This window comes from Microbacterium gubbeenense DSM 15944, assembly GCF_000422745.1.
Taxonomy (GTDB): domain Bacteria; phylum Actinomycetota; class Actinomycetes; order Actinomycetales; family Microbacteriaceae; genus Microbacterium; species Microbacterium gubbeenense.
Window position 1 is genome coordinate 228336 of record NZ_AUGQ01000002.1, and the last position, 56394, is coordinate 284729.

The window sequence follows — 56394 nt, forward strand, 5'->3', positions numbered from 1 at the left end:
TGCGCGTCTTCACCCATGCGTTCCCTCAGCCGTCATGAGCACCGCGCCTCCCTTCGCCCGTGACCGCATCATCCACGGATGGATCGGCCTCAAGGCCCTGTCCGATGCCGGAGACGCCGCGTGGACGCTGGCCGTCGCGTGGACGGCGGTGACGACCGCTTCCCCCGCCGTTGCGGGCCTCGTCGTCACGGCGAGCACCGTCCCCCGCGCCATCACGCTGCTCGTCGGCGGCGTGCTCGCCGACCGCGTGGATCCGCGTCGTCTGATGCTCGGCACGACCATCGCCCGCATCGGGATCCTCATCAGCGCGATCATCGCGATCGCGCTGATCGGCGAGAGCATCGCGCTGCTGTTCGCCGTCGCGATCGCGTTCGGCATGTGCGATGCGCTCTTCGAGCCGTCGAGCGCCTCGCTCACGCGCCAGCTGGTGAGGCCCGACGACTTCGCGGCGCTCGCCGGTCTCAGCCAGACGTCGTCCCGCCTCGGCGCACTGGCCGGTTCGGCGCTGGGCGGGATCCTCGTCGCGGCGGGCGGCCTCGCCGCGGCGGCCGTCGACAACGCCGCCACCTACACCGCGGTGCTGCTGTACCTCGCGTTCCTGCTGCGGGCGCGCTTCCCGAGAAAGCCCGCAGACCGGATTCCGATGATGCGCGCGATCGGCGACGGCTTCGCGTATCTGCGGCGCGACGATCTCGCCCGCGGCCTCGTGCTGTCGCTGCTCGGCCTCAACCTCTGCGTCTCGCCCGCGATGAGCATCGGGCTCGCAATGCTCGTCGACCACCTCGGCGCCACGTCTGCGACCCTCGGCGCGCTCGAGGCCGTCTTCGGCGTCGGGGCGATGCTGGGCGCCCTGGTCTTCGTGCGCATCAGGCCGCCGCGACCGGCGCTCACCGGCTTCCTGCTGCTGGTTGTGCAGGGCCTCGCGGTCGCGTCCTTCGCCGTCGAGGCTGCGCCCGCAGCATTCATGTCCTGCGCGGTCATCGGGGTGACCGCAGGCGCGGCGTCCACCCTGCTCAGCGCGCTGTTCATGCGCACGATCGCGTCGGATCGGATCGGACGTGTCTCCTCGATCCAGCGACTCGGCGATGACGGGCTGATGCCCGTCGCCACGGGAGCGTTCGGCGCGCTCGCGGCCGGGTCGCTGCCCGCCGCTTTCCTCACGTTCGGCGGCGTCATGGCCGCGTACATGGCGGTGACCGCGGTGCGGCGCGCCAGGGGCGCGGGAGGGCGTGACGACGAGGTCGTCGTCACGCGATGACCGTCGGCGCGCACGAACGACGCGCGACGGCGTCGGCCCGCCAGGGGGATCCACCTGGCGGGCCGACGTGCGGATCAGCCGCAGTCCGCGGCGTCGTACGGAGCGCTCGCCGTCCCCGTTCTCACCGATCCATCGACGGCTGCCGTTCCTTCAGCCGTGATCTCGCCCGCCGGCACGTCGGACGACCGCGTGCTGAACGCGTGCGACGTCGTCGCTCCCGGCTCCAGCCCCTCGAACGTCTTCGTGCCGAACGGCGAAGCGACCGTCACATCGGCCGCGACGTCGGCCTCGTTCGTCGCCTGCGCGACGAGCACCGTCTTGCCCGCGACGCAGCGCGGGGACGCCTCGACGGACAGCGTCAGCGTCGGATCGGCGTCGTCTGCGGCGTGGAACTCGAACGTGTCGATCTCGAAGAGGTCCCCCTCCGGGCCCGTGAACGAGAAGTACACGTCGTGCGTGCCGACGGCACCGTCGAGCTGTGCGGTCACGTCCTGCCAGTCACCCGCAGCTCCGTCGACGTCGATCGTTCCGACGACGGGTCCGTCCGGCGCGTCGAGGCGCACGTCGATCGACCCGCCCGCCTGCGCCGGCTTCACTCTCGCCGTCACAGATGCCGCGCCGTCGTCGCCGAAGGCCACGGAGGACAGTCCTGTCCAGTCGCCGTCGTCGATGTCCGTCACGACGAGGTTGGGAGCCGACTCGCCGAACTCCGCGGATCCGCCCTCGACCGCCGTCGTGGCGACGCCCTTGGTCCATCCGAGCGTCTCTGCCTCGAACAAGCGGTACGGGTCGAAGTCGCGCACCTGCTCCACGCCCTCGTAGTCGCCGACGACCTGCTGCACAGTGCCGTCTTCGTTGAAGCTGAGCTCCTGCAGATGCGGGCTGCGGTAGCCCTGCGTCGCGTCTCCGTTGACAGCCTTGTTCAGCGTCGGCGCGTGGTACGAGAAGTAGTACTTGCCCTCGTACTCGAAACCCGATTGGTGGTTGTTGCCCCCGGTGCCCGCGCCGAAGAACTGCGACTGGTTGGGGAACATCACACCCGCGTAGGTCTCCTTCGGCCACGACATCGGGTCCTCCGACATCAGGTAGCCGATCTCGCCGCCGCCCGGATAGCCGGGGAACGTCTCCTGCGCACCGCCGAAGTCGTCACCTCCGAAGTGCGACGAGTAGGACAGGTAGTAGTAGTCGCCGCGCTTGAACACCTGGGCCGCCTCGAACGAGACGGGCGTGTCGACGACGACGGCTGATCCCTCGGTGGAGACCATGTCGTCGCCGAGCTTGATCGCCCGGATGTTCTTCGGGTTGTTGAACCGCTCCTCGGCGGGCATGTCGGTCGACGCCGGACCGCCGCCGAAGTAGAGGTACGCCTGGCCGTCGTCGTCGACGAACGGCGCCGGGTCGAACCTCCACGCGACGCCCTCCGTTCCGGGGGTGCGGTCGTCGATCAGCGTATCCGTGCGCTCGCTCGTCCACGGGCCCACGGGCGAATCCCCCGTGAGTACGTTGGAGGAGCCGCCGCCGTTGGCGTAGTAGAGCAAGTACTTCTCCTTCCCGTCGATGACCTTCTTGGCCATGCCCGGTGCCCACGAGTTGTTCGTGAACGGAGCGACCCCGTCCTCCCCGGCGACGGGGATCTCGCCGTGATCGGTCCAGTTCACCATGTCGATCGAGGAGATGACCGTGATCTCGGTGATCTGGCCGTAGTCGATCTGCGGAGACACCCCGGTGTCCGGGTCGGGCGCGTAGCCCTGGGTGTCGTTGGTCATGTACATGTACACGCGCCCGTTGTCGACGAAGCCGAAGCCATCGGCGCCGAACTTGTGTCCCAGCAGCGGGTTGTGCTCGCCCGGCTTCTTGCCCGCGATCTCGATCGTCTTCGACGGCGATGCGGCGGCCGCAGACGCGTCGGCCGTACTCGGAAGTTCTGCTGAGTCGTCGGCGTGCGATGCCGCGGTCGCGGTGAGCGATGCGGCGGCGAGCGCCGTCGTCGTCAGCCCGACGACCGCCCATCTGGGCGTCCGCCTGCTCTTGTCGTGCTGTCGGTGAACCACGAATCCTCCTTGATCGATGTGCTGTGGCATGTGTGCCCCGCTCGGCGGCCGCCGAGCGGGGCGTCCGAGCAGGCGGGCCCGAATCACGCGGCCCGCCTGCGCAGGTCAGGAGCAGCTGCGCGCGCCGTACTCAGCGTCCGCCTGCCAGGAGACCGGGGCGCCGTCGACCGTTGCCGAGAGCGACGCCGTCACGCTGCCGTCGGCGACCGCCGCGCCGCGGGTGCTGAACGCGACGGACGTGCCCTCCCCGGGTGCGATCTCGCGCGACGCTTCGCGTCCGGACTCCGTGGTGAGATCGAGCGACACGGGAACGTCGGACTCATTGACCGCGCGCACCGCGATGACGACCTGGCCCGCGGCACAGCGCGTGTCGGCCTGCAGCGATACCTCGGGCACCGATTCGGATTCCGCGAGCGTTCCGAGGCGCGCGAGCTGGTAGCTGAGCGCGCGCTCCGGCGCGTCGATCTGGTTCTGCGTGCCGAAGCCGGCGGATACCGCTGCCTGCGCCTTCGCGAGCGCACCCTGCATGTCGGACCAGGCCTCGGCCGGGTGGTCGGCTTCGTCGAGCGACTCCGCATAGGCGATCGCGGCCTCGAGCTCGCTCGCGTCGAGCGGCTCTCCGTCGGAGCTGAGCGTATCGCTGAGCAGGAAGTGATCGACATCGACGTGACCGCCCGCGGTCTGCGTCGCATAGTCGAACAGACCGACGCGGTGGCCCATGAAGTGCGTCAGACCTCCGTCGAGGTGCAGCGGCCCGACGGCGTCGCCGAGCTGCTGCCACGCACGGCCGTCGAGGCTGTAGGAGAACGTCGTGTACAGATCACCGGGCGAGGATGCGAAGTCGAGGTCGGCCTTGAGGTGCACCTCTGTCGCGTCACCGAGGTCAGCCGACTGCCCCGGGAGGAAGGACTCGACCTCAGCCTGGTCGATGGACGCGGAGAACGGCTGGCCGCGGTGCACGACGCCGACGCGGTACTCCCCGGCCGTGCGCGTGACGCCGACATACGAGAAGTCCCGGTTGTAGGCGGCGAGTCCGGCGACGTCGCCGTCGTTCATCCCAGACACATCGAGCTTCGTCTCGACCGACTGGCGCGGGCCGAACGTGCGCTGCGAGAGCGTGTTGCGCGCCTCTTCGAGGCGTGTCAGCTCATCGCCCGATTGGTGCACATACTCGTCGGTGATGACGCTGCCCGTGGTGAGGCGCAGCCATCCGTCGCGGTCGGTCAGCGACCAGTACCGGTTGTCCGGTGCATGGTTCCACTGCCAGGCCGGATCGAGGTCAGAGCCGTTGTCCGCCAGCTCATCCGGATCGGCCCCGGCCTCCGCCGCGTCCCACTCCTCATCCTGGTACGCGCGGTGCTCCGCGTCGTTGTCGAAGTCGTCCGAGGCGACGATGCTCTTCTGCCGTTCGAAGCGCTCCTGCGCAGGCGACAGCTCGATGGGTTTGGCGAAGCTTCCGTCGACGGGAACCTCGCCGGCATCGCCGAAGGTCGGCCAGCCGTCTTCCCAGACCGCCGGGACCAGCGCCGGGATGCGCCCCAGCGGGAACGTGTCGCGGAAGAAGAATCCGTACCAGTCGTCGCCGCCGGCATCGTCGGCGACGGGCACGAGGCTCCCCTGTGCGAAGCCGTTCGAGTTCAGCACTCCGCGCGACTCGTACGGAGCGGGATCCTCGGCGAGACGGCCCAGCAGCTCGTCGGACCGGAACAGCGCCACCTGGCGCCCGCTGCTCGGCCAGGTGATCATGGCGACGTAGTACTGGCCGTCGATGTAGAACACCTGCGCACCTTCGAACAGGCCGTCGCTGCCCACATGCGACTCGTCCTCATAGTCGCTGCGGCGGATGACGTCGGGGAAGTCCTCCTCGATCGTGGTCAGATCGTCATCGAGGCGGGCCGCGCTGACACCGCCGTAGAACACATAGGGCGTGCCGCCGTTCGCCTCGTCGAAGAAGAGCGAAGGATCGTGCAGGCTGCGCCCGAGCGACGTACGGGTCCATGCGCCGTTCTCGATGTCGTCAGTGCGATACACGAACGCGCCGCCCAGGTTCAGGGAGTTGACCAGCACGTAGTAGGTGCCGTCGTGGTAGCGCAGCGACGATGCCCACTGCCCGCGCCCGTACGAGCTCTCCCCGTTTCGCAGCGAGAACTCATCCCCCGCGCTCAGGCGGTTGTACACGTAGTTCACGATCTCCCAGTTGACGAGGTCGTACGACTTCATGATCGGTGCGCCCGGGCTGAGCTGCATGGTGGTGCTGATCATGTAGTAGACGTCGCGCCCTTCGTCGTTCTCGGACGCGGGCACGCGTTCCACACTGACATCGGGCACATCGGCGTTCAGGAGCGGCACCGAGTAGGTGCCGTCGCCGTTGTCAGTCGTCGTGTACGACGATTCGGGCTCCCACGCCTCGGCGGCCTGCGCCGTCGGCGCGGTCGTGCTGACGCCCAAGCCGACGAGCAGTGCTGCCGCGGCGACGAACGCGGTCATCCTTCGCAGCCCCACCCTCGGGAACAGTTGAACGGACACAGATCCTCCTTGATCGATATCGGTCGGCGACACTCTGCGCCGATGCGGACGGAGCCCGATCAACGCCGCGCGATGCGTCAGGTTGATCGATCAACTTCCACGTGTTCCTGGATGTTACCGGGAACAATCAGCGAACCGCAAGGTCTGCGCCGCGGACGCGCGGCCCGCCGGCGCACGACGGTGCGAAGATGAGGGGATGGTGGGGAGCAGCGGTCCGCGGGTGAGGATGCAGGACGTGGCGACCCACGCCGGGGTGTCGCATCAGACGGTCTCGAACGTGCTGAACGGGCGCGCCTCCCGAGTGAGCGACGCGACGCGGGAACGCGTCGTCGCGTCCATCAGCGCGCTCGACTACCGGATGAATCAGTCGGCGCGCTCGCTGCGGCGCGGCCGCACCGGAACCGTCGGGCTCGCCCTGCCGTCGTTCGACTCGGAGTACTACGGGGCCTTCGCGGAGGCGCTGATGGTGCGCTTCGCGGATCGCGGCATCCGGCTCGTCGCCGAGCACACCGGGGGCATCGTGAGCGCGGAGATCAGCGCCCTCGCGTCATCCCATCTCGATGCCTACGACGGCTTCGTGCTCGCCCTGGCAGCGGGCGATGCCGAGCATCTCGACCGGATCGAGGCCGCAAAGCCGATCGTGCTCGTGGGTGAGCGCGCCCTGGCGAACAGATTCGACCATCTCCTGATGGACAACGTCGGCGGAGCGCGCCGGGCGACGGAGCATCTGCTGCAGCGCGGAGCCCGCAGAATCGTCGTTCTCGGCGGCGCGGCGGCCGAAGAGGAGTCCATGCCCGGGCTGCGCACCCGCGGTCACCTCGAGGCGCTCTCTGCGGCGGGGATCGACCCGGATCCGGCGCTGATCCTTCCGTCCGGCTTCACGCAGGCGGCGGGGTGCGACGGGCTCCGGAGCCTCCTCGCGCGCGATCATCGCTTCGATGCGGTGTTCGCCGTCACCGATGCGGCCGCGCTCGGTGCGCTGCGGGCTCTGGCAGACGCCGGGCTGCGCGTTCCCGACGACGTGCAGGTCGTCGGCTTCGACAACATCGCTGCCGCCGCACATTCGACCCCGCGACTGACCACGGTCGATCCGAACAACGCGGCCCGGGCAGATTCTGTCGTCGAGCTCATGATGGCTCGGCTCGACGGCGATTCCGCGCCCCTCGGACGCCAGGTCATCATGCACCCGGCCGCACTCGTCGAGCACGAATCCACTCTGAGCCGGCAGCAGATCGAGCCCGGACGACGCCGGGGCGGACCTGGCGCCTGACCCGGGCGCTACTCGTCGTCTTCGTCGTCCTCATCGGGATCGATGCCGGCGAAGATCTCGAGCTCGCGCTCCCAGGCGTCCTTCGCGAGGCGGTACCAGAGGTAGAACGAGAAGCCCGCGAACACGGCCCACTCGACCGCGTAGAAGAGGTTGAGCCAGTTGACCGTCTCGTCCTCGACGGGCGCATCGGCGACGATCATCTCGAGCCCCGCGTCCGTGATCCCGGCGGTCTCGTCCTCGAGCGCGACGAACGGCCGGTACACGGACCCGTCGGTCTCGCCCCACTGACCGAGCAGCGCGGCGGGCGACATGCGCGTCATCTCGTACGGATCGTCGCCGGGCGCGAGGATCGGGCCCTCATCCGACACGAGGCGTCCCCGCAGCTCGACGGGTTCGTCCGTCGCCGCGTCGGCGAGCTCAGCCGCGGCGCGCTCGGCGGATTCGACGTCGGGCGCCCACCCGATGGCGGCCGCGAGCGAGACGCCCTCGGCCTCGAGCCGGCCGGTCACCCACACGCCCTCGGTGCCGTCGTTCAGCCGCTGCGTGACGAGCAGGAAGTCTTCGGGATCCCAGGTTCCGGTCACGTCGACGCGCTGGCCGACGAGCTGTCCGTCGAGGTAGTCGCCCGGCTCAACGATCTCGGTGATCGGGCGCACTTCCTCGGTCGCCCCCTCGGGGATGAGGTCCGGGGCGAGCGCGCGTGCGAGCTGCCACTGCAGCAGCCACGCGAACACGCCGGCCACGATCAGGCACAGCGCGAGCATGCCGATCCAACGACCGCGCAGCATCACCTCGCGCAGCGTCGGCGGAAACTCCTCGAGCTCGTCGAGCGGCGCGCGCGAGCTCATTCGTACGGTGAGACGACGACGTCGACGCGCTGGAACTCCTTGATGTCGGAGTATCCCGTCGTCGCCATCGACTTGCGCAGTGCGCCCAGCAGGTTCGTCGTGCCATCGGCCGTCGTGGCCGGGCCGAACAGCACCTCTTCGAGGGTCGCCGCCTGATCCACCGCCACGCGTCGTCCGCGCGGCAGAGTCGCGTGGTGCGCCTCCTGGCCCCAGTGGAACCCGCCGCCCGGGGCGTCGGTCGCGCGAGCGAGCGAGACGCCGAGCATGACGGCGTCCGCGCCCATCGCGATCGCCTTGACGATGTCGCCCGAGGTGCCCATGCCGCCGTCGGCGATCACGTGCACGTAGCGCCCGCCCGACTCATCCATGTAGTCGCGGCGCGCGGCTGAGACGTCGGCGACCGCGGTCGCCATGGGCGTGTGGATCCCGAGCGCGGAGCGCGTCGTCGACGCGGCTCCCCCGCCGAAGCCCACGAGCACGCCCGCCGCGCCGGTGCGCATGAGGTGCAGGGCCGCCTTGTGCGTGCCCACACCTCCGACGATGACCGGAACGTCGAGGTCGTAGATGAACTGCTTGAGGTTCAGCGACTCGCCGTCGCTGGAGACGTGCTCGGCCGACACCGTCGTGCCGCGGATCACGAACAGGTCGACGCCCGCGTTCACCACCGTCTCGTAGTGCTCGGCGGTGCGCTGCGGCGACAGCGCGCCCGCTGCCACGACGCCCGCATCGCGGATCTCCGCAATGCGCTGCGTAATCAGCTCGGGCTTGATCGGCTCGGCGTACAGCGCCTGCATGCGCTGCGTCGCCGACTCCGCGGGAAGCGAGGCGATCTCGGCGAGAATCGGCGCCGGATCCTCATACCGCGTCCACAGGCCCTCGAGGTCGAGAACCCCGAGCACGCCCATGCGCCCGAGAGCGATCGCCGTCTCCGGGCTCACCACCGAGTCCATCGGCGCGCCGAGAATCGGCGTCTCGAACGTGAATGCGTCGATCGTCCACGACGTCGAAACGTCGGCCGGGTTGCGCGTGCGCCTCGTCGGCACGATCGCGACATCATCGAACGTATAGGCTCGCCTGCCGCGCTTACCGCGACCGAGCTCGATCTCCATGCTCACCGGATCACCCTACGTCAGCGCGTGTAATTCGGAGCTTCGACGACGAACTGCACGTCGTGCGGGTGCGATTCTTTGAGCCCCGCCGGGGTGATGCGCACGAACTTGCCCTTGCTCTTGAGCTCGTCGATCGTGCGCGCGCCGGTGTAGTACATCGACTGACGCAGACCACCCGTGAGCTGATAGGCGACGGCCTCGACCGGCCCGCGGTACGGCACCTGGCCCTCGATGCCCTCGGGGATCAGCTTGTCGTCGTTCGGCACGTCGGCCTGGGCGTAGCGATCCTTCGAGTACGACGTCTTCTTGCCGCGGGTCTGCATCGCGCCGAGCGAGCCCATGCCGCGGTACTGCTTGAACTGCTTGCCGTTGGAAAACACCAGCTCGCCGGGCGATTCCCTCGTCCCCGCCAACAGGGATCCGAGCATGACGGTATCGGCACCCGCCACGAGTGCCTTCGCGATGTCGCCCGAGTACTGCAGGCCACCGTCGGCGATGAGCGGAACTCCTGCCGCACGGCACGCGAGCGACGACTCGTAAATGGCGGTGATCTGGGGAACACCGACACCAGCGACGATTCGCGTCGTGCAGATCGAACCGGGTCCGACACCGACCTTGATCGCGTCGGCGCCCGCGTCGATGAGCGCCTGCGCGCCCTCTCGCGTGGCGACCTGTCCGCCGATGACGTCGACGTGCGCGAACGTTTCGTCCGCCTTCAGTCGCTCGATCATGTCGATGACGCCCTGGGCCTGCCCGTTCGCCGTGTCGACGACGATCACGTCGACGCCCGCGTCGCGCAGCGCCTCGGCTCGGCTCCATGCCTCGCCGAAGAAACCGATCGCAGCGCCCACGCGCAGCCGGCCCTGGTCGTCCTTCGTCGACAGCGGGTACTGCTCGCGCTTGTCGAAGTCCTTGATGGTGATGAGGCCGACGAGAGCGCCCTCGTCGTCGACGAGCGGCAGCTTCTCGACGCGGTGCTCGCGGAACAGCTCGACGACTTCCTCGCTCGGGATGCCGGGGTAGCCGGTGACGAGGTTCTCCGTCGTCATCGCGTCCTTGACGAGCGCGGTCTTCTTGTCCTCGGCCGAGACGAAGCGCATGTCGCGGTTCGTGACGATGCCGACGAGCTTGCCGTCGCCGTCCACGACGGGCAGGCCGGAGATCCGGAACTCGGCGCACTTGGCGTCGACGTCGGCGAGCGTCTCGTCGGGCGTCGTCGTGATCGGGTCGGTGACCATGCCCGAATCGCTGCGCTTGACGCGGTTCACCGCGGCCGCCTGGTCGTCGATCGACATGTTGCGATGCAGAATGCCGATGCCGCCCTGGCGGGCGAGAGCGATCGCCATGCGGCTCTCGGTGACGGTGTCCATCGCGGCCGACAGCAGCGGAATCTTCACGCGGATCCGCTTCGTGAGCTGCGACGAGGTATCCGCCTCGCTCGGGATGACGTCGGTGTGCCCGGGAAGGAGCAGCACGTCATCGTAGGTGAGTCCGATGAAGCCGAAGGGGTCGTGATCCGTCATTCTCGAGGTCTCCTACCTGACGTTGAGCGCTGCGCTCCTATTGTATGGCTCACAACCGTCGCGAATGCTGGGCTATTCCCGGTCAGCGAGGACGGCCACGCGCTTGTCCCCCGAGCGCGTGATGAACAGCGTCGCGGATCCGCTGCCGCGCAGCTTCAGCTTCTTGCGGAACTCGGCCGGATCGATGTCGACGCCGCGCTTCTTGATCTCGAGCGTGCCGATGCCGCGCGCATGCATTTCGCGCGCGAGCGTCTTCGGATCCGCGGGGAACGTCTCGCGCACGCGGAAGCGCACGGCGAACGGGCTCGTGAGGTCCTCGTCGCCCGTGAGGTACGCGATCCCGTCCGACATCGGCCCCGCCTGGAGCGCTCGCGCGACCTCCCCGATCAGGCGCGCGCGGATCACGGCCCCCTCCGGTTCGTAGAGGTAGCGGCCGAGAGCGCGCACGGGCTCGTCGACGGCGTCGTGCGGGGCGGTGATCTCGTGGGCGCTGTCGCCGCGGACCACGAGGGCGGCGCGGCCGACGCCGTCGCGCGCGAGCGGCCCCGACCAGAGCACGAGCTCGACGGTGGATCCGTCGACGCTGATCCACTGCGCCTCGAACTCCTCCGGGATCTCGTCGCGATCGAAGGCCGGCCCGAGCTTGATTCCCGTCGGCATCGTGCGCGCAAGTGCGAACGCCCAGGTCAGCGACGGCGAATAATCGGCGGCCGAGACGCGACGGGTCTCGGTGTGCCCCTTGGTTCGGCGGGCGGGGTCGAGCCAGGCGCCCTGCACGCCCGTGATGTCGGCCTCTTCGGCGAGCCCCTGGCGCACCTCGACCTGATCGCGGAACGCCGCGAGGTTGTAGGTGGCGAGCGCCGCGGTGACGTCGTCGGCTTCGATCGCGAGCACGCGGATGCCGAGCGCGGCGAGAGCGAGGCTGTCGCCGCCGATGCCGCTGCCGAGATCGGCCACGCTCGTGAGGCCCGCCCGCGCGAATCGTCCCCCGTGATGGGCCGACACCGACATCCGGGTGGCCTGCTCGAGGCCGGCGCGCGTGAAGAGCATGCGGCTCGCGAACTCGCCGAACTTCTGGGCCGCGCGCTGGCGCAGCCGCACCTGGCCGACGACGGCCGAGACGAGCTCGGGACCGTGCCCGGCGGCGCGCAGTCGCGAGACGGTGCGCGCGACGTCCGACGCCGTCTCGACGGGGTCGAGCTCGTCGATCAGCCGCATGGCCTCGGGGGTCAGGAGCGCGTCGAGTTCGGCCAGTTCCATGACTCCAGCGTAGGCGGGCTGGCACTCACGTTGCATGAGTGCCAGAATCGGCTCTACACTGATCATTAGCACTCTCGGGGTGAGAGTGCGAACCACAGTCTTCCGTCAGAAAGAGGTAAACCGTGTCGGTTTCCATCAAGCCGCTCGAGGACCGCATCGTCATCAAGCAGGTCGAGGCAGAGCAGACCACGGCAAGCGGTCTCGTCATTCCCGACACCGCCAAGGAGAAGCCCCAGGAGGGCGAGGTCGTGGCCGTGGGCCCCGGCCGCATCGATGACAACGGCAACCGCGTTCCGGTCGACGTCGCCGTCGGCGATGTCGTGCTCTACAGCAAGTACGGCGGAACCGAGGTCAAGTTCGGCGCCGACGAGTATCTCGTGCTCTCGGCCCGCGACGTGCTGGCGGTCGTCGAGCGCTGACGTTCGTTTTTTCGAAGAGACCCCGGTCGCCCAGGCGGCCGGGGTCTCTTCGTCTGCACAGCACGAGTTCCTAGAGTAGGGGGATGAGCATGTCACCAGCAGATCTCACAGAGACCATCGCGGAGAGCCCCTGGGCGGCGTGGAGCGCGCTCGTGATATCCGCCGCCGTCGTTCTCGCTGCGGCGTTCATCATCGTTTGGGTGTTCAAGCTCGTCACCCAGCGCCTCGGCGCGCGCGGCCCGCGCGGCGCGGTCTTCGCCGAGATGAATAAGCGCTTCCCGCAGGTGATCTTCTGGCTCGTCGCGGTCATCGGCTGGAAGGCGGCGACCGTCGCGTTCTTCCCGTACGACGTCGCCCCGCTCGGCGAGGCGATCAGCTACGTCCTGACACTCGCGATCATCGCGGTCATCGGGTGGCTCGTCTGCGTCATCGTCGTGCTGCTCATCGACGGCGCTCAGCTCCGGCAGAGCGCGACGAGCGGCGATCAGTTCACGGCACGCCGGCGCACGACCCAGCTGCGCATGATCCGTCGCCTCATCGTGGCGATCATCGTCGTGCTCACCGCCGCCGCGATGCTGCTGACGATCGACGGTGCGCGCACCTTCGGGGCGTCGCTGTTCGCGTCGGCCGGTATCGCCTCGATCGTCGCCGGCCTCGCGGCCCAGTCGACGCTCGGAAACCTGATCGCCGGCATCCAGCTCGCGTTCTCCAACGCGCTCAAGGTCGGCGACACGGTCGAGGTCGATGGAAAGTACGGCACGGTCGAGGAGATCACCCTCACGTACGTCGTCGTGCAGATCTGGGACGACCGCCGCCACGTCCTCCCCTCGACGTACTTCACGACGACGCCGTACACGAACTGGACCCGCAACCAGACCGAGGTCACGGGCACCGTGTTCGTCGAGGCCGACTACACCGTCGATGTGCCCGCCGTGCGCGCCGAGCTCGAGCGCATGCTCGATGGTATGCCCGAGTGGGACCGCCGCAGCTGGGGCCTCGTCGTCACCGACGCGACAGGCGGCGTGGCGCAGCTGCGCGCGTCCATCACCGCCGCCGACGCCGACCAGCTCTGGACCGCGCAGTGCAAGGTGCGCGAGGGGCTCATCTCCTTCATCGCCAACTCGCGCCCGCAGGAGCTGACGCGCTCGCGCGTGGCGATCGACCCGCCGGCCGCTGAGTAGCCCCCTAGACTTCGACATGTGTCCACTCCCTCCGCCTCATTGAGGCCGCTCACCGATCGCCCGGGCGAGGGAGTCGTATACGGCGTCGGCGCGTATCTGCTGTGGGGCGGCCTGCCGCTCTACTTTGTGATACTCGCGCCGACGGGACCGTGGGAGCTGCTCTCGGCGCGCGTCATCTTCTCGCTGGTGTTCTGCGCGATCCTTCTGACCGTGGTGCGGGGCTGGCGGCGGCTGGCGAGTCTCGTCAGATCCCCGCGCGTGCTCGGCTGGACGGCCGTCGCGGGCGTGCTGATCTACGCGAACTGGCAGCTGTTCCTGATCGCCGCCATGAGCGACCGCGTGCTCGAGGCCAGCCTCGGATACTTCATCAACCCGATCGCGACCGTGCTGCTCGGTGTGTTCCTGCTCGGCGATCGACTGCGGTGGCTGCAGTGGAGCGCGGTCGGCGTCGCGGCCCTCGCCGTCATCGTGATCGTGGTGTTCTACGGATCTGTGCCCTGGCTGTCGCTCGCAATGGCGGCATCCTTCGCGCTCTACGGGCTCGTGAAGAAGAAGTTCCTGAGCGCCGACGTCGATGCCCTCAGCGGGCTGACGCTCGAGACCGTGTGGCTCACGCCGATCGCAATCGGTCAGCTCGTGATCGTCGGGATGACGACCGGCATCACGTTCGGGCAGGTCGGTCCGCTGCACACGACGCTGGTGGTGCTCTCGGGCGTGATCACCGCGCTACCGCTGCTGCTGTTCGCCTCCGCCTCGCGACGCGTGTCGCTGTCGACGGTTGGCATGCTGCAGTTCATCACCCCGATCCTGCAGTTCGCGACCGGCGCGTTCCTCCTGCACGAACATATGCCGCCCGAGCGATGGATCGGCTTCAGCCTCATCTGGGTCGCGTGCGCACTGCTCGTGACCGATATCGTGCGCGCGCAGCGCGCTACGGCGCGACGGGCAGCTGCGCCAGGATCCAGCTGACCCAATAGGCGCTGAACAGGATCGCCACGACCCCGGCGCCGATCGCTCCCCAGCTGAGCGATACCCTCCCCCAGCGGCGGAACAGCGCGACCGTGCCGAGCACGACCGCCACGAGCGCGATCGGCGCGGCCCACGGGCCGAACCACGACACGACGAGCGACAGCACCGCCAGCACCAGCGAGACGGTGGCGAGGTGCTTGTGGCGGGGCCGCAGCCCGCGACGGGTGATCGACTGCGTCGCGATATCGGGATGGATCGAGCCGAACGTCTCCGATGCGATGGCCTCGATCGGCTCCGCCGGAACGTCCCGCACTGGAACGCGCTCGTCCGAGGATCCGTCCGGGATCCTCTCGTGCGCGTCGATGCGAGTCATGTCGCCACGGTATCCCGCTCCGCGACCTGGATCTCGGTCACGGGCAGCGTCGAGTCGGCCCCGAATCCGAGCGTCGAGGGCGCGCGGCCGCTCGAGATGAGCTGGGAGGCGAGCGCCGCGATCATGGCGCCGTTGTCGGTGCAGAGGCTGAGCGGAGGGATCCGCACGGTCACGCCGCGCGCCGCCGCCCTCTCGAGCGCGACCTCGCGCAGCCGGCGGTTCGCGATGACGCCGCCGCCGAGCAGGAGCCTCGGCACGCCGCGCTCCTCGCACGCGTCGAGCGCCTTCGTGACGAGCACGTCGACGACCGCCTCGCGGAAGCTCGCGGCGACGTCGGCGACCGGCAGGGTCGATCCTTCGTTCTGCTCGACCCAGCGCGCGACGGACGTCTTCAGCCCCGAGAACGAGAAATCCCAGCGGTGCTTCGCCATGTCGCTCGCGCGGCTGAGCCCGCGCGGGAATCGGATGGCGGACGGATCACCATCTGCCGCCGCGCGGTCGATCTGGGGCCCACCCGGGTACGGCAGGCCGAGGATCCGCGCCACCTTGTCGAAGGCCTCGCCGGCCGCGTCGTCGATCGTCTCGCCGAGAAGCTCGACGTCGGTCGTGAGGTCGCGCACGTGCAGCAGCGAGGTGTGCCCACCGGAGACGAGCAGCGCGATCGTCGGGTACTCGAGGGGCTCAGAATCGGGGGTCACGATGTCGGCAGCGATGTGGCCGACGAGGTGGTTAACCGCATAGAGCGGGGTGCCGAGGGAGATCGCGAGCGCCTTCGCGGCGCCGACGCCCACCATGAGCGCGCCCGACAGCCCGGGACCGCTCGTCACGGCGATGGCATCGAGGTCGCTCAGCGCGATGCCGGCCTCGGCGACGGCCTGCTCGATCGCAGGCTGCAGCGCGTCGAGGTGGGCGCGAGCCGCGACCTCGGGCACCACGCCGCCGAAGCGGGCGTGCTCGTCCATGCTGCTGGCGATGGTGTTGCTGATCAGGGTGCGCCCGCGCACGATCCCGATGCCGGTCTCGTCGCAGCTCGTCTCGATGCCGAGGACCAGGGGCTCATCGCGGTTCATCATCGCGCCTCGCTTCGTGGGGACGGTGGCGGAGGTCGAGCTTCATGACGACGGCATCGATGTCGTCGGGCTGGTAGTAGCGCTCGCGGCGGCCGATCTCGACGAATCCCTCGCTCGAGTACAGCGCCTCGGCGACCGGGTTGTCGGCGCGCACCTCGAGGAACACCTCGCGGGCGCGCCTGGCCACGGCGGTCGAGAGCAGCTCTGTCAGCAGCGCGCGTCCGTGGCCCGCGCCGCGCGCATCGGCCGATACGGCGATCGTCTGCACATCGGAATCGCGGCCGCCCGCGAGATGGCGCAGGCCGGCGTATCCGGCGATCCGGCCGTCGTCGACAAGCACGACGTAGTGGCCGTGCTCCCCCTCGAGCTCGGCGCGCATCGCGTTCTCGCTCCAGGCGTCGGATGGGAAGCTGGCGTTCTCGATGGCCATGATGCCGTCAAGGTCGTCGATCGTCGCGGTGCGGATCACGTGCTCACCCGCTTCACGGCGCCCGGCACCTTGGCGTCGGGGGCGCGCAGGTAGAGGGGCTCGAGGTCGGGCACAGCGCCACGGCGCAGGAGGCGTGCCGCAAGGATTCCGATCGCGCCCGCGGAGATGTGCGTCGTGTGGGGCTGTTCGCCGAGCGCCTGAGATGTCGGCGAGCGCCTGACGATTTCCCCGGATCCGTCAGGTCCTCGCGCAATACTCAGGTGCTCGGCAAGGTATGCCTCGGTGTCATCGGTGTTCGGCAGCAGCTCCGGGCCGGCGATGCGGGCCGGGATTCCGCTGTCGAGCCCCGCATACGCGCTCACCGCGTTCTCCCGGCGGCGGGCGTCGGTGACGATGACGAAGGTCGCGTCGGGATCCCGCGTGAGAATCTCGAGCGCCGCCGCGTCGTGGCTCACGACCGGGACCACGGGGATCCCGCGCCCGACCGCGAACGCGCGCGCTGCGGCGATGCCGATCCGGAGGCCCGTGAACGGGCCCGGGCCCATGCCTGCCGCGACGTGCGTGATGTCGGCGGGCGAGACTGCGGCGTCATCGAGCGCGCGCTCGATGAGAGTGCCGATGACCTCGGCGTGGCCTCGGGGGACGTCGCTCGAGCAGTCGGCGAGCACGGCGTCCGTCGCCGGGTCGACGACGGCGACGGTCGAGCCGATCGAGGAGTCGATTGCGAGGATCATTGTTCCTAGGCTATGACTGCCTCGCTTATAACCCGCCTTGAGTGTGTCTCGTTACGACAACGGTCCGGGGGGCGTCGAGGTCGAGGTTCTCGGGGTCGTCGGCCTCGCCGATGGGCCGTTCGATCTCGATGTCCCACCACGCATCGGCGATCTGGTCGACGAGGCCGCGGCCCCACTCGATGATCGTGACCGAGCCGTCGAGGTCGAGATCGAGGTCCTCGAGCTCTGCCGCGTCGCCCAATCGGTAGGCGTCGGCGTGCACGAGGGGCGCCCCGCCCACGATCGAGGGGTGGGTGCGCGCGATGACGAACGTCGGCGATTGCACGGGTCCGCGCACTCCGAGACCCTCGGCGATCCCGCGGGTCAGGGTCGTCTTTCCGGCGCCGAGCGGCCCGGTCAGCACGACAACGTCTCCCGCGGCGAGGCCCCGCCCCATGCTCACGCCGAGCTGTTCCATCGCCGCCGAAGTTGAAATCTCGTGTCGACCGAGGAGGTGTTCGGGCATCATGATCTCCATCTTCCCGGTTCTGTCGGAACCTCACGGCGGGCCGCTACTCGACAATGGTGCGGGCGACGCGATTTCCAATGCGCGTGACGATTTCGTAGTTGATCGTGTCGGCGGCGTCGGCCCACTCGGTCGCCGTGGGGGCCCCGCGCAGCGGGTCGCCGAACAGCACGGCGCGATCGCCCACCAGGACGGGCGCGTCGCCGACGTCGACGATGAACTGGTCCATGGCGACCCGGCCCGCAACGCGGAACCGCTTGCCGCCGATCCGCACGGGGCCGGCGTTGGAGGCCTGGCGCGGGATGCCGTCGGCATACCCGAGAGGCACGAGGGCGAAGGTCGTGTCGCGCTCGGCACGATAGGTATACCCGTACGACGCCCCGTGGCCGGCGCGCACGCGGCGCACCGCGGCGACCGGCGCCTGGAGGGTCATGGCCGGACGCAGCCCGAGCGCGGCCGATGATCGGTCGGCGAAGGGAGACAGTCCGTAGATTCCGATGCCCGCCCGCACAGCATCGAGCCGCGCCTCCGGCATGTCGATCGCGGCGGCGGTGGCCGCCAGGTGGCGGATCCGCGGCGTGAGCCCGGCGATCTTCGCGCCCGAGACCGCGTCGTTGAACAGCTCGAGCTGGCGCGCGTCGTCTCGGCGCGATGCGCCGGACAGGTGGCTGAACAGGCCATCGACCCGCACGCGCTCCTCGCGCTCCAGCCGCGCCGCCTCGGCGATGAGCGGGCCCCAGTCCGCGGGCGCCGCGCCGCCGCGACCGAGACCGGTCTCGAACTTGAGGTGCACGACCGGGGTGCGGCTTCCGGAGCGGCCTGTCAGGCTGCGCAGCTGATCGACCGACGAGATCCCGATCTCCACGCCCTCGGCGACGGCCGGCCCGAAGTCGGCGTCGGGTGCGTGCAGCCAGGCGATGATCGGCACGTCGATGCCCGCGGCGCGCAGCTCCAGCGCCTCGGCGAGGTCGGCGACTCCGAGCCGTGACGCGCCGCCGGCGACCGCCCCGCGCGCGGCCGTGAGCGCGCCGTGACCGTACCCATCGGCCTTGACGACGGCGATGAATTCTCGCGTGTGCGCTGCCGCGCGCAGTGCGCGCACGTTGTGCTCGATCGCGCCGCGGTCGATCACCGCCTCGCGGGTGGGGCCAGTCGTCATCGCGGTGTCCTTCCGTAGCGCGCGTCGAGCGCGCGGCATGAACCGTTCGAGCGGGCGGTCATGCGGATTCGAGAATCGTGTAGGCGAGCGCGAGCCCGCCGTCATGCGAGAGCGAGAGGTGCGAGTGCGCGACGCCGCGCGCATCGAGCGCGTCGGCCGTGCCGCCTGTGATGACGTACTGCGGCGCGCTCCGCTCCCCCAAGCGCGGCACCTCGATCTCCTGCCAGCGCACGCCATCGGATCCGCCGAGCGCCTTGATCAGCGATTCCTTCGCGGCGTACCGCGCGGCGAGCGAACGGAGAGGCAGCTCCCGCTCGTGCGGCGTGAACAGGCGCTCCATGAGCCGCGGCGAGCGGGCGATCTGCCCCTCGAAGCGCTCGATGTCGACCATGTCGACGCCTATTCCGATGATCATCGCTTCAGCCTACTGACGCCCCGCACCCTCCCGGTCCCAACAAACCGTGTCCCAGCTGGTGCGGGAATCCGGCGGTCATTCCCTCCGGAACCGGGACACGGTATTGAGGGCTACTCGACCGTGACCGACTTCGCGAGGTTGCGGGGCTGGTCGACGTCGAGGCCCTTCGCCGTCGCGAGGCCCATGGCGAAGATGTGCAGGGGCACGACCGCGAGGATCGGCTCGAACAGCGGGCTCGCGAGGGGGATCCGCAGCACCTCGTCGGCTGATGGCAGCACCGCCGAGTCGCCCTGCTCGGCGATCGCGATGATGCGCGCCCCGCGGGCCCGGATCTCCTCGATGTTCGAGACCACCTTCTGGTGCATCGTGATGGATCCGCGCGGCGACGGCACAACGACGAACACCGGCTGACCCGGCTCGATCAGCGCGATCGGGCCGTGCTTCAGCTCGCCCGCGGCGAAGCCCTCGGCATGGATGTACGAGATCTCCTTGAGCTTGAGCGCGCCCTCGAGCGCGATCGGGTACCCGACGTGGCGGCCGAGGAACAGCACCGAACGCGTGTCGGCCATCCAGTGCGCGAGCTGCTCCGTGCGCTCCTGCTCGTTGTCGAGGATCCACTGGATCTTCTCCGGCAGCGCGCCGAGCTGCTCGCTCGCCTCCGCGGACACGTCGGCGGGAAGCGCGCCGCGCACCCGCCCCACGTGCAGCGCGAGCAGGTACAGCGCCGTGATCTGCGCAACGAACGCCTTCGTCGATGCAACCGCGACCTCGGGGCCGGCGTGCGTGTACACGACCGCATCCGACTCGCGAGGGATCGTGGATCCCTGGGTGTTGCAGATCGATAGCGTCTTCGCCCCGAGGCGCGCGGCCTCCTTGACGGCCATCAGCGTGTCCATCGTCTCGCCGGACTGGCTGATCGAGACCACAAGCGTCGAGGCGGACACGATCGGCTCGCGGTACCGGAACTCGTGGGCGAGCTCGACATCGACGGGGATCCGCGCCCACTTCTCGAGCGCGTACTTGCCGACGAGACCCGAGTAGTACGCGGTGCCGCAGGCGAGCACCACGATGCGGTCGATGCCGCGGAAGAAGTCGTCGAGCCCATCGAGCTCGGGCACGCGGATCTCGCCGTCATGGATCCGCCCGCGCACCGTGTTCGCCACGGCCTCCGGTTCTTCGGAGACCTCCTTGGCCATGAAGCTCGACCAGCCGCCCTTGTCGGCGGCCGCCGCGTCCCACGACACCTCGAACGGCTGCGGCTCGACCGCGTTGCCCGAGAAGTCGGTGACTTCGACCTGGCCGGGGCGGATCGCGACGATCTCGTCCTGACCGACCGCGAGCGCGTGGCGCGTGTGCTCGACGAACGCCGCGACATCGGATCCGAGGAACGTCTCGCCCTCGCCGAGCCCGATAACGAGCGGCGAATTGCGGCGCGCCCCGACGACGAGACCGGGGTGGTCCTCGTGCGTTGCGAGCAGCGTGAACGCGCCGTCGAGACGGTTGACGACCGCACGGAAGGCCGCAACGAGGTCGCCCGTCTCGCGGTACGCCCGGCCGATCAGCTGCGCCGCGACCTCGGTGTCGGTGTCGCTGAGGAACTCGACGCCCTCGGCCTGGAGCTCCTTCCGGAGCTCGGAGAAGTTCTCGATGATGCCATTGTGGATCACCGCGAGGCGGTCGCCGTCGGCGAGGTGCGGGTGCGCGTTCTGGTCAGTCGGGCCGCCGTGCGTCGCCCACCGGGTGTGTCCGATTCCGGTGGTTCCGCGCCCGATCGGATCCGTGTCGAGCGCCTCGCGCAGCCGCGCGAGCTTGCCGGAGCGCTTGCGCACCGCAAGGGATCCGCCCTCATCGATCACCGCAATACCGGCGGAATCGTACCCGCGGTATTCGAGGCGGGCGAGGCCCGCAACGAGGATGTCCTGGCTGTCCCGAGGGCCGACGTATCCGACGATTCCACACATGCGATCGATCCTAATCTTGCGCGGCCGTGAATCCTCCGCGCGACGGCGGCTCGTCGACGTCCTCGAGAACAGGCTCCTAATTCTGTAGGACAGGTTTCCAACTTGTCTGGTAGGTTGGTGCTGCACTCAAGGAGGAGCATCGTGACCTACACGCCCGATTCGATCCGCTCGATCACCCTGTCGACGCTGCGGCTGCCGCTCGCCGTTCCCATTTCGGATGCCAAGGTCTTCACCGGCAGGCAGAAGCCGATGACCGAGGTCGCTTTCCTCATCGCCGAGATCGAGACGGCGCAGGGCTTCTCGGGGCACGGCTTCAGCTATTCGAAGCGCGGCGGGGGCCCGGCCCAGTACGCCCACGCCAAGGAGGTCGCGGGCGCCGCGATCGGCGAAGATCCGAACGACATCGAGAAGCTGTACACGAAGCTGCTCTGGGCAGGCGCGTCCGTCGGGCGCTCGGGCGTCGCGACGCAGGCTCTCGCCGCAATCGACATCGCTCTCTACGACCTCAAAGCGAAGCGCGCCGGCCTGCCGCTGTCGAAGCTGCTCGGCTCGCACCGCGATTCCGTCCGCACGTACAACACGTCGGGCGGGTTCCTCAATGCCTCGCTCGACGAGGTGCGCGACCGCGCCACGCAGTCGATCGAGGAGGGCATCGGCGGCATCAAGATCAAGGTCGGCCTGCCTGATTCGGCCGAAGATCTGCGCCGCGTGCGCGCCGTGCGCGACCACATCGGCGACGCCATGCCGCTCATGGTCGACGCGAACCAGCAGTGGGATCGTGCAACCGCCCTGCGCATGGGGCGCCGCTTCGAGGACCTCGAGCTCGTCTGGATCGAAGAGCCGCTCGACGCGTACGATGCCGAGGGCCACGCGGATCTCGCGCGCTCGCTCGACACCCCGATCGCAACGGGCGAGATGCTCGCGTCGGTCGCCGAGCACGAGCGCCTCATCGAGGCGCGCGCCTGCGACATCATGCAGCCCGACGCCCCGCGCGTGGGCGGGATCACGCAGTTCCTGCGCCTCATGACCCTTGCCGACCGCGCCGGCCTCGACCTCGCACCGCACTTCGCGATGGAGATCCACCTGCACCTCGCGGCTTGCTATCCGCGCGAGCCGTGGGTCGAGCACTTCGACTGGCTGGATCCCCTGTTCGAGGAGCGCCTCGAGACGAAGAACGGCCGCATGATCGTTCCCGATCGCCTCGGCCTCGGCATCACGTTCAGCGACCAGGCGCGCGCGTGGGTGACAGAGTCGGTCACCATCGGAGAATAGGTCTATGACAGCGTCGCGCGGAGAACAGATATCCGGGATCCTCGCCGACCGCATCATCGGTGGCGACATCTCCCCCGGCGAACGGTTGGCGAGCGAGGCCAAGCTCGTCGCAGAGTTCGGCGCGAGCCGGTCCGTCGTGCGCGAGGCCCTCCAGCGACTGCACACGCGCGGGCTCATCCGCACGCGCACCGGATCCGGCAGCTACGCGCTCGTCCCGCCCGCGACCGCGTCAGGCGAGGACTGGCTCACCGCGACCGACGAGAGCGAGCGCGCCGAGCTGATCGCGTTCCGCGTCGCGATCGAATCCGAGTCGGCCGCCCTCGCGGCCCGGGTGCGCACCGAGCGCGACCTCGACGCGATCGACGGCGCGCTCGCAGCGCTCGGATCCGCCGCACTGCCCGTCGAAACGGTCGACGCCGACTTCGCCTTCCACCGGGCGGTTGCCGCGGCATCCGGCAACCGCTACCTCGCCGCGGCGCTCGAGCGGATCGGCGCGCGCGCGATCATTCTGCCCGCGGCGCGCATATCCGACTCCGATCGGGATCCCGCCGATTCAGCGGCCGTCGTCAGCGAGCACGCGGCCGTCGCGCACGCCATCCGCTCCTCGGATCCGCTCGCCGCCGCCGCCGCGATGCGCGCGCATCTCACAGCATCGGCCGCGCGCCGCAGCGCGTAGCCGCGTCAGAGCTTTCGAAGCAGGACGTTCTCGACCGCGTGGTCGGGGCCCTTCTTGAGCACGAGCGTGCCGCGGTGCTTCGTCGGCTCGACGTTGGCGATGAGGTTCGGCAGGTTGATCTCCGCCCAGATCCCCCGCGCCGTCGCGATCGCTTCCTCGTCGGAGAGGTGCTGGTAGACGTTGAAGTAGGACGCCGGGTTCGAGAATGCCCCGGCCCGCAGCGCGAGGAAGCGGTTGACGAACCACTTCTCGATGTTCTCGGTGTCGGCGTCGACGAAGATCGAGAAGTCGAACAGGTCGCTGACGGCGACGTCGTTCGGAGCGGGCGGGGGCTGCAGAACGTTCAGGCCCTCGACGATGAGCACATCGGGCGTGCGCACGACGACCGAAGCATCGGGCATGATGTCGTACTTCATGTGCGAGTAGAACGGCGCGCGCACCTCGGGCTCGCCCGACTTGACGCGCGTGACGAAGTCGATGAGCCGGCGGCGATCGTACGACTCCGGGAAGCCCTTGCGGTCCATGAGCCCGCGGCGCTCGAGCTCGGCGTTCGGGTAGAGGAATCCGTCGGTCGTGACGAGCTCGACCCGCGGGGTGTCCGTCCAGCGGCTCATGAGTTCGCGCAGCAGACGCGCGACCGTCGACTTGCCGACGGCGACGGATCCGGCAACACCCACCACGAACGGAATCTTCGGCCGGTCCTCGCCGAAGAAGGCGCCCACCTCGGTCCCGATCTGCCGCGTGCCGCGCGCCCACGCGCTCAGCAGCCGGCTGATCGGGAGGAAGACATCGCGCACCTCGTTGACGTCGAGTCGGTCGCCGAGCCCGCGGATCTGCACGATCTCCTGCTCCGTGAGCGGCTGCGGCAGACCCTTGGCCAGGCGCGCCCACTCCGCGCGAGGAATGTCGCGGTAGAGGGAGAGCTGCAGCAGGCTGCTGTCGGGAGTCATCCGCGCCATCTTACTGTGGCGAGCGGGTCTCGATAAAACGCGCACCCCCGCGGAACGGCGCGTTTTCTGTCGCCCCGCGGGCGCTATCGTTCTTCCATGCGCCTCGGGGTTCTCGACATCGGTTCGAACACTGTCCACCTGCTCGTCGCGGACGCACAGCCGGGCGGACGACCGCTGGCGTCGACGAGCGAGAAGAGCACGGTGCGGGTCATGCGGTACCTGCTGCCCGACGGATCCATCTCGCAGGAGGGGATCGATGCGATCCTCTCGGCGGTGGCACGTGCGCGCGCGGTGGCCGACACGGAGGGCGTCTCCGAGCTGCTCGCCACCGCGACCAGCGCCATCCGCGAGGCCACGAACGGCGCCGACGTGATCGCGCAGATCGAGGCGGTGATCGGGATGAGCCTGCAGGTGCTCGGCGGATCAGAAGAGGCGCGCTTCACTTTCCTCGCCGCGCGCCGCTGGTTCGGCTGGTCGGCGGGGCAGATCCTGCTGTTCGACATCGGCGGCGGGTCGCTCGAGATCGCTGGCGGGGCGGACGAGCTGCCGCAGCTCGCCGAATCGGTGCCGCTCGGCGCCGGGCGCATGACCGTCGAGATGCTGCCGACGGATCCGCCGGGCGACGAGGCCGTCGAGCGGCTCGCGTTCCACGCGGAGGAGCAGCTCGCCGCGGTTGCGGCCCGCTTCGGCCGGATCCCCTCCCCCGATCACGTCGTGGGGTCGTCGAAGACGATCCGGTCGCTCTCGCGCCTCGTCGGCTACAAGCGCGCCGGCTGGTCGGGCAACCCGCGCTGGATGCTACCGCAGGCCGCGCTCGAGGCATGGATCCCCGTGCTGGCACGGATCCCCGCGTCCGCGCGCCAGGAGCTGCCAGGCATCACGCCGGAGCGCACATTCCAGATCACGGCGGGCGCCGTGGTGCTCAACGAGGCGATGAAGGCGCTCGACGCGGACGAGCTCGAGATCTGCCCGTGGGCCCTCCGCGAGGGCATTCTGCTGCGCTACGCGGAGGATTCGGGCTGGTGACGCGGTTCCGGTGACGCGAGCGGATCCTCGTGCGACAACGAGGATCCGCTTGCGTCACGGGAGCGCCGCTAGAGCGAGATGCGCTCGCGGACGACCTCGGCGAGACGGCCGGCGATCCGGTCGGCGATCTCCTGCGTCGCGGCCTCGACCATCACGCGCACGAGGGGCTCGGTGCCGGAGGGGCGCAGGAGCACGCGGCCCGTGTCGCCCAGCTCGGCCTCGGCCTCGCGCACGGCGGCCTGCACGCCCGCGTCGCCGACGCGCTCGCGGTCGACGCCGGGCACGTTGATCATGATCTGCGGCAGCGCCGTCATGATCGATGCCAGCTCGGCGATCGTCTTGCCGGTGCGCGCCATCTCGGCCGCGAGCTGCAGGCCCGTGAGCAGGCCATCGCCTGTCGTCGAGTGCTCGTTCATGATGACGTGCCCCGACTGCTCGCCGCCGAAGGAGTACCCCGATCGGCTCATCTCTTCGAGCACGTAGCGGTCGCCGACGGCGGTCTGCAGCACGCGGATCCCGCGCTGCTGCATCGCGATCGTCAGGCCGAGATTGCTCATCACGGTCGCGACGAGCGTGTCCTTCTCGAGCAGCCCGCGCTCGTGCAGCGCATTGGCGAGGATCGCCATGATGTGGTCGCCGTCGATGTGGTTACCGTCGGCATCGATCGCGAGGCAGCGATCGGCGTCGCCGTCGTGGGCGATGCCGATGTCGGCGCCGAGCGCGACGACGGCCTCGGCCAACGGCTCAAGGTGCGTGGAGCCGACCCCGTCGTTGATGTTCATGCCGTCGGGGTCAGCGCCGATGACGGTGACCTTCGCGCCCGCGTTGGCGAACAGGGCAGGCGACGCGCCGCTCGCCGCGCCGTTGGCGCAGTCGATGACGACGTGCAGCCCGTCGAGCCGTGCCGGCAGGGTGCTGAGCAGGTGCAGCACGTAGCGGTCTTCGGCGTCGGCGAATCGCGAGATGCGTCCGACGTCGCCGCCCGTGGGCAGCAGCTTCGGCTCGTTCATGTAGCTCTCGATGCGCTGCTCGACGACGTCGGGCAGCTTCACCCCGCCGCGAGCGAAAATCTTGATGCCGTTGTCGGGCGCGGGATTGTGCGAGGCCGAGATCATGATCCCGAAGTCGGCGTCGAAGTCGTTCACCAGGAACGCGAGAGCCGGCGTCGGGATGACGCCCGCGTCGTAGACATCGACCCCACTCGCCGCGAGGCCCGCTGACACGGCCGCTCCGAGGAAGTCGCCGGAGATGCGCGGGTCGCGCGCGATGACCGCCTTCGCCCTGCGTCCTGCCGCGCGTCGCGCCTCGGCAGAACGCCCCTGGCCCAGGACGACAGCAGTCGCCTGGGCCAGGGAGAGGGCAAGGTCGGCGGTGAGGGTGCCATTGGCAAGCCCTCGAACACCATCCGTGCCGAACAGAGGCATGGAGCGCTCGATCAGCGCTTCGAGAACTGCGAGGCCTTGCGGGCCTTCTTGAGACCGGCCTTCTTGCTCTCGATCACGCGAGCGTCGCGCGTCAGGAAGCCAGCTTTCTTGAGCGACGCACGGTTGTTGTCGCGGTCGATCTGGTTGAGCGAACGCGCAATCGCGAGGCGCAGCGCGCCGGCCTGGCCGGAGGCGCCGCCACCGTTGATGCGCGCGATCACGTCGTACGAGCCGGTGAGCCCGAGCAGCGTGAAGGGGTCGGTGATCAGCTGCTGGTGCAGCTTGTTGGGGAAGTACTCCTCGAGCGTACGGCCGTTGACCGTAAAGGAGCCCTCACCAGGGATCAGGCGGGCGCGGGCGATGGCCTGCTTGCGGCGGCCCACGGCGGCACCGGGAACGCTCACAACGGGGCGCTCGACGACGGTCTCGGCCTCGGCCGGCGTCTCGGTGGAGTAGTTCTGAACTTCTTCAGTCACGAGTTGGTCCTTTTAGCCGCGGCGCTTACTGGGCGACCTGGTCGAAAATGTACGTCTGGGGCTTCTGCGCGGCGTGCGGGTGCTCGGCACCTGCGTACACCTTGAGCTTCGACAGCTGGTCGCGGCCGAGCGTGTTCTTCGGGAGCATGCCGCGAACGGCCTTCTCCACGGCGCGTGCCGGGTTCTTCTCGAGGAGCTCCTCGTAGCTGACCGACTTGAGGCCGCCCGGGAAGCCCGAGTGGCGGTAGGCGCGCTTGTTCTGCGCCTTGTTGCCGGTCAGGACGACCTTCTCGGCGTTGATGATGATGACGAAGTCGCCCATGTCCATGTGGGGGGCGAAGGTCGTCTTGTGCTTGCCGCGAAGGAGCGCGGCGGCGTGCGAAGCGAGGCGGCCGAGAACGACGTCAGCGGCGTCGATCACGAGCCATTCACGCTGAGCGTCACCGGCCTTCGGGGTGTATGTGCGCGTCACGATAGTGCTGCTTTCTTTTCGAACGGAGAGGTTCGTGAATCCCGCTCCGGGGCTGTTGTTCGGCCGATGCCGAGCCAACGAAACCGGTGGAGGGCTCACGTTCGCGATGCGCGCCTGTACGCGCACCAAGGATCAACCTTACCCGACCCGCTCGCCGAGCGCGAACGCGCACCCTGCCTCTCACCTGGGAATTCATCGGGCGATATCCGTCACAATGGACTGCATGACGACTTCTCAGCCGCTCCTGGTCGCCTTCGATCTGGACGACACGCTCGCGCCGTCCAAGTCTCCCGTGGATCCGCGCGTCGCGCAGCAGCTCGTCGATCTCGCGCGCCGCGTCGAGGTAGCGATCATCTCGGGCGGCCAGATCGCCCAGTTCCGTTCGCAGGTCGTCGACAATCTGCCCGACGCCACCGATGCGCTCGCCCACATGCACCTGCTGCCCACGTGCGGCACGGCCTACTACCGCCACGACGGATCTGACTTCGCACTGCAGTACTCGCGCGACCTCACCGACGATGAGAAGTCCCGCGCGCTGGCCGCCGTCGAGGAGGAGGCGAAGCGCCTCGGCCATTGGGAGAGCGAGACGTGGGGCCCGATCCTCGAGGACCGCGGGTCGCAGATCACGTTCTCCGCGCTCGGCCAGGCCGCACCCGTCGCCGAGAAGAAAGCGTGGGATCCGACGAGCGCGAAGAAGTCCGCCCTGCGCGACGCCGTCGCCGCCCGCGTGCCCGACCTCGAGGTGCGCTCGGGCGGATCCACGTCGGTCGACATCACTCGTAAGGGCATCGACAAGGCGTACGGCATGCACCAGCTCGCCGAGCAGACCGGGATCTCGCTCGACGACATGGTCTTCTACGGCGACCGCCTCGACGAGGACGGCAACGACTACCCCGTGCTCGCGATGGGCGTCTCGTGCATCGCCGTCGACGGCTGGGAGGACACGGCCGACAAGCTCGACGTCGTGATCGCGGGGATGCCCGAGCGGGCGTAGCTCTCGCCCCTACCCTGCCGTCGACCGCCTCACCACGAGCTCGGGCGGGAACACCGTCTGACGCGGGAGGCTCGTCGGGTCTTCGACCTCTTCGAGCACGGTGCGCAGCGCCGTGCGGCCGATCTGGCGGCCCGGCTGCCTGATCGACGTGAGCGGGACCGCTGCGGCCGCCGCGAACGGGATGTCGTCGAACCCGATCAGCGCCATCTCATGCGGCACGAGCAGTCGCCCGTCGACGGTCAGCGACTGCATCAGACCGATCGCGATCAGGTCGTTCGCCGCGATGAGCGCGTCGGGCCGTTGCCGCTTCGGACGAGCGAGGATCCGCTCCCCCGCCGCGAGTCCGTCTTCGAGCAGCATGCCCTCGGTAGGGACGACCTCGAGGTCGATCGGCACACCCGCATCTTCGGCCGCAACCCGAGCGCCCGCGAGCCGGTCGGACACCTGGCGGAGCTGGAACGGCCCGCCCACGAACGCGACCCTGCGCCTGCCGGTCTCGATGAGGTGCTCCATCGCGAGCCGCCCGCCCGCCACGCTGTCGAGCGACACGGAGGAGAACTCGCTGTCGGCGCTGAACCGGTCCACGAGAACGGTCGCGATGCCGGATCGGCGCAGCCGCCGGAGGTCCGCGAGCACGTCGCCGTACGGGGCGAGCAGCACGCCGCGCACCTGTTGCTGCTGGAAGAGGTCGAGGTAGAGCTTCTGCCGCGCGACGTCCTCGTCGGCGTCGCCGTAGAGGATCGCGATTCCGTGCGCGGCCGCCTCGTCCTGCGCGCCCCGCACGACGTCGTTGTAGAAGGGGTTCTGGCTGTTGAGCACGACGAATCCGACCGTGGTGCTGATGCCCGCTCGCAGCTGCCGAGCCGCGTCGTTGCGCACATAACCGAGCTCGTCGATGGCCCGCGAGACGCGTTCGACGGAGTCGGACGAGACCTCGTCGGGCCGGTTGAGGACGTTCGACACCGTGCCCACCGACACCCCGGCGAGCTGCGCGACATCGCGGATCCTGACGACCACCCGGTCTCCTTCGTCTGGGCACATCACATTCTGATCACCGTCACCACCTTGTGGTGGCGATCAGAATTGTGCTTACACTAGCCTGAAATGACCATGAATCGATTCAGGTCGGTTCATATGCAGTCTACGCACCTCGAAGGAGAGGACCACCCGTGGTCACCGAAGACCCACCCCGCGATCGAGACGCACCCGCGCTCGAGCTGGAGCGCGTCGTCAAATCGTTCGGCCCTGTCGTCGCGCTGCGCTCGGGCACCCTCGCGCTGCGGCCGAACTCGATCCACGCACTGATCGGCGAGAACGGCGCGGGCAAGTCCACGCTGGTCAAGATCATGGCCGGCTTGTACCGCCGCGACGCCGGAGACTTCCGCTTCCGCGGCGAGAGCGTCGACTTCACGAGCACGGCCCAGTCGAAGGACGCCGGCATCGCCGTGATCTACCAGGAGCCGACGCTGTTCCCGGACCTGTCGATCACCGAGAACATCTTCATGGGACGCCAGCCGACCGGTCGCCTCGGGCGGATCGATCGCGCTGCGATGCACGATGAGGTCACCGAGATCTTCGCGCGCCTCGGCGTCACACTCGATCCCGACCGCATCACCGAGGGCCTCTCGATCGCCGACCAGCAGATCATCGAGATCGCCAAGGCCATCTCCCTCGACGCGAGCGTGCTGATCATGGACGAGCCGACCGCTGCCCTATCGGGCATCGAGGTCGACCGCCTGTTCCAGGTCGCGCGCAGCCTGCGCGACGAGGGGCGGGCGATCATGTTCATCTCGCACCGCTTCGACGAGGTCTTCGCCCTGTGCGACACCGTCACCGTCATGCGCGACGGCGCATACATCTCGACCCACCCGATCGCCGAGACGACCGTCGACGAACTCGTGCGGCAGATGGTCGGCCGCGACGTCTCCGAGCTCTTCCCCAAGAAGACCGCGTCGGTCGGCGACGAGCTGCTACGCGTCGAGGGCCTCACTAACCCGGGCGTCTTCCACGACATCTCCTTCAGCGTGCGCGCCGGCGAGATCGTCGCGCTCGCCGGGCTCGTCGGCGCCGGGCGCAGCGAGGTCGCGCGCGCCGTGTTCGGCATCGACGGCTACGCATCCGGATCCGTCAAAATGCTCGGCCGGAAGATCCCCTCGGGCCGGCCGACCGCGGCGATGAACGCGGGCCTCGCGCTCGTCCCCGAGGACCGGCGCAAGCAGGGCCTCGTCATGGATTCGACCGTCGGCAGCAACACCGCCATGGCGATGTGGCGCAAGATCGCCCGGTTCGGGCTCATCACGACCGGCATGGAGCACCGCACCGCGCGCCCGTGGGCGGCCAAGCTCGAGGTCAAGAGCCACGCGCTCGACACGCTCGTCGGCACACTCTCGGGCGGCAACCAGCAGAAGGTGGTTCTCGCCAAGTGGCTCGCCACCGACCCCCAGGTCCTGATCATCGATGAGCCCACCCGCGGCATCGACGTCGGCACCAAGGCCGCGGTGCACGCCCTGCTCTCCGACCTCGCGGCCCAGGGACTCGGCATCATCATGATCTCCTCGGAGCTTCCCGAGGTGCTCGGCATGGCCGATCGCGTGCTCGTCATGCACGAGGGCCGGATCACCGCCGAGATCGCGCGCGCCGACGCGACGAGCGAGAACGTCATGCACGCGGCCACGCACGCGATGGAGCACACCTCATGAGCACGACCGCCGTCATCGCCCCGGACGCCGGGCGCCTGAAGACGTTCCTCTCCGGCGGCCGCATGCGCGAGCTGGGGATCCTGCTCGCGCTCATCCTCGTCGTCGTCGCCGCGACCGCGAAGAACCCGAACTTCCTGTTCTCGGGCGACGGGTGGCGCGACCTGCTGCTCACGCCTGCGCCGCTGCTGCTCGTGACGATCGGCCAGGCGTTCGTGATCATCACGCGCAACGTCGACATCTCGGTCGGTTCGATCGTCGGCCTCACCGCCTATATGACCGGTTGGCTGTTCGCGACGTTCCCCGGGATCCCGATCGTCGTGGTCGTCGTCGCCGCGGTGCTCTTCGGTGCGCTCCTCGGCCTCGTCAACGGCGCGCTCGTCGCGTTCGCCAAGGTGCCCGCGATGGTGATCACCCTCGGCACGCTCTACGCGTTCCGCGGCATCAACGTGCTCTGGACCGGCAGCAACCGCATCAACCCGTCGGACATGCCGAAGTCGTTCCTGGGGTTCGGAACGGCGCAGTTCCTCACGATCCCGCTGCTCACGATCGTCGCGATCGTCGTGCTGCTCCTCGCCGCCTGGTATCTGAAGAACATGCGCTCGGGCCGCGAGCTGTATGCCATCGGTTCGGATCCGGAGGCCGCGAACCTGTACGGCCTGAAGACGACGCGCCGCGTGCTCACGGCGTTCATCGTCTCCGGCACGCTGTCCGGCCTCGCGGGCGTATTCTACGCGGCCCGCTACGGCACGGTCGACTCACAGGCCGCCACGGGCTGGGAGTTCAACGCGATCGGCGCGGCCGTCATCGGCGGCGTCGCGATCGTCGGCGGCGTGGGAACGGTGTGGGGCGCGGCGATCGGCGCGTTCCTGCTGATCACGATCAACCGCGCGCTGCCCATCCTCGGCATCCCCGACTTCTGGCAGCAGGCCGTCGTCGGCGTGCTCATCATCGGCGCCATCGTGCTCGACCGCGTGCTCGCCCTCCGACAGAAACGACGCCTCATCGAGGCGAGGGACGAATCATGACCGCTACCGCAACGACGACCAGCATCGTCCAGTTCGACTACGACCGCCCCCTGTGGCGCCGCGTCCTCGCCACGCGAGAGTTCGCCATCATCGGGCTCCTTGCCGCCGTGATCCTCGTCGCGTCGTTCGCGGTCGATGGGTTCGCGCAGCCGCTGACGTACAACTATCTGATCCTCGACGTCGCGCCGATCCTGTTCATCGCTCTGCCGATGACGCTGGTGATGACGACGGGCGAGATCGACCTGTCCGTCGGATCCATGGCCGGCCTCGCGAGCGTCACGACCGGCGCGCTCGTGCAGTCGGGCGCTCCCTTCGAGGTCGCCGCAATCATCGCACTCGCCGTCGGCGTCGTCGGAGGCGCGTTCAACGGATACCTCGTGACCGTCGTCGGCCTGCCGTCTCTCGCGGTGACGATCGGTACGCTCGCGCTGTTCCGCGGCATTGCCGTGGGCGTGCTCGGCACGACCGCCGTCACCGAGTTCCCCGAGTTCTGGACCGCGCTCGCGAAGGCGAAGCTGTCGGGCACCCCGATCCCGTGGATCGTCGTGCCGTTCCTCGTGCTGCTCGTCGCGTTCGTCGTGCTCTACCACTTCACGCCGTTCGGCCGCGGGATCTTCGCGGTCGGCCTCTCCGCCGACGCGGCGAAGTTCTCGGGCGTGAACGTGGGCCGCACGAAGTTCGTCGTGTTCGTGCTCGCGGGCGCCGTCGCCGCACTCGCCGGCATCTTCTACACGCTGCGGTACGGCAGCGCGCGAGGCGACAACGCGACGGGCCTCGAGCTGCAGGTCATCGCGGCCGTCGTGCTCGGCGGCGTCTCGGTGTTCGGCGGGCGCGGCAAGATCCACGGCGTGATCGCGGCCGTCCTGCTGATCGGCGCCCTGTCCAGCGCTCTGCGCCTCTCGGGCGTCACGAGCGACATCATCAACATCATCACGGGTGGTCTGCTGATCATCTCGGTGGTGGGAGCCAGCCTCTTCGCCTGGGCGAAGAGGCGGCGCTCCGCTCTGTCCCCCGCCCGCGCGGCGGCATCCTCAGCTTCTTGAGGCCCCAGCCGCGGGCGATCGCCCGCGGCGCCAACCATGAAAGGTAAGACGATGACGTTCTCACTTAAGCGTGTGTCGGCCGGCATTGCCGTGACCGCGGTCGCAGCGATGACGCTGGCCGGATGCGCAGACACCGGTTCGGGCGATTCCGGATCCGGATCCGACGACGGCGGCGCGGCCGCGTCGGGCGACGTGTCGATCACCCTGCTGCCGAAGAACCTCGGAAACCCCTACTTCGACGCCTCCGAGGTGGGCGCGTCCGCGGCCGCCGAGGATCTCGGCGCCGAGTTCGAGCAGGTCGGACCGACCGAGGCCACCCCCGACGGACAGGTCAGCTACATCAACACGGCCGCCCAGCAGGGCCGCTCGGCCCTGCTCGTCGCCGCGAACGACCCGAACGCGATCTGCGATGCGCTGAACGAAGCGCGCGACGCGGGCACGAAGGTCGTCACGTTCGACTCGGACACGAGCGCCGACTGCCGCGACCTGTTCATCAACCAGGCGGACGCGGCCGGCATCGCGAAGGTGCAGGGCGACCTGATCGCCGAGCAGATCGGCGAGGAGGGCGAGGTCGCCATCCTCTCTGCCACCGCCAATGCGACGAACCAGAACGCCTGGAACGAGGCGTTCATCGAGTACGTGAACGAGACGTACCCCGACATCGAGGTCATCGACACGGTGTACGGCGATGACGAGGACCAGAAGTCGTTCGACCAGACCGCGTCGCTCCTGCAGTCGAACCCGGATCTCAAGGGCATCGTCTCGCCCACGACCGTCGGCCTCGCCGCGGCCGCGCGCTACATCTCGGACTCGGATGCCAAGGGCGAGGTCGCGCTGACCGGCCTCGGCACCCCGAACCAGATGCGCGAGTTCATCGAGGACGGCACCGTCACGGCGTTCGCGCTGTGGAACCCGGAGGACCTCGGCACGCTCGCGGCCTACGCCGCCGGCGCGCTCGTGGCGGGCGACATCGAGGGCGCGGAGGGCGACACGTTCACCGCCGGCGACCTCGGCGAGTTCACGGTCGGCGCCGACGGCGTCGTGCTGCTCGGCGACCCGTTCGTGTTCGACGCGGACAATATCGGCGACTTCGACTTCTGATCTGTCGCCGCCGGTGAAGGGCGCCCGACCTCGCGGATCCGCGGGGCCGGGCGCCCTTTCGATTTTGTCCGGTTCTTGCCTGTGCGGGTGGATCTGTGGCACACTCGGATGAGCGCGGAAAGCGTTTACCGTCAGAGAAGAGCAAGGAAGCACTGTGACCGACACAACTCCCGCCGTCCGTGAGATCGGCATCATCATGAACGGCGCCTCGGGGCGCATGGGCTACCGCCAGCACCTCGTGCGTTCGATCCTCGCGATCCGTGACGAGGGCGGCTTCGAGCTGTCCGACGGAACCAAGGTCACGGTGCGCCCGCTGCTCGTCGGCCGCAACGCCGAGAAGCTCGCCGAGATCGCCGCCCGCCACGGCATCGAGGACTACACGACCGACCTCGACGCGGCCCTCGCCGACCCGAAGTGGGAGATCTACGCCGACTTCCTCGTCACGAAGGCGCGCGCCACCGCGATCCGCAAGGCCATCGCCGCGGGCAAGACGATCTACACCGAGAAGCCGACCGCCGAGTCGCTCGAGGAGTCGATCGAGCTCGCCAACCTCGCCAAGAAGGCCGGAGTGAAGGCCGGCGTCGTGCACGACAAGCTCTACCTGCCGGGTCTGCAGAAACTGAAGCGCCTCATCGACTCGGGCTTCTTCGGCCGCATCCTGTCGGTGCGCGGCGAGTTCGGCTACTGGGTCTTCGAGGGCGACTGGCAGCCCGCCCAGCGCCCCAGCTGGAACTACCGCGTCGAAGACGGCGGCGGCATCATCGTCGACATGTTCCCGCACTGGAACTACGTGCTCGAGAACCTGTTCGGCAAGGTCAACTCGGTCTATACACAGGCTTCGATCCACCTCCCCGACCGCTGGGACGAGAAGGGCGAGCACTACGACACGACCGCCGAGGACGCGGCGTACGGCGTGTTCGAGCTCGAGGGCGGCGCGATCGCCCAGATCAACTCGTCGTGGACCACGCGCGTGAACCGCGATGAGCTCGTCGAGTTCCACGTCGACGGCACGCACGGATCCGCCGTCGTCGGCCTGTTCGGCGCACGGATCCAGCCCCGCAACGCGACGCCGAAGCCGGTGTGGAACCCCGACCTCGAGGACACGATCGACTACGACGCGACGTGGCAGCAGGTGCCCACGAACGACGTGTTCCTGAACGGGTTCCGCCAGCAGTGGCAGGAGTTCCTCGAGAGCTACGTCACGGGCACCGATTACCCGTTCGACCTGCTCGCGGGCGCCCGCGGCATGCAGCTCGCCGAGGCCGGCCTCGAGTCGAACCGCACCGGTGCCAAGGTCACACTCAACGAGATCGAGCTGGACTGACCATGTCTGACTCGCTCGTCCTGCTCGGCGACGACGGATCCGCGTCGCTCGCCCCGCTCAACGAGGCCCCGGGCTTCACGAAGCCCATAGGCGGCCTCCGCTCGCGCGTCGCCTATGCGGCGGCGCATGTCGCGCCGATCGCCTGGGCCGACAACACCCCCGGCCAGCCCGCCGCGATCGACTGGGACGCGACGCTCGCGTTCCGCCGCTCGGTGTACTCGTGGGGCCTCGGCGTCGCCGACGCCATGGACACCGCGCAGCGCAACATGGGCATCGACGCGACCGCCGTGCGCGAGCTCATCGCCCGCAGCGCGGAGGTCGCGCGCGAAGAGGGCGGATCCGTCGCGGTCGGCGTGAACACCGACCACATCGACGAGCCCTCAGTCTCGCTGCAGCAGATCATCGACGGCTACATCTACCAGCTCGAGCACGCCGAGGAGCACGGTGCGGTTCCCGTGATCATGGCGAGCCGCCACCTCGCGCGCACGGCCACCAGCGCCGAGGACTACCGCACGGTGTATCGTGCCGTGCTGCAGGCCGCGACCGGCCAGGTCGTGCTGCACTGGCTCGGCACCGCCTTCGATCCGAATCTCGAGGGCTACTTCGGTTCGAACGACTGGCACGTCTCCTCGGCCACGGTCGTCGACATCATCGCCGAGAACGCCGACAAGGTGGCGGGCATCAAGATGAGCCTGCTCGACGCCGCGAGCGAGGTGCACGTGCGCGAGCAGCTGCCGGACGGCGTGCGCATGTTCACGGGCGACGACTTCAACTACGTCGGGCTCATCGGCGGCGCCGATGTGCCGCAGGCGGAACAGCCCGAGCGCAGCGCCGGCACGAGCCGCACGCACTCGGACGCGCTGCTCGGCGCGTTCTCGGCGATCACGCCCGTGGCCTCGGCCGCGATCCAGGCGCTCGATGCCGGGGATCCGGACCGCTACTACGAGCTGCTCGCCCCCACCGAGGCGCTCAGCCGTCAGGTCTTCGCCGCGCCGACGTTCTACTACAAGACGGGCGTCGCGTTCCTCGCGTGGCTGAACGGCCACCAGTCGGCGTTCCAGATGATCGGCGGCCTGCACTCCGCGCGCAGCCTGCCGCACCTGTCGAAGATCGTCTCGCTCGCGAACGACGCGCACGCGCTCGAGAAGCCCGAGCTCGCCGCCCAGCGGTGGAACGACTACCTGCGCCTGAACGGAGTCACCGCATGACGCACCCCCGGCTATCCATCAACCAGGCGACGATCAAGTACACGACCGTCGCACAGGCGATCGAGGTCGTCCAGAACGCGGGCATCTCCTCGCTCGGCCTGTGGCGCGAGCAGGTGCAGGAGGCCGGGCTCGCAGAGTCGGTGAAGATGATCGCCGACTCGGGCCTGCGCTATTCGACGCACTGCCGCGGCGGCTGGTTCACCGCCGAGGAGGGCCCCACCCGCGTGGCCGCCCTCGATGACAACCGCCGCGCGATCGATGAGACGGCGGCGCTCGCGAACGCGGGCGCCGAAGGATCCCGTGCCGCGCTCGTCATCGTCGTCGGCGGACTGCCCGAGAACTCGCGCGACATCGTCGGTGCGCGCGAGCGGGTGCGCGACGCCGTCGCGACCCTCGCGCCGTATGCGAAAGATCAGGGCGTGCAGCTCGCGCTCGAGCCCCTGCACCCGATGTACGCCTCCGACCGGTCGGTGCTGTCGACGCTCGATCAGGCGCTCGACATCGCGGCCGACTTCGACCCGGCCGTCGTCGGCGTGACGGTCGATACGTTCCACCTGTGGTGGGACCCGGACGTGCTGCCGAAGATCGCGCGCGCCGGTGCCGAGGGCCGCATCGCCAGCTACCAGGTATGCGATTGGAAGACGCCGCTCGAGGCCGACAACCTGCTCTCGCGCCATTACCCGGGCGACGGCATGATCGATTTCGAGGCCATGACGCGCGCCGTCGAGGCCACCGGATACACCGGCGACATCGAGGTCGAGCTGCTGAACCAGGCGATCTGGGACACGGATCCGGCGGAGGCCGTGCGCCGCACGATCGCCGGCTTCGACACCGCCGTCGCGCCCTACCTGGCATGATTATCCGGCCCGCGGACGAGGCGGATACTCTCTCGTTCGCGGGCCGCCCCTCGACCTTCGATAACCTTCTGAAATGACACCTTCAACGGCGAAGCAGCGCGCGGCAACGCTGCACGACGTCGCACGCCAGGCGGGCGTCTCGCTCGCCACGGCCTCACGCGTGCTGAACGGATCCACGCGCAAGGTCGCCGATTCCTATCGCGAGCGCGTCGAGGCCGCCGCCGCCGATCTCGGCTACTCCGCGAACCTCTCCGCGCAGGCCACGGCCCGCGGCACGTCGGCCACGATCGCCCTGCTCGTGGCGAACATCGCCGACTCCTACTTCTCCGAGATCGCCGCCGGCGTCGCGCACGCGGCCGAGGAGCACAATCTCGTCGCGACGATCGGCATCACCGAGCGCTCCCCCGAGCGCGAGGCGCGCCTGATCCGCTCGCTGCGCGGGCAGCGACCGCGCGGGATCGTGCTCGCGGCATCGCGGCACACGTCGCAGCACAGCGAGGCGCTCACGCAGGCGCTCGCCGTGCTCGAGAGCGACGGCGCGCGGATCGTCACGCTCGGCTACGGCGCCGAGGGCGTGTCGAGCCGCGTCGTCGGCATCGCCAACTACGGCGGCACGCGAGAGCTCGGCGAACGGCTCGGATCGCTCGGGTACCGAAAGGCGCTCGTGCTCGCAGCGGCGGAGGGGCTGCTCACGAGCGACGACCGCGTCGCGGGCTTCTCGGAGGGCTTCACCGCGGCGGGCGGATCCGCGCCGACGATCCTGCGCGATTCCCTCACGCGCGACGCGGGCTACAGCCTCATGGAGGCCGCGCTGCAGGTCGGCGTCGAGCCCGGAACCGTCGTGTTCGGGGCGTCCGACGTCATGGCGTTCGGCGCCATGTCGGCCGTGCGCGACGCAGGGCGCGACGTCGGCGACGACATCGCCATCGCGGGCTTCGGCGACATCGAGACCGGCCGCGACATCGTTCCGTCGCTGACGACCGTGAGCGCCCCGCTCGAGCAGCTCGGGCGCGCCGCCGTCGCGGCGATCATCGCCGACGACTGGGTCGAACAGGATCCGCTCGCGGGCGAGGTCATCGTGCGCGACAGCACCCCGGCCCGATGATCGCGGTCATCGCCACGAGCGAGGGTCGCTACCGCGACCCCTGGCACCCGTTCGACGAGACCTCGCCCGCGCTGGCGTCGGTGCTCGCCGAGGCGGGCTTCGCCACGCGGATCCTGCCGGTCGACGAGGCGCTCGCGTCGCTCGACGATGCAGACCTGCTGGCCGTGAACGCCGGGGATCCGTGGCGCCACGATCCGCCGCCCATCGGCGCCCCGGCGGCCGCGACGGGCGGGCTCCGCCGCGCGCTCGCCCGCGGCATCGGCGTGCTCGCGATGCACACCTCTCTTGCGTCGCTGCGCGACTATCCCGAGTGGCCGGTCGCGACGGGCGGCATGTGGGTGCCGGGCATCTCGATGCACCCGCCGAAGTCGCGCGCGGCGTTCGACTGGGCAGACCACCCGCTCGCGGGATCCGCGCCGCTCGAGGCCGTCGATGAGCGCTACTCGTACATGCAGTCGTTCGGGCCGCGCGACGTCGTCGCGACGCACGAGCACGACGGCCTGACCCATCCGGTCGTCTGGACGCGCGAGCACGGAACCGCGCGGATCGCCGTCGACCTGCTCGGCCACGACGCCGAGTCGTACGCGTCCGAATCCCACCGTCAGCTGATCGCGCGGCTCGCGGGCTGGGCGGCGCGCGCCTGATCCGAAACCCGTCAGCGCGAGTGACGGCGGTACTCGGCCTCGATCAGGATCGGCAGGTGGTCGCTCGTGCCCTGCGGGAGGGTCGAGACGTCGTTGATCGCGAGCCCGCGGCTCGTCACGAAGTCGTAGTGCCCCTTGAAGAAGCGGTACCGCGTGTACGTGCGCGAGTCGCTGAGGGTCATGTCGTAGCCGTGCTCGCGGATCTGGTCGCCCAGGCGCTCCTTGAAGACGGGATAGTTGTAGTCGCCCACCATGAAGGTCGGGGTGCCGGGGCCGAGGCGCTCGAGCGCCTGCAGCGCGGACCGGATCTGGTCGCGCCGAAGCGAGTTGAGCGCGGTCAGCGGCGCAGCGTGGAACGACGCGAACGTGATCTCGCGGCTGGCGTCGATGTCGAACAACTGCAGGCCGAGCAGCCGCTCGTGCGCCGGCCGCAGCACGATGTCGTGCAACGACTTCTTGAGCCCCATCGACACCGACTCGACGAAGCGGTACGAGCTCTCGCGGTAGTACATCGCGAGCCCGAGCCGGTTGCGGTCAGTTGCGGCCGCGAGGCGCAGCCCCCCGATGCGGGCCGGGAGGTCTTCGACGTTCGCCTCCTGCAGGCACACGACGTCGGGATCGCGCAGGTCGATGCGCCGACCGAGCTCAGCGGCCGCCGCGTGCTTGCGGAGGTTGTAAGAAAGGATGCGCATAGTGCTCTCACGGTAGCCCGACCTCCTGATTCGGCGGAAGCGACCCGCTATGAATCGGCCGTGCCCGGCTCCTCGGGCGCCCGCCTCGCGCGGGTCTGCTCCGCGCGATCGGCGAGCAGGTCGTCGGCCGGGTAACCGACCTCCGCGAGCGTGAGCCCGCGGGCATCAAGCACGGCGAACGCGCTCGTGCGGGTCATCTCGTCGCGCAGGCGCTCGACGTCTGCGACCTCGAGGCGACCCTCCCCGACCGCGACGCACGCGCCGACGAGCGCGCGCACCATCGAGTGGCAGAACGCATCGGCCTTCACGCCCGCGACGAGCACGCCGTCCTCGTTCCGGCGCCAGCCGTACTCGAGCAGCGTGCGGATCGTCGTCGCCCCTTCGCGCGGTTTGCAGTACGCGGCGAAGTCGTGGAGGCCGATGAGAGTGGAGGCCGCCTCGTCCATGCGGTCGACGTCGAGCATGGCGCGCACGAACGTCGTGTTGCGGCGCTGCAGCGGGTCGTACCCGACGGCCTGGTCGGCGATCCGGTACGAGTAGCGCCTCCAAGCGGCGGAGAAGCGCGCGTCGAAGCCGTCCGGGGCCGTGCGGGTGCGCGAGACGGTGGCGTCAGCATAGGGGCGCAGCACCCCGCGCAGCTTGCGCGCGAGCGGCGCGACCGGATCCGCGTCATCTTGGCGGCCGCGCGCGAGCCGTGTGGCGCGCTGCCACTGATCCTCGTCGAGGTCGGCGTGCGCGACCTGTCCCGTGGCGTGCACCCCTGCGTCCGTGCGACCCGCGACGACGAGGCGCAGGTCGCTGCGCAGCACCTGCCGGAGCGCATCTTCGATCGTGCCCTGCACCGTGCGCAGGCCGGGCTGCGCCGCCCACCCCCTGAAGTCGGATCCGTCGTACGCGATGTCGAGGCGGATCCGGCGGAGCGCGGGGTCCGTCATGCCGCCAGGCGCGCGAGGGCGTCGATCACGACGCGCGCCGAGCGCTCGGCCGCGTCGTCGATGTGCGTCTCGAACTCTTCGGAGTCGGGCGCGCAGAGGTCGCTGATCGCGCGGCACGCGGCGAACCGTGCGCCATGGTTGTGCGCCACCTGGGCGACGGCGGCGGTCTCCATGTCGACCGACCAGAGCCCATCGAAGTCGGCGCGCAGAGCGTGGGCGAGGTCGGCGGTGACGAACTTCTCGCCGGATCCCATCGGCGCGCGGCGCACGGATTCGCCGTCGGCGAGCGCGGCGGCGAGCTGCGGATCCGCCTCGTACGTCGCGGGCATGCCCGGCACCTGGCCGAGCGCGTAGCCGAAGGCGCGCGCGTCGGCGTCGACGTTCACGACGCTCGTGCCGACGACGACGTCGCCGACGCGGGCGTCCGCGCCGAGCCCGCCCGCGGATCCGGCGCTGACGAGGATCACGCCCTCCGGCCCGTAGCGGTGGATCGCCCCGGCGGCCGCGTCGGCGGCGTTGACCATGCCGATGCCGCTGACGACGAGCACGACGGTCGCTTCGCCGAACATGATGCCGCGGTGGACCGCGCGTCCGACGGTCACCGGATCCGATACCTGGCGCGCCGCCTTGAGGAACGGCTGCGCTTCCTCGTCCATCGCGACCTGGACGATGATCGCGGTCACGCGCGCGTCTCCGCGAAGACGGTGAGCCATTCATCCCGCTGGTCGAGGAACGCACGAGCGGCGAGCTGGGCGCCCTCGAGGCTGTGGTTCGCGCCCCACCCGCACTGGGTCTCGTTCGCGGCGGGAACCTCGGCCGCATCGGCGAAGTCGCCGAGCGTCGCCGCGACGAGATCGGCGACCTCGCCGGCCGTGTGCTCGCCCTGGAGGATCAGGTAGAACCCGGTCTGGCAGCCCATGGGCGAGAAATCGATGACGCGGTCGGAGTGATTGCGGCTCTTCTCGGCGAACATGTGCTCGATCGAGTGGATCACCGGCATCTCGAGGTGCTCGACGTTCGGCTGGGTGAAGCGCACGTCGTACTTGACGATGACGTCGCCCGCCGGGAGCTGCTTGCGATCCGCAAGGCGCAGATAGGGCGCCTCGACGAGGGTGTGATCGAGGTTGAAGGATTCGACGTTCATGCGCGCTGCGTCAGTCACCCCTCAAGGGTACCCGGGCGGGTTCTGCAGAATACGCCGTTCTACGTAGGATCGAGCCATGGCTGATTCATCTTTTGACGTCGTTTCCGAGATCGACCGCCAGGAGGCGGACAACGCCTTGAACCAGGCGCGCAAGGAGGTCGCCCAGCGCTACGACTTCCGCGGCACCGATGCCGAGGTGTCATGGTCGGGCGAGCAGATCCTCATCGTCGCGAACACGGAGGACCGCGCCACGGCGGTGCTCGATGTTCTGCAGACGAAGATGATCAAGCGGGGCATCTCGCTCAAGAGCCTCGACAGCGGCGAACCGTTCGAGAGCGGCAAGCAGGTGCGCATCGTCACCTCCCTCAAGGAGGGCATCGCCCAGGAGGTCGCGAAGAAGATCGGCAAGATCATCCGCGACGAGGCACCCAAGGGCGTTAAGAGCCAGATCCAGGGCGAGGAGATCCGCGTGAGCTCGAAGAGCCGCGACGACCTGCAGACGGTCATCGCGCTCCTCAAGGGCAAGCAGGAAGACCTCGACGTGGCGCTACAGTTCCAGAACTTCCGTTAGCAGACGCTGACCGGGGCGTCTAGGCCTAGCGGGAGGCGCGCGGCCTTCGTATGCTCAGGACTATGAACATCCTGTTTTGAATCATTGTCATCGTCGCAGTCGTCCTGCTGGTCGTCGGCGGTGTCGTAGAAGCCGTCCGTTTCCTGTTGTGGGTCGGTATCGCACTCGTGCTGATCGCCGTCATCGCATGGGCGATACGCAAGATCTCCGGCAATAAGAGGTAGCCGGCCGTCGCACACCGGGTCCGCGCAGCGCGTCCTGCGCTCACGATCCGGTGGCTGACGGTACTCCTGCCGTCAGCCCCGTAAAGTGATCCGCATGCACACCCCGCCGCTCCACGATGCGGTCGCGGCCATCGCCCGCGACCGGCAGGCCGGGCGTCTCGACAGGTGGAGCTGGTCGACCGTCATCGACGAGAACGTCGGCGAGGCGGTTATCGAGCGCGAGGTCTTCGCGCGGATCCATGAGTCAGGCGACATCGACGCCGCCTTCCCGATAGGCAACGCGGGCCTCGTTCATGTGTACGGCTATCTCTTCTCGAGCGTGGTCACACCCTATGGCTACAAGAGCGATCGCTGGAACGATGGTGTTCTCGCGAGCTCGCTCGGGTTGCCGGCGGACCACTTCCAGCTCGGCGCCAGCGATGACGAGACGCCGCTCGAGCGCGTGCTCGGCGCCGCGATGCCCCTCCTGACGGATCCCCCGGCGAGCGCACGGCTCGAATCGTGGCGGGTCGACGATGTCGAGCAGAGGGCCGTCCTCACCGACGGCGCACTCATTTCGGGCCTCGACGATGGTTCCGGTCTGCGGCTCCTGACGATCTTCCCCGTCGCCGACGCGAACGCCTTCGCGCGCGACCTCACCGAGGATCCGCCCCGCCTGCGCTGGAACGCGGCCCGCACGCCCCGCACCTGACACCGTTTCGCACGTGGTGCGGCTCGGACCGCCGAACCCCCGCTTCGACTGGGACACGGTTCGAAGTGTGTCCCAGTTGGCGCCGGAACAGCGGCCATATTTCCGCACGAAGCGGGACATGGTTCGACCCGGCACGCAATGTTCACCTGCGCGTAAGCGATGCGTCCACGTCATTGGGTTATCGTGAACGCATCGTCCATCAGGATCAGGGAGAGCGCGTGGCATCAACGATCGTCTTCGACTTCGACGGAACCGTCGTCGTCGGCAATGGCCCGGTTCTCGCGTACGCCCGCCAGATGGCGCGGTACGCGGACGATGCATTCCTCGAGCGCACGATCGCGACGATCGAGGCGTTCGAAGCCGGGCAGACGGATCGCTTCCGCGACGGATACGACGTCGTCGGCACCCTCGCCGCCGAGGCAGGGATCGGATCCGACGATCGCCAGCGCGCATACTTCGCCAGCCGCGCGCAGCTCGGATCCGCCGAACCGGCCGCGGCGGCGCCGGGGCTGAAGGAGATCCTCGAGCAGCTCCCCGACGCCACCCGCGTGGTGCTCGCCACCAACGCACCCGAGGCGGGCGTCGTCAGCGCCCTCGGCGGTTGGGGCGTGCTGGATCACTTCGACGAGTTCGTGTACGACACCGGCAAGCCCGCGGGCCTGACCCCGATCGTCGAGCGCGCGATCGCGGACGGCCCCGTGCTGTCGGTGGGCGACATCGTCGAGAACGACCTCGCCCCGGCCGCCGAGCTCGGCGCCGACACGGCCCTGGTCGGCGCGACCGCGGCGACGAGCACCTCTTCCGTGACGATGCGGGCGCTGACGCTCGCCGAGCTCGCGGACCAGATCGTGGCGTGGGCACACGCCGCTGAGCACGACACCACAGCACACCCCATTTCCGAAAGGTAAGCACCATGCGCAAGCCCCTGCTCGCGGCCGGAGCCGTCGCGATCCTCTCCCTCGGCCTTGCCGGCTGCGCCGCCGACGACGGCGGATCCGCGGACGGCGAATGGCCCGACGAGATCACGCTCTCGCTCGTGCCCTCGGTCGAGGGCGAGGACCTCGCCGAGGCGCTCGACCCGCTCACCGCCTATCTCTCGGACGGCCTCGGCATCGACGTGAACGGCGTCGTCGCGAACAACTACGCGGCGACCGTCGAGGCGCTCGGATCCGACCAGTCGCAGGTCATCATCAGCGACGCCGGATCGCTGTACAACGCCATCCAGCAGTACGACGCGCAGCTCGTCCTGCGCGACGTGCGCTTCGGCGCGACCGCGTATTCGGCCGTCGCCTACACGAACGACCCCGACAAGTACTGCGACGACGAGCCTGTCATGGCGACCTACGACGCGGGCCCCGCGGAGCTGTCGTACTGCAACGGGCTGGAAGAGGCCGGCGCTTCGGCCCTCGGTGAGGGCGGCCCCATCGGCATCGAGCACCTGGCCGACGCCAAGGGCGCGAAAGTCGCGCTGCAGTCGGCGACGAGCCCGGCCGGCTACCAGTACCCCGTCGTCGCCATGCGCGAGCAGGGCCTCGACACCGACAAGGACATCGAGCAGATTCCGGTCGAAGGCAACAACAACGCGATCATTGCTGTCGCGAACGGCGACGCCGAGATCGGCTTCGCCTACTGGGACGCCCGCGTCACGGTCACGGAGGAGTTCCCCGACATCGCGGACAAGGCCGTCGCCTTCGCCTACACCGAGATGATCCCGAACGGCGGCGTCGCCGTGTCGAACACGCTGCCCGACGACCTCACGGCCGAGCTCACGACCCTGCTCGATGACTACGCCGACTCCTCCGACGAGGCAGCCGACGTGATGTTCAACCTCGTCGGCCTGTCCGATTGGACGAGCGAGACCGCCGAGGACGAGATCACCCGCTACGGCGAGATCCTCGAAGAGTTCGCAGGCTGAGTATGACGAACGACGTTCACGCCGCGGGGGCCGAGGCTCCCGCGGCGTGGCCGATCCGTCTCGAGGACGCATCGGTCACCTACCCCAACGGCACGACCGCGCTCAAGAACGTGTCGCTCACGATCGAGCCGGGCGAGATCGTCTCGATCGTCGGGCTCAGCGGTTCCGGAAAGTCGACGCTGATCCGCACGATCAACGGCCTCGTTCCCGTCACGAGCGGCACCATCGATGTCGGCCCATACGAGGTCTCCTCGCTCAAGGGCCGCGGCATGCGCGAGCTGCGCTCGAGCATCGGCATGATCTTCCAGGCGTTCAACCTCGCCGAGCGCGTCGACGTGTACCGCAACACCCTCGTCGGGCGCTTCGCCGGGCAGAGCCCGCTGCGCTCTTTCTTCGGCATCGCGAGCGCTGAGGACCGCAGGATCGCGCTCGAGGCGCTCGATTCCGTCGGCATGCTCGAGAAGGTATGGACGCGCGCCGGATCCCTGTCGGGCGGCCAGAAGCAGCGCGTCGCGATCGCGCGCGCCCTGTCGCAGGATCCTCGCGTCATGCTCGCCGACGAGCCCGTCGCGAGCCTGGATCCGCCCACCGCGCACTCGGTCATGAACGAGCTCGTGCGGCTCAACTCCGAGCGCGGGCTGACGGTGCTCGTGAACCTGCACCTCATGGACCTCGCGCGGGAGTACACCACGCGCATGATCGGCCTGCGCGCCGGTGAGGTCGTCTACGACGGCCCCGCATCGAGCGCGAAGGATGCGGATTTCGAGCAGATCTACGGGCGCCGGATCCAGCCGCAGGACCGCCTGGAGACGACGTGAGCCTCGTCGTCCCGCCGAAGCCGCGCACCTGGCCGAAGACGGTTCTCATCCTGGGGGCCCTCGTCGTCCTGACCGTGCTCACGTGCCTGCCGGCGATCGGCGGAGTCGACGTCGACTTCGGCGCGATCACGCGCAACTGGCGCAACGGCGCGAACAAGATGGCGCAGCTGCTGCAGCCCGACTTCGCGTTCCTGCCGCGCACGTTCCTGCCCATGCTCGAGACGCTGCAGATGGCGCTCGTCGGGGCGGCGTTCGCCGCTCTCGTCTCGATCCCGCTCACGCTGTGGGCGGCTCGGCCGACGAACCCCAACGGCGTGACGCGGCGCATCGTGCGCGCGGTGATCAACGTGATCCGCTCGGTGCCCGACCTCGTGTACGCGACGATCCTCGTCGCCCTGACGGGTGTCGGCGCGCTGCCCGGCCTCCTGACCCTGTTCCTCTTCGACATCGGCGTGATCGTGAAGCTCGTCTCGGAAGCGATCGACTCCGACAAGCACGCCTATCTCGAGGCGGGGCACGCCGCGGGCGCGACGCAGTCGCAGCTCAACCGTGCGCTCGCGCTGCCGCAGTCGCTGCCGCTGTTCTGGAACCAGTGGCTGTACGCCCTCGAGCTCAACGTGCGCATCTCGGCGATCCTCGGAATCGTCGGCGCCGGCGGCATCGGCCGCCTGTTGAACGAGCGGTTCGGCTTCTACGCTTATGACGACGTGTCGATCATCATCCTCGAGATCCTCGTCGTCGTGATCATCATCGAGGTCTGCTCGAACCTGCTGAGACGGAGGATCACATGAGCGCGCTTCCCACGCGCCCGTCCAAGACGGCGACGACCCTCTGGTCGGTGATCGTCGGGCTCGTCATCCTCGCGTGCCTGGCCTTCCTCGATGTCGATTGGCAAGGACTCCTCGACCTCCCCCGCTCGACGTGGGAATACGGCGTCCTGATGTTCGCCGATCCGACGTGGGACAAGCTGCCGCGCGCCCTGTTCGAGACCTGGCGGTCGATCTCGATGGCCTGGCTCGGAGCGATCCTTTGCGTCGTCCTGTCGATCCCTCTCGGCATGCTCGCCGCGCACGGCGTCGGCCCCCTCTGGCTGCGCACGATCCTTCGCGGCATCTTCGCCGTGATCCGCGCCGTGCCCGAGGTCATCATCGCGCTGATCCTGCTGACGGTCACGGGCCTGACACCGTTCACCGGTGCGCTGGCCCTCGGCATCGCCGGCATCGGAACGCAGGGCAAGTGGGTCTACGAGACGATCGAGTCGCTCAACGACGACGCCTCCGAGGCGATCGCCGCAGCGGGCGGCGGCAAGGTCGCGATCCTCCGGTGGGCGCTGTGGCCGGCCGCGATGCCGACGCTCATGTCGTTCGCGCTGTACCGCTTCGAGCTCAACATCCGCATGTCGGCGGTGCTCGGTCTCGTCGGGGCCGGCGGCATCGGATCGATGCTGTCGAACTACACGAACTACCGCGAGTGGGGCACGGTCGGCATGCTGCTGATCGTGGTGATCGCCGCCACGATGGTCGTCGACGCGATCTCCGGCGCGATCCGCCGCCGCATCATGGAGGGAGCCACGAACCGTGGTCTGGTCAGGCGCCGCTGACGCCCCGCTGACCGTGCGCATCCGCGCGCTCGCCCCGTCGCTGCACGCGGGCGAGCTGCGGGTCGCCGAGTTCATCGCGGCGGATCTCGCATCCGCCGTCGAATCGACGGCGCAGGACGTCGCCGACCAGGCGGGCGCGGGGCGCGCGACCGTGGTGCGCACGGCGCAGACCCTCGGCTACGACGGGTACCCCCAGCTGCGGGTCGCCGCGGCGCAGGAGCTGTCGCACCTGTCCTCCCCCGACGAGTCCGACGGCACCCTGCACGGGGCCTTGCGCGCCGCCGCCGAGCGGTTCGCGGCCCGGATCGGCGACTCGGTGTCGGCGATCACGGAGGAGTCGCTGCGCGCCGCCATCACCGCCCTCGACGAGGCCGGCCGCGTGCTGATCGTCGCGAACGGGCTGAGCTCGCCGCTCGGCCTCGACATGCAGCTGCGGCTGACGGCGGCGGGGCGACCCGCGGAGATCCTGCAGGACTCCCTCGCCCAGCGCATCGCGGCCCGACAGCTGTCGTCGAACGACGTGTGTGTGATCGTGTCCGGGTCGGGCGCGAACGACGCGTCGCTCGCGGTGATGCGCTCGGCCCGCGAGGCCGGCGCGCGCGTGCTCGCGATCACGTCCTTCTCGCGCTCGCCGCTCGTCGAGGGCTCAGACGCGGCGCTCGTCGTGCCGTCGACCGCCGATTCCTTCCAGGACGAGCTGCTGCATACGTCCCGGGTCGCGCTCATGCTCGTCGTCGAGTCGCTCATGGACGCCCTGATCGCGCACCGCGGCGAGCGCGGCCGCGAGGCGCGCGACGCCGTGCTGCGGGTGCTCGGCACGGCGATCTCGGAGTCGTAGCGGTCGATCGGCCCGCACAATAGCAAAATCGCGGCACGCTCGCACCATACGCGCCGTGGGTTGCAGAAGCTGATTAACCCGGTATCGTCCTTGACACATGTCTTCGCAGCGCTCGCAGGATCTCGAAACCGATGGTCACCAGACTGTCGCGGTTCGTCCTCCGCGAATGGCCGACGGCGCAGGCATGTGGCGGGTCGCTCGCGACTCCGAGACTCTCGACCTCAACTCGTCGTACGCGTACGTCCTGTTCGCGCGCGATTTCGCTCCGACGTGCCGTGTGGCGCTCGAGGGTGACAAGGTCGTGGGATTTGTTCTCGGGTACCGGCGCCCCGCGCACCCGGATCGGCTCTTCGTCTGGCAGGTCGCGGTCGACGCGAACCAGCGCGGCAAGGGACTGTCCGGACGCCTGCTCGACGACCTCGTCGCAGGCGCGCGCACAGATGGATCTCCCATCGAGTGGCTCGAGACCACCATCACGGACGACAACATCGCCTCACAGCGGTTGTTCGCGTCGTTCGCGAGGCGTTGGTCTGCGGAGGAGCACGTCGCGGCGCTCTTCCTCACCGACCACTTCCCCGACGCGCACGATCCTGAACCGGTGCATGTGATCGGCCCCCTGAGCCACGCACCGGCAGCCGCGGAAGTCTGAGGCATTCCGGCTCAGCCGCGTGATGCCTGTTGCATCGCGCGTCGCTGCCCCAGCGGGGCATTCCCTCAAGGAAGAACCCGATGAACATTACGGAAGACCCGTCCACCTCCACGCTCGCCGCCCGTGAGTCCGAAGTACGCAGTTACTCGCGCTCCTGGCCGACCACGTTCGACCGCGCGCAGGGATCCACGCTGTACAACGTCGATGGAAAGCCGTACCTCGACTTCTTCGCCGGCGCCGGCGCGCTGAACTACGGCCACAACAACCCCGTGCTCAAGGAAGCGCTGCTCGACTACATCTCGAGCGACCGCATCATCCACTCATTGGACATGTTCACTGAGGCGCGCACCGACTTCCTCAACACGTTCGGCGAGATGATCCTCGCCCCGCGCAACCTCGACTACCGCGTCGTCTTCCCCGGCCCGGGCGGCGCGAACGCCGTCGAGGCGGCGCTCAAGCTCGCGCGTAAGGTGACCGGCCGCGAATCGGTCATCAACTTCACGAACGCGTTCCACGGCATGACACTCGGCGCGCTGTCGGTCACCGGCAACTCGCTCAAGCGCGGCGGCGCGGGTGTGCCGCTCGTGCACGCGACGCCGATGCCGTTCGATGACTACTTCGGTCGCGACTACCCCGACTTCTTCTACTTCGAGCGTCTCCTGACGGACACCGGCTCGGGCCTCAACAAGCCCGCCGCTGTCATCGTCGAGACGGTCCAGGGCGAGGGCGGCATCAACGCCGCTCGTGCTGAGTGGCTGCGCGGCCTGTCCGAGCTGTGCCGCAAGCACGACATCCTGCTGATCCTCGACGACGTGCAGATGGGCTGCGGCCGCACGGGCGGGTTCTTCAGCTTCGAGGAAGCCGGCATTGAGCCCGACATGGTGTGCCTGTCGAAGTCGATCTCGGGCAGCGGCCTGCCGATGGCACTGACGCTCGTCCGCCCCCAGCTCGACATTTGGGAGCCCGGCGAGCACAACGGCACCTTCCGCGGCATCGCGCCGGCGTTCGTCACGGCGACCGAGGCGATCCGCACGTTCTGGGCGGACGACGCCCTCGAGCGCTCGACGCTCGCGAAGGGCGCGCGGATCGAGAGCCGCTTCAACGCGCTCTCGGCCGCACACCCGGGAGCGGGCCTGGTCGCCAAGGGACGCGGGCTCGCACGCGGGCTGCAGTTCGCCGACGGCGAGACGGCTGGACGCGTCGCGGCCGGATGCTTCGAGCGCGGTCTGCTCGTGGAGACGTCCGGGCCCGAGGACGAGGTGCTCAAGCTGCTGCCGGCCCTCACGATCACGAACGATGAGCTCGATCGCGGGCTCGACATCATCGAATCCGCCACCGACGCCGCGCTCGCGGCCTGAACGAAGGAGAGCGCATGCTCGTACGCACCCTTGACGAGGTCGAAGGAACCGACGACGACATCCAGAGCGAGAACTGGCGCAGCAAGCGCATCATTCTCGCGCGGGAGGGCGTCGGCTTCTCCGTCCACGAGACGACGCTCTACGCCGGAACCGAGAGCTTCTTCTGGTACGCCAACCACATCGAGGCGGTCTTCATCACGTCCGGCGAGGGCGAGATCGAAGACATGGCCACCGGCGAGGTGCACCAGCTGAAGCCCGGCTCGCTGTACCTGCTCAACAACCACGACAAGCACAAGGTCCGTCCGCGCACGGAGATCAAGTGCGTGTGCGTGTTCAACCCGCCGGTCACCGGCCGCGAGGTGCACGACGAGAACGGGGTCTACCCGCTCGTCACCGAGGGCTGAACCTCAGATCTGACGCGCGCCGTCGGGCTCCTTCGCGGGAGCCCGACGGCGCGCGTTTCATGAACGCGGGTGACGCCCAGGTGACATGGGTAGACTCGCACCGAACGCTTCGTGCGTTCGTCGTCGCGGTCGCTCGAGCAATTCTGCTCGCGCCGCTCCCGTGGCGAATCGGATTCGGCATCCGCCGCGTTCGCCCCACCCTCACCGAGAGATATCTCTATGTCCTCTGCCCCCGTGCAGGAAAAGTCCTTCGCCGACCTCGGCGTTCCTTCCAACCTCGTCGACGTGCTCATCGCGGTCGACCGCCCGACCCCCTTCCCGATCCAGACGGCGACCCTTCCGTCCACCCTCGCGGGCTGCGACGTGCTCGGTCGCGGCAAGACCGGATCCGGCAAGACGCTCGCGTTCGCGATCCCGCTCGTCGCGCGCCTCGCCGGCATCAAGCGCACCCCCGGCCGCCCCTCGGGTCTGGTCCTCGCACCGACCCGTGAGCTGGCCACGCAGATCGCCAACGTGATCGTGCCGCTCGCGAAGGCCGCGGGCCTCACCGTGACGACCGTCTTCGGCGGCGTCTCGCAGCGCCCCCAGGAGCAGGCCTTCCGCGCCGGCGTCGACATCGTCGTCGCCTGCCCCGGCCGCCTCGAAGACCTCATCAACCAGAAGATCGTCTCGCTCCAGGGCGTGCAGATCACGATTCTCGACGAGGCCGACCACATGGCCGACCTCGGCTTCCTGCCGGGCGTGACGCGCCTGCTCTCGCAGACGCCGACCGACGGTCAGCGCATGCTGTTCTCGGCGACGCTCGACAACGGCGTGGACAAGATCGCGAAGCGGTTCCTCTCGAACCCGGTCGAGCACTCGGTCGACTCGGCCGAGTCACACGTGCCCGACATGACGCACCACGTGTTCGAGTCGGTCGACGCCGACGACAAGAAGGATCTCGTGCGCGCCCTCGCGGCCGGCAACGGCAAGCGGATCATCTTCTCCCGCACGAAGCACCAGGCCAAGCGCCTCGCGAAGCAGCTCACCGCGTCGGGGATCCCCGCCGTCGATCTGCAGGGCAACCTGTCGCAGAACGCGCGCGACCGCAACCTCGGCGCGCTGCTCGACGGCAGCGTCAAGGTGCTCGTCGCAACCGACGTCGCGGCCCGCGGCGTGCACATCGACGGCATCGACCTCGTCGTGCACATGGATCCGCCCGCCGACCACAAGGCGTACCTGCACCGTTCGGGCCGCACCGCCCGCGCCGGCGCCTCGGGCGACGTCGTGACGGTCATGACGCCCGACCAGCGCAGCGAGGTCGGCCAGCTGCTGCGCCGCGCCGGCATCAAGGCGCAGCCGCAGCGCGTGAGCGCGACGAGCCCGGCGGTCGCCGAGCTCGTCGGCGAGCTCGCCGAGCCGGTCGCCCCGCGTCCCGGCGGCCCCGGATCGGGCAACGCCCCGGCCGAGGGATCCACCGGCGGCGGCACGTCGCAGGGCGCGAACGCGCGTCGCAAGCGCGCGGCCCGCAGCGGTCAGGGCGGCCAGGGCGGCCAGCAGTCCCGCGGCGGACGCGGTGGCCAGGGTCGTGGCGGCCAGGGCGGTCGTCCGGCCGGTCAGGGCGGTCAGCGCTCGGGCGGCGGACAGCGCCGCGGCGGCGGCTACGGCGGCGGCCAGCGTCAGGGCACGGCGCGCTGATCGCAGCGTGAGCATAAAGTGAGGGCCCGGTCATCCGACCGGGCCCTCACTTTTCGGCTTACTCGCCGCGGGAGATCTTCACCATCTCGTCGCGCGGCACGACCTTGACGCGCGCCCGGCCCTGCGGTTCGCCGAGGGCGACCTCGTGCTCGTCGAGGCGGTGCCAGCCGTCGAGGTCGGTCCACTCCACGCCGCGCGACTCGAGCAGCGCGGGGATCGCCTCGGCCGACGGATCCTCCGGCTGCCACCACGAGCTCTGGTCGTTCACGAGGTGCGTGACGGTCTCCATGGCGTCCGACTTGGTGTGGCCGATCAGGCCGACTGGGCCGCGCTTGATCCAGCCGGTCGCGTAGACGCCGGGCACGATGTCGTTCGAGTCCTCGGCGAGCACCTGGCCCTCGTGGTTCGGGATCACGCCGTGGCGCTCGTCGAACGGCAGGCCCGGCAGCGCGGATCCGAAGTACCCGACGGCGCGGTACAGCTGCGAGAGCTTCTGCTCGCGCACCTCGCCCGTGCCCACGACCCCGCCAGCGCCGTCGGACGTGGTCCGCTCGTAGACGAGAGCGGTGACGTTGCCGTCGTCGTCGGTCTTCACCTCGACCGGCTTTGCCCAGAAGTGCAGGTGCAGGCGGCGGGAGGCCTCGCCGCCGGTGCCGTTCGCGCTCGGACGCTCGCGCCATTTCTGCAGCACCCGGTCGATGACCTTGACCTGCTTGTTCGTGGCGATCGCCTCGCGGGACGCCTCGTCGTAGTCGAAGTCCTCATCGTAGACGACCACGTCGACGTCGTTCATGTCGCCCAGCTCGCGCAGCTCGAGCGGCGTGAACTTCACCTGCGCCGGCCCGCGGCGACCGAACACGTGCACGTCGGTCACGGGCGAGGCCTTCAGCACGTCGTACACGTTCTGCGGGATCTCGGTCGGCAGCAGGTCGTCGGCGTGCTTCGCAAGGATCCGCGCGGCGTCGAGGGCGACGTTGCCGTTGCCGATCATGCCGACGTGCTCGCCCTCGATCGTCCAGGTGCGCGGAACGTCCGGGTGCCCGTCATACCAGCTGACGAAGTCAGCGGCGCCGAAGGATCCCTTCGCGTCGATGCCCGGGATGTCGAGAGCCGCATCGCGGATCGCCCCGGTCGAGAAGATGACCGCGTTGTAGTGCTTCTTCAGGTCGTCGAGCGTGATGTCCTCGCCGTAGGTCACGTTGCCGAAGATGCGGATGTCGCCGCGGTCGAGCACATCGCGCAGCGCGTTGACGACGCCCTTGATCCGCGGGTGGTCCGGCGCGACGCCGTAGCGCACGAGGCCGTACGGCGCGGGGAGCTTCTCGAACAGATCGATCGACACGTCGAAGTTGCGCTCCGTGCGCAGCAGGATGTCGGCGGCGTAGATTCCGGCGGGGCCGGCCCCGACGATGGCGAGGCGAAGCGTGGTCATGTAATGCGGGTCCCTCTCGTGGAGCGGTCAGCTCGAGCGGTCGGCGAGCTGGCGGGCGAAGCGCGTCAGGGCCTCGCGCACTGGCCCGTTCGGCAGCGCGGAGAGGGCCTCGACGGCCTCGTTCGTCCAGCTCAGGGCAAGCGCGTGGGTGCGAGCCGTGACGGCGTGATCGCGCAGCTCGGCGAGCGGGCCGTCGAGGATCGCAGGATCCTCCCCTGCCGCGATCCGTTCGACGCCCTGGTCGATGCGCGCGAGCAGGTCGCGATCGTCTGCCGCATCGCTCGAGCGCAGCAGCAGGTACGGCATCGTCACGACACCCGCACGCAGGTCGGTGCCGGGCACCTTTCCGGTGTCGTCAGGGTTGTCCGACAGGTCGATGACGTCGTCGGCGAGCTGGAAGGCGACGCCCACCTTCTCGCCGTAGACGCGAAGCGGCTCGCGCACCTCGTCGGGCGCGTTCGCGAAGTACGCGCCGGACTGTGCGGCGGCGGCGATGAGGGAGCCGGTCTTGTCTGCGAGCACCTGCAGGTAGAAGTCGATCGGATCGTCGTCAGCGCCCGCGCCGACCGTCTCGTGCAGCTGGCCGATCACCAGCCGCTCGAAGGTCGTCGTCTGCATGTCGACCGCCTCGGCGCCGTGTCGGCCGAGCACGCGGCTCGCGCGCGAGAGCAGCAGGTCGCCGATGAGGATCGCCGTGGAGTTGTTCCATACGCGGTGCACCGAGGGAACGCCGCGGCGCGCGTCTGCGCTGTCCATGACGTCATCGTGGTACAGGGTTCCGAGGTGCATGAGCTCGAGCGCCACCGCGACGTCGCGCACGGCGGGCGTCATGCCGTCGCCGAGCTGAGCGGTGAGCAGGACGAGCATGGGGCGCACCCGCTTGCCGCCCGCCTCGTAGAGGTAGCGGGCAGACGCGTCGACCAGCGGATCGGCCGATGCCAGTTCCTCGGCGATCGCGCTCTCCACCTGCGTGAGGCCGTCCTCCAGCGTCCGGGCCAGGCGGCGCGCCGCGGGTCCGACGAAAATACGGTCACTCAGACCGAAGCGGCTCGCCAATTGCGAGCCCGTGGTGGCGGGGCTCGAAGTCACTCGTCTACCCTACCCGTTGGTTATGCGGCCACCGGCCGCGTCGCGCGATGAAGCGCGACGATGCCGCCGGTGAGGTTGCGGTGAGCGACAGCGGTCCAGCCCGCCTCGCGCATCCACGCCGCGAGCTCCCTCTGTGCGGGCCAATCGCGGATCGACTCGTTGAGGTAGTCGTAGGCGTCGCCGTTCGACGAGGCCACGCGCGCGATCCGCGGCAGAACCTGCGCGTTGTACCAACGGTAGAGCGCGCGGAAGGTCGCGTTCGGCGGGGTGGAGAACTCGTTGATCACGATGCGGCCGCCGGGCTTGGTGACGCGCAGCAGCTCCGCGAGCGCGACCTTCGGCTGTTGAACATTCCGCAGTCCGTACGACATGGTCACCGCATCGAACTCCGCGTCACCGAACGGCAGATCCATCGCGTCGGCGAGCGCGAAGCTCAGCCCGCGCATGTCGCCGAAGCGCCTCTGGCCCTGCGCAAGCATTCCGGCCGAGAAATCGGCGGCGACGACCTCGGCTCCGCGGCGGGCGAGCGCCGCGGACGATCGGCACGTTCCGGCCGCGAGGTCGAGGATCCGCTCGCCGGGCTTCGGATCGACCGCGCGCGTCGTCGCACGGCGCCACGCGGCATCGAGGCCGAACGTCATGGCGATGTTCGTGAGGTCGTACCGCGCGGCGACCGCGTCGAACATGCCGCTCACGGTCTGCGGATCCTTGCCCAGGTCAGCGCGATTCGAAGTCACGGCCCGAGTCTACGCGCGACCGCTTTGAGAGTGATCCGTGCCCGGGGGCGGATCAGGCCAGGGCATCAACTATGGGTCGGAACTTGACGCGAGTCTCGGTGAGTTCAGTCTCGGGAACAGATCCCTCGACGATGCCGCCGCCCGCGTGTGCGGAGACCGCGCGCGGTGCGTCGGACGACGGATCCGCGGGGGCGAACTGCGCGCCGCGCAGCGCGATCGCCCACTCGCCGTCGCCGTTCGCGTCGATCCAGCCGACCGGGCCC

58 protein-coding genes (2 of these 58 running past the window's edge) are annotated in these 56394 nt (G+C 69.2%); 31 read left to right on the top strand and 27 right to left on the bottom strand.

The genetic code is table 11. From position 1 onward, the window contains the following. Nucleotides 1-38, top strand: partial view of an ArsR family transcriptional regulator gene (locus G510_RS0103010; protein ID WP_029152398.1) — the final stretch only. 514 nt of this gene lie to the left of the window's left edge; only the last 38 of its 552 coding nucleotides appear in the window; its start codon lies off the left edge, out of view; it ends in the stop codon at nt 36-38. Next, nucleotides 35-1258: an MFS transporter gene (locus G510_RS15195; protein ID WP_084644170.1), complete on the top strand. Its 1224-nt coding sequence runs from the start codon at nt 35-37 to the stop codon at nt 1256-1258. The genes G510_RS0103010 and G510_RS15195 overlap by 4 nt, the downstream gene beginning before the upstream one ends. A gap of 74 nt (nt 1259-1332) precedes the next feature. Here G510_RS15195 and G510_RS15200 read toward each other — a convergent pair whose 3' ends face one another. Both G510_RS15200 and G510_RS0103025 read right to left on the bottom strand, forming a co-directional pair. Continuing rightward, complete coding sequence (locus tag G510_RS15200; RefSeq protein ID WP_051216244.1) at nt 1333-3309, bottom strand: glycoside hydrolase family 43 protein; 1977 nt, start codon at nt 3307-3309, stop codon at nt 1333-1335. Nucleotides 3310-3414: 105 nt separating this feature from the next. Then, a complete protein-coding gene (locus G510_RS0103025; protein ID WP_029152399.1) occupies nt 3415-5796 on the bottom strand; it encodes a glycoside hydrolase family 43 protein in 2382 nt (793 codons plus the stop codon). Between the two features lie 274 nt (nt 5797-6070). Between G510_RS0103025 and G510_RS15205 the strand changes: the two genes are divergently transcribed. Then, entirely contained in the window at nt 6071-7105 is a 1035-nt protein-coding gene (locus G510_RS15205; protein WP_051216246.1) for a LacI family DNA-binding transcriptional regulator, read from the top strand. A gap of 8 nt (nt 7106-7113) precedes the next feature. Here G510_RS15205 and G510_RS0103035 read toward each other — a convergent pair whose 3' ends face one another. From G510_RS0103035 to G510_RS0103050, 4 genes are all read right to left on the bottom strand, one after another. After that, on the bottom strand, nt 7114-7953 hold the full coding sequence (locus G510_RS0103035; protein ID WP_029152400.1) for an SURF1 family cytochrome oxidase biogenesis protein: 840 nt from the start codon (nt 7951-7953) through the stop codon (nt 7114-7116). After that, nucleotides 7950-9062 carry a GuaB3 family IMP dehydrogenase-related protein gene (locus G510_RS0103040; RefSeq protein WP_029152401.1) on the bottom strand — a complete coding sequence of 371 codons (1113 nt, stop codon included), beginning with the start codon at nt 9060-9062 and terminating at the stop codon, nt 7950-7952. The genes G510_RS0103035 and G510_RS0103040 overlap by 4 nt, the downstream gene beginning before the upstream one ends. Nucleotides 9063-9082: 20 nt before the next feature. Next, a complete protein-coding gene (guaB, locus tag G510_RS0103045; protein ID WP_029152402.1) occupies nt 9083-10585 on the bottom strand; it encodes an IMP dehydrogenase in 1503 nt (500 codons plus the stop codon). 72 nt (nt 10586-10657) lie between these two features. Then, the gene (locus tag G510_RS0103050) at nt 10658-11845 is read right to left on the bottom strand and encodes a class I SAM-dependent methyltransferase (RefSeq protein ID WP_029152403.1); all 1188 of its coding nucleotides are present in this window, start codon (nt 11843-11845) and stop codon (nt 10658-10660) included. Between the two features lie 122 nt (nt 11846-11967). Between G510_RS0103050 and groES the strand changes: the two genes are divergently transcribed. The 3 genes from groES to rarD all read left to right on the top strand — a co-directional run bounded on the left by groES (nt 11968) and on the right by rarD (nt 14414). Continuing rightward, nucleotides 11968-12264: a co-chaperone GroES gene (gene groES / locus G510_RS0103055; protein ID WP_029152404.1), complete on the top strand. Its 297-nt coding sequence runs from the start codon at nt 11968-11970 to the stop codon at nt 12262-12264. Nucleotides 12265-12347: 83 nt separating this feature from the next. Continuing rightward, nucleotides 12348-13445 carry a mechanosensitive ion channel family protein gene (locus tag G510_RS15210; RefSeq protein ID WP_051216250.1) on the top strand — a complete coding sequence of 366 codons (1098 nt, stop codon included), beginning with the start codon at nt 12348-12350 and terminating at the stop codon, nt 13443-13445. Nucleotides 13446-13463: 18 nt separating this feature from the next. Then, nucleotides 13464-14414, top strand: coding sequence for an EamA family transporter RarD (gene rarD, locus G510_RS0103065; protein WP_425411282.1), 951 nt, complete (start codon nt 13464-13466; stop codon nt 14412-14414). On the opposite strand, the gene G510_RS17395 is transcribed toward rarD, so the two are convergent. The 8 genes from G510_RS17395 to glmS all read right to left on the bottom strand — a co-directional run bounded on the left by G510_RS17395 (nt 14377) and on the right by glmS (nt 21061). After that, nucleotides 14377-14787 (bottom strand): hypothetical protein, encoded by a 411-nt coding sequence (locus tag G510_RS17395; protein ID WP_029152406.1) that lies wholly within the window; start codon nt 14785-14787, stop codon nt 14377-14379. The genes rarD and G510_RS17395 overlap by 38 nt on opposite strands. After that, nucleotides 14784-15857: a tRNA (adenosine(37)-N6)-threonylcarbamoyltransferase complex transferase subunit TsaD gene (tsaD, locus tag G510_RS0103075; RefSeq protein WP_029152407.1), complete on the bottom strand. Its 1074-nt coding sequence runs from the start codon at nt 15855-15857 to the stop codon at nt 14784-14786. The genes G510_RS17395 and tsaD overlap by 4 nt, the downstream gene beginning before the upstream one ends. Continuing rightward, nucleotides 15844-16326 carry a ribosomal protein S18-alanine N-acetyltransferase gene (rimI, locus tag G510_RS0103080; RefSeq protein ID WP_029152408.1) on the bottom strand — a complete coding sequence of 161 codons (483 nt, stop codon included), beginning with the start codon at nt 16324-16326 and terminating at the stop codon, nt 15844-15846. The genes tsaD and rimI overlap by 14 nt, the downstream gene beginning before the upstream one ends. Continuing rightward, complete coding sequence (gene tsaB / locus G510_RS0103085) at nt 16323-17021, bottom strand: tRNA (adenosine(37)-N6)-threonylcarbamoyltransferase complex dimerization subunit type 1 TsaB (protein WP_029152409.1); 699 nt, start codon at nt 17019-17021, stop codon at nt 16323-16325. The genes rimI and tsaB overlap by 4 nt, the downstream gene beginning before the upstream one ends. A gap of 25 nt (nt 17022-17046) precedes the next feature. Further along, on the bottom strand, nt 17047-17526 hold the full coding sequence (gene tsaE, locus G510_RS0103090) for a tRNA (adenosine(37)-N6)-threonylcarbamoyltransferase complex ATPase subunit type 1 TsaE (protein ID WP_029152410.1): 480 nt from the start codon (nt 17524-17526) through the stop codon (nt 17047-17049). A gap of 46 nt (nt 17527-17572) precedes the next feature. After that, on the bottom strand, nt 17573-18685 hold the full coding sequence (gene alr, locus G510_RS0103095; RefSeq protein ID WP_029152411.1) for an alanine racemase: 1113 nt from the start codon (nt 18683-18685) through the stop codon (nt 17573-17575). A 58-nt stretch (nt 18686-18743) separates the two neighbouring features. After that, nucleotides 18744-19100: a holo-ACP synthase gene (locus tag G510_RS0103100; protein ID WP_029152412.1), complete on the bottom strand. Its 357-nt coding sequence runs from the start codon at nt 19098-19100 to the stop codon at nt 18744-18746. A 110-nt stretch (nt 19101-19210) separates the two neighbouring features. After that, complete coding sequence (gene glmS / locus G510_RS0103105) at nt 19211-21061, bottom strand: glutamine--fructose-6-phosphate transaminase (isomerizing) (protein WP_029152413.1); 1851 nt, start codon at nt 21059-21061, stop codon at nt 19211-19213. A 141-nt stretch (nt 21062-21202) separates the two neighbouring features. Between glmS and G510_RS0103110 the strand changes: the two genes are divergently transcribed. Both G510_RS0103110 and G510_RS0103115 read left to right on the top strand, forming a co-directional pair. Beyond that, nucleotides 21203-22333: an L-talarate/galactarate dehydratase gene (locus G510_RS0103110; RefSeq protein ID WP_029152414.1), complete on the top strand. Its 1131-nt coding sequence runs from the start codon at nt 21203-21205 to the stop codon at nt 22331-22333. A 4-nt stretch (nt 22334-22337) separates the two neighbouring features. Further along, nucleotides 22338-23009, top strand: coding sequence for a FadR/GntR family transcriptional regulator (locus tag G510_RS0103115; RefSeq protein WP_029152415.1), 672 nt, complete (start codon nt 22338-22340; stop codon nt 23007-23009). A gap of 5 nt (nt 23010-23014) precedes the next feature. On the opposite strand, the gene coaA is transcribed toward G510_RS0103115, so the two are convergent. Beyond that, nucleotides 23015-23959 (bottom strand): type I pantothenate kinase, encoded by a 945-nt coding sequence (gene coaA, locus G510_RS0103120; RefSeq protein ID WP_036321816.1) that lies wholly within the window; start codon nt 23957-23959, stop codon nt 23015-23017. Nucleotides 23960-24055: 96 nt separating this feature from the next. Between coaA and G510_RS0103125 the strand changes: the two genes are divergently transcribed. Beyond that, nucleotides 24056-24985 carry a Ppx/GppA phosphatase family protein gene (locus G510_RS0103125; protein WP_029152417.1) on the top strand — a complete coding sequence of 310 codons (930 nt, stop codon included), beginning with the start codon at nt 24056-24058 and terminating at the stop codon, nt 24983-24985. 68 nt (nt 24986-25053) lie between these two features. Here G510_RS0103125 and glmM read toward each other — a convergent pair whose 3' ends face one another. The 3 genes from glmM to rplM are packed head-to-tail and all read right to left on the bottom strand — an operon-like array spanning nt 25054 to nt 27357. Then, entirely contained in the window at nt 25054-26409 is a 1356-nt protein-coding gene (gene glmM / locus G510_RS0103130) for a phosphoglucosamine mutase (RefSeq protein WP_029152418.1), read from the bottom strand. A gap of 11 nt (nt 26410-26420) precedes the next feature. Beyond that, the gene (gene rpsI, locus G510_RS0103135) at nt 26421-26885 is read right to left on the bottom strand and encodes a 30S ribosomal protein S9 (RefSeq protein WP_029152419.1); all 465 of its coding nucleotides are present in this window, start codon (nt 26883-26885) and stop codon (nt 26421-26423) included. Between the two features lie 25 nt (nt 26886-26910). Continuing rightward, nucleotides 26911-27357 (bottom strand): 50S ribosomal protein L13, encoded by a 447-nt coding sequence (gene rplM / locus G510_RS0103140; protein ID WP_029152420.1) that lies wholly within the window; start codon nt 27355-27357, stop codon nt 26911-26913. Between the two features lie 223 nt (nt 27358-27580). Between rplM and G510_RS0103145 the strand changes: the two genes are divergently transcribed. Beyond that, on the top strand, nt 27581-28351 hold the full coding sequence (locus tag G510_RS0103145; RefSeq protein ID WP_029152421.1) for an HAD-IIB family hydrolase: 771 nt from the start codon (nt 27581-27583) through the stop codon (nt 28349-28351). A gap of 9 nt (nt 28352-28360) precedes the next feature. Here the strand turns inward: G510_RS0103145 and G510_RS0103150 are convergent, their stop codons facing one another. Then, complete coding sequence (locus G510_RS0103150) at nt 28361-29368, bottom strand: LacI family DNA-binding transcriptional regulator (RefSeq protein WP_029152422.1); 1008 nt, start codon at nt 29366-29368, stop codon at nt 28361-28363. A 152-nt stretch (nt 29369-29520) separates the two neighbouring features. Here G510_RS0103150 and G510_RS0103155 point away from each other — a divergent pair, with 152 nt between their 5' ends. The 9 genes from G510_RS0103155 (at nt 29521) to G510_RS0103195 (ending at nt 39357) form a co-directional block, all read left to right on the top strand. Then, entirely contained in the window at nt 29521-31050 is a 1530-nt protein-coding gene (locus G510_RS0103155) for a sugar ABC transporter ATP-binding protein (protein ID WP_029152423.1), read from the top strand. After that, nucleotides 31047-32075, top strand: a complete 1029-nt coding sequence (locus tag G510_RS0103160) for an ABC transporter permease (RefSeq protein WP_029152424.1) — start codon at nt 31047-31049, stop codon at nt 32073-32075. Before G510_RS0103155 ends, G510_RS0103160 begins: the two co-directional genes overlap by 4 nt. Then, complete coding sequence (locus G510_RS0103165) at nt 32072-33118, top strand: ABC transporter permease (protein WP_036321715.1); 1047 nt, start codon at nt 32072-32074, stop codon at nt 33116-33118. The genes G510_RS0103160 and G510_RS0103165 overlap by 4 nt, the downstream gene beginning before the upstream one ends. A 51-nt stretch (nt 33119-33169) precedes the next feature. Then, the gene (rhaS, locus tag G510_RS0103170) at nt 33170-34219 is read left to right on the top strand and encodes a rhamnose ABC transporter substrate-binding protein (protein WP_029152426.1); all 1050 of its coding nucleotides are present in this window, start codon (nt 33170-33172) and stop codon (nt 34217-34219) included. A gap of 196 nt (nt 34220-34415) precedes the next feature. After that, entirely contained in the window at nt 34416-35543 is a 1128-nt protein-coding gene (locus tag G510_RS0103175) for a Gfo/Idh/MocA family protein (protein ID WP_036321820.1), read from the top strand. Between the two features lie 2 nt (nt 35544-35545). Further along, nucleotides 35546-36751 (top strand): DUF993 family protein, encoded by a 1206-nt coding sequence (locus G510_RS0103180; protein WP_029152428.1) that lies wholly within the window; start codon nt 35546-35548, stop codon nt 36749-36751. Then, nucleotides 36748-37608, top strand: coding sequence for a sugar phosphate isomerase/epimerase family protein (locus G510_RS0103185; RefSeq protein ID WP_029152429.1), 861 nt, complete (start codon nt 36748-36750; stop codon nt 37606-37608). Before G510_RS0103180 ends, G510_RS0103185 begins: the two co-directional genes overlap by 4 nt. A 73-nt stretch (nt 37609-37681) precedes the next feature. Beyond that, complete coding sequence (locus G510_RS0103190; RefSeq protein WP_029152430.1) at nt 37682-38713, top strand: LacI family DNA-binding transcriptional regulator; 1032 nt, start codon at nt 37682-37684, stop codon at nt 38711-38713. After that, nucleotides 38710-39357, top strand: a complete 648-nt coding sequence (locus tag G510_RS0103195) for a ThuA domain-containing protein (RefSeq protein ID WP_029152431.1) — start codon at nt 38710-38712, stop codon at nt 39355-39357. The genes G510_RS0103190 and G510_RS0103195 overlap by 4 nt, the downstream gene beginning before the upstream one ends. Before the next feature lie 11 nt (nt 39358-39368). Here the strand turns inward: G510_RS0103195 and G510_RS0103200 are convergent, their stop codons facing one another. The 4 genes from G510_RS0103200 to G510_RS0103215 are packed head-to-tail and all read right to left on the bottom strand — an operon-like array spanning nt 39369 to nt 42146. Continuing rightward, the gene (locus tag G510_RS0103200) at nt 39369-40049 is read right to left on the bottom strand and encodes an endonuclease/exonuclease/phosphatase family protein (RefSeq protein ID WP_029152432.1); all 681 of its coding nucleotides are present in this window, start codon (nt 40047-40049) and stop codon (nt 39369-39371) included. Nucleotides 40050-40096: 47 nt separating this feature from the next. Then, nucleotides 40097-40984, bottom strand: a complete 888-nt coding sequence (gene truA, locus G510_RS0103205; protein ID WP_029152433.1) for a tRNA pseudouridine(38-40) synthase TruA — start codon at nt 40982-40984, stop codon at nt 40097-40099. Further along, a complete protein-coding gene (gene mtnN / locus G510_RS0103210) occupies nt 40981-41667 on the bottom strand; it encodes a 5'-methylthioadenosine/S-adenosylhomocysteine nucleosidase (RefSeq protein WP_245563218.1) in 687 nt (228 codons plus the stop codon). Before mtnN ends, truA begins: the two co-directional genes overlap by 4 nt. Next, nucleotides 41664-42146 (bottom strand): S-ribosylhomocysteine lyase, encoded by a 483-nt coding sequence (locus tag G510_RS0103215; protein WP_029152435.1) that lies wholly within the window; start codon nt 42144-42146, stop codon nt 41664-41666. Before G510_RS0103215 ends, mtnN begins: the two co-directional genes overlap by 4 nt. A 58-nt stretch (nt 42147-42204) precedes the next feature. Here G510_RS0103215 and G510_RS0103220 point away from each other — a divergent pair, with 58 nt between their 5' ends. The 12 genes from G510_RS0103220 (at nt 42205) to G510_RS15225 (ending at nt 52873) form a co-directional block, all read left to right on the top strand. Beyond that, entirely contained in the window at nt 42205-42699 is a 495-nt protein-coding gene (locus G510_RS0103220; RefSeq protein WP_029152436.1) for a YajQ family cyclic di-GMP-binding protein, read from the top strand. 318 nt (nt 42700-43017) lie between these two features. Next, entirely contained in the window at nt 43018-43614 is a 597-nt protein-coding gene (locus G510_RS15220) for a hypothetical protein (protein WP_051216254.1), read from the top strand. A gap of 218 nt (nt 43615-43832) precedes the next feature. Beyond that, the gene (locus tag G510_RS0103230; RefSeq protein WP_029152437.1) at nt 43833-44522 is read left to right on the top strand and encodes an HAD family hydrolase; all 690 of its coding nucleotides are present in this window, start codon (nt 43833-43835) and stop codon (nt 44520-44522) included. A gap of 5 nt (nt 44523-44527) precedes the next feature. After that, on the top strand, nt 44528-45529 hold the full coding sequence (locus G510_RS0103235; protein WP_029152438.1) for a PhnD/SsuA/transferrin family substrate-binding protein: 1002 nt from the start codon (nt 44528-44530) through the stop codon (nt 45527-45529). Nucleotides 45530-45531: 2 nt separating this feature from the next. Next, nucleotides 45532-46347, top strand: coding sequence for a phosphonate ABC transporter ATP-binding protein (gene phnC, locus G510_RS0103240; RefSeq protein WP_029152439.1), 816 nt, complete (start codon nt 45532-45534; stop codon nt 46345-46347). Continuing rightward, complete coding sequence (phnE, locus tag G510_RS0103245) at nt 46344-47138, top strand: phosphonate ABC transporter, permease protein PhnE (RefSeq protein ID WP_029152440.1); 795 nt, start codon at nt 46344-46346, stop codon at nt 47136-47138. The genes phnC and phnE (G510_RS0103245) overlap by 4 nt, the downstream gene beginning before the upstream one ends. Further along, on the top strand, nt 47135-47947 hold the full coding sequence (gene phnE / locus G510_RS0103250) for a phosphonate ABC transporter, permease protein PhnE (protein ID WP_051216255.1): 813 nt from the start codon (nt 47135-47137) through the stop codon (nt 47945-47947). Before phnE (G510_RS0103245) ends, phnE (G510_RS0103250) begins: the two co-directional genes overlap by 4 nt. Continuing rightward, nucleotides 47925-48785, top strand: coding sequence for a MurR/RpiR family transcriptional regulator (locus G510_RS0103255; RefSeq protein ID WP_029152442.1), 861 nt, complete (start codon nt 47925-47927; stop codon nt 48783-48785). The genes phnE (G510_RS0103250) and G510_RS0103255 overlap by 23 nt, the downstream gene beginning before the upstream one ends. A 97-nt stretch (nt 48786-48882) precedes the next feature. Then, on the top strand, nt 48883-49434 hold the full coding sequence (gene ectA, locus G510_RS0103260) for a diaminobutyrate acetyltransferase (RefSeq protein WP_029152443.1): 552 nt from the start codon (nt 48883-48885) through the stop codon (nt 49432-49434). 80 nt (nt 49435-49514) lie between these two features. Next, nucleotides 49515-50792: a diaminobutyrate--2-oxoglutarate transaminase gene (gene ectB, locus G510_RS0103265; RefSeq protein WP_051216257.1), complete on the top strand. Its 1278-nt coding sequence runs from the start codon at nt 49515-49517 to the stop codon at nt 50790-50792. A 14-nt stretch (nt 50793-50806) separates the two neighbouring features. Next, complete coding sequence (locus tag G510_RS0103270) at nt 50807-51196, top strand: ectoine synthase (protein ID WP_029152445.1); 390 nt, start codon at nt 50807-50809, stop codon at nt 51194-51196. A gap of 219 nt (nt 51197-51415) precedes the next feature. Next, nucleotides 51416-52873 (top strand): DEAD/DEAH box helicase, encoded by a 1458-nt coding sequence (locus G510_RS15225; protein ID WP_051216259.1) that lies wholly within the window; start codon nt 51416-51418, stop codon nt 52871-52873. Nucleotides 52874-52931: 58 nt separating this feature from the next. Here G510_RS15225 and G510_RS0103280 read toward each other — a convergent pair whose 3' ends face one another. The 4 genes in view from G510_RS0103280 to G510_RS0103295 are tightly spaced (at most 52 nt apart) and all read right to left on the bottom strand, a layout consistent with a single transcriptional unit that may run on beyond the window. Further along, nucleotides 52932-54305, bottom strand: coding sequence for an FAD-dependent oxidoreductase (locus G510_RS0103280; protein WP_029152446.1), 1374 nt, complete (start codon nt 54303-54305; stop codon nt 52932-52934). Nucleotides 54306-54332: 27 nt separating this feature from the next. Continuing rightward, on the bottom strand, nt 54333-55394 hold the full coding sequence (locus tag G510_RS0103285; protein ID WP_029152447.1) for a polyprenyl synthetase family protein: 1062 nt from the start codon (nt 55392-55394) through the stop codon (nt 54333-54335). 20 nt (nt 55395-55414) lie between these two features. After that, nucleotides 55415-56131: a demethylmenaquinone methyltransferase gene (locus G510_RS0103290; RefSeq protein ID WP_029152448.1), complete on the bottom strand. Its 717-nt coding sequence runs from the start codon at nt 56129-56131 to the stop codon at nt 55415-55417. Between the two features lie 52 nt (nt 56132-56183). Then, a protein-coding gene (locus G510_RS0103295; protein ID WP_029152449.1) for an isochorismate synthase crosses the window boundary here: on the bottom strand, nt 56184-56394 show its 3' end. Its footprint extends 1055 nt past the window's final position; only the last 211 of its 1266 coding nucleotides appear in the window; its start codon lies beyond the right edge, outside the window; its stop codon occupies nt 56184-56186.

Bases quoted from the DNA above. Each gene is read 5' to 3' on its own strand.
- G510_RS0103165 (WP_036321715.1), top strand. From the start codon at position 32,072: ATGACCGCTACCGCAACGACGACCAGCATCGTCCAGTTCGACTACGAC.
- truA (WP_029152433.1), bottom strand. From the start codon at position 40,984: ATGACGGACCCCGCGCTCCGCCGGATCCGCCTCGACATCGCGTACGAC.
- glmS (WP_029152413.1), bottom strand. From the start codon at position 21,061: ATGTGTGGAATCGTCGGATACGTCGGCCCTCGGGACAGCCAGGACATC.
- G510_RS0103115 (WP_029152415.1), top strand. From the start codon at position 22,338: ATGACAGCGTCGCGCGGAGAACAGATATCCGGGATCCTCGCCGACCGC.
- alr (WP_029152411.1), bottom strand. From the start codon at position 18,685: ATGACGACTGGCCCCACCCGCGAGGCGGTGATCGACCGCGGCGCGATC.
- G510_RS0103050 (WP_029152403.1), bottom strand. From the start codon at position 11,845: ATGGAACTGGCCGAACTCGACGCGCTCCTGACCCCCGAGGCCATGCGG.
- G510_RS0103185 (WP_029152429.1), top strand. From the start codon at position 36,748: ATGACGCACCCCCGGCTATCCATCAACCAGGCGACGATCAAGTACACG.
- G510_RS0103160 (WP_029152424.1), top strand. From the start codon at position 31,047: ATGAGCACGACCGCCGTCATCGCCCCGGACGCCGGGCGCCTGAAGACG.
- G510_RS0103180 (WP_029152428.1), top strand. From the start codon at position 35,546: ATGTCTGACTCGCTCGTCCTGCTCGGCGACGACGGATCCGCGTCGCTC.
- G510_RS0103200 (WP_029152432.1), bottom strand. From the start codon at position 40,049: ATGCGCATCCTTTCTTACAACCTCCGCAAGCACGCGGCGGCCGCTGAG.
- G510_RS0103145 (WP_029152421.1), top strand. From the start codon at position 27,581: ATGACGACTTCTCAGCCGCTCCTGGTCGCCTTCGATCTGGACGACACG.
- G510_RS0103190 (WP_029152430.1), top strand. From the start codon at position 37,682: ATGACACCTTCAACGGCGAAGCAGCGCGCGGCAACGCTGCACGACGTC.
- G510_RS0103040 (WP_029152401.1), bottom strand. From the start codon at position 9,062: ATGGAGATCGAGCTCGGTCGCGGTAAGCGCGGCAGGCGAGCCTATACG.
- G510_RS0103220 (WP_029152436.1), top strand. From the start codon at position 42,205: ATGGCTGATTCATCTTTTGACGTCGTTTCCGAGATCGACCGCCAGGAG.
- G510_RS0103280 (WP_029152446.1), bottom strand. From the start codon at position 54,305: ATGACCACGCTTCGCCTCGCCATCGTCGGGGCCGGCCCCGCCGGAATC.
- G510_RS0103025 (WP_029152399.1), bottom strand. From the start codon at position 5,796: ATGACCGCGTTCGTCGCCGCGGCAGCACTGCTCGTCGGCTTGGGCGTC.
- G510_RS0103035 (WP_029152400.1), bottom strand. From the start codon at position 7,953: ATGAGCTCGCGCGCGCCGCTCGACGAGCTCGAGGAGTTTCCGCCGACG.
- G510_RS15220 (WP_051216254.1), top strand. From the start codon at position 43,018: ATGCACACCCCGCCGCTCCACGATGCGGTCGCGGCCATCGCCCGCGAC.
- coaA (WP_036321816.1), bottom strand. From the start codon at position 23,959: ATGACTCCCGACAGCAGCCTGCTGCAGCTCTCCCTCTACCGCGACATT.
- G510_RS17395 (WP_029152406.1), bottom strand. From the start codon at position 14,787: ATGACTCGCATCGACGCGCACGAGAGGATCCCGGACGGATCCTCGGAC.
- tsaE (WP_029152410.1), bottom strand. From the start codon at position 17,526: ATGCCCGAACACCTCCTCGGTCGACACGAGATTTCAACTTCGGCGGCG.
- glmM (WP_029152418.1), bottom strand. From the start codon at position 26,409: ATGCCTCTGTTCGGCACGGATGGTGTTCGAGGGCTTGCCAATGGCACC.
- phnC (WP_029152439.1), top strand. From the start codon at position 45,532: ATGACGAACGACGTTCACGCCGCGGGGGCCGAGGCTCCCGCGGCGTGG.
- G510_RS15225 (WP_051216259.1), top strand. From the start codon at position 51,416: ATGTCCTCTGCCCCCGTGCAGGAAAAGTCCTTCGCCGACCTCGGCGTT.
- G510_RS0103125 (WP_029152417.1), top strand. From the start codon at position 24,056: ATGCGCCTCGGGGTTCTCGACATCGGTTCGAACACTGTCCACCTGCTC.
- tsaD (WP_029152407.1), bottom strand. From the start codon at position 15,857: ATGAACCGCGATGAGCCCCTGGTCCTCGGCATCGAGACGAGCTGCGAC.
- G510_RS0103235 (WP_029152438.1), top strand. From the start codon at position 44,528: ATGCGCAAGCCCCTGCTCGCGGCCGGAGCCGTCGCGATCCTCTCCCTC.
- G510_RS0103270 (WP_029152445.1), top strand. From the start codon at position 50,807: ATGCTCGTACGCACCCTTGACGAGGTCGAAGGAACCGACGACGACATC.
- phnE (WP_051216255.1), top strand. From the start codon at position 47,135: ATGAGCGCGCTTCCCACGCGCCCGTCCAAGACGGCGACGACCCTCTGG.
- guaB (WP_029152402.1), bottom strand. From the start codon at position 10,585: ATGACGGATCACGACCCCTTCGGCTTCATCGGACTCACCTACGATGAC.
- G510_RS0103100 (WP_029152412.1), bottom strand. From the start codon at position 19,100: ATGATCATCGGAATAGGCGTCGACATGGTCGACATCGAGCGCTTCGAG.
- G510_RS15210 (WP_051216250.1), top strand. From the start codon at position 12,348: ATGAGCATGTCACCAGCAGATCTCACAGAGACCATCGCGGAGAGCCCC.
- G510_RS0103175 (WP_036321820.1), top strand. From the start codon at position 34,416: ATGAACGGCGCCTCGGGGCGCATGGGCTACCGCCAGCACCTCGTGCGT.
- G510_RS15195 (WP_084644170.1), top strand. From the start codon at position 35: ATGAGCACCGCGCCTCCCTTCGCCCGTGACCGCATCATCCACGGATGG.
- ectB (WP_051216257.1), top strand. From the start codon at position 49,515: ATGAACATTACGGAAGACCCGTCCACCTCCACGCTCGCCGCCCGTGAG.
- tsaB (WP_029152409.1), bottom strand. From the start codon at position 17,021: ATGATCCTCGCAATCGACTCCTCGATCGGCTCGACCGTCGCCGTCGTC.
- G510_RS0103195 (WP_029152431.1), top strand. From the start codon at position 38,710: ATGATCGCGGTCATCGCCACGAGCGAGGGTCGCTACCGCGACCCCTGG.
- ectA (WP_029152443.1), top strand. From the start codon at position 48,883: ATGTCTTCGCAGCGCTCGCAGGATCTCGAAACCGATGGTCACCAGACT.
- rhaS (WP_029152426.1), top strand. From the start codon at position 33,170: ATGACGTTCTCACTTAAGCGTGTGTCGGCCGGCATTGCCGTGACCGCG.